This window comes from Pseudactinotalea sp. Z1748 (genome assembly GCF_049725185.1).
Classification (GTDB): Bacteria; Actinomycetota; Actinomycetes; order Actinomycetales; family Beutenbergiaceae; genus CALKWS01.
This window is the reverse complement of the sequence record NZ_JBMPQB010000002.1, coordinates 113,576-171,246: the sequence shown is the minus strand read 5'-3', so window position 1 is coordinate 171,246 and position 57,671 is coordinate 113,576. Positions and strand designations below refer to the sequence as shown.

45 protein-coding genes (2 of these 45 running past the window's edge) are annotated in these 57,671 nt (G+C 69.3%); 18 read left to right on the top strand and 27 right to left on the bottom strand.

All coding sequences use genetic code 11. The features are described 5' to 3' along the window. The 3 genes from ACO0LU_RS05030 to disA form a co-directional block, all read left to right on the top strand. Positions 1-1,266 carry the 3' portion of a M3 family metallopeptidase gene (locus tag ACO0LU_RS05030; protein WP_424790333.1) on the top strand. 750 nt of this gene lie to the left of the window's left edge, so 1,266 of the gene's 2,016 nt are visible here — the last part of the coding sequence; its start codon lies beyond the left edge, outside the window; it ends in the stop codon at positions 1,264-1,266. Between the two features lie 116 nt (positions 1,267-1,382). Further along, entirely contained in the window at positions 1,383-2,789 is a 1,407-nt protein-coding gene (gene radA / locus ACO0LU_RS05025; RefSeq protein WP_424790332.1) for a DNA repair protein RadA, read from the top strand. 177 nt (positions 2,790-2,966) lie between these two features. Beyond that, positions 2,967-4,019, top strand: coding sequence for a DNA integrity scanning diadenylate cyclase DisA (gene disA / locus ACO0LU_RS05020; protein ID WP_424790745.1), 1,053 nt, complete (start codon positions 2,967-2,969; stop codon positions 4,017-4,019). Positions 4,020-4,072: 53 nt separating this feature from the next. Here disA and ACO0LU_RS05015 read toward each other — a convergent pair whose 3' ends face one another. Further along, entirely contained in the window at positions 4,073-4,729 is a 657-nt protein-coding gene (locus tag ACO0LU_RS05015) for a hypothetical protein (RefSeq protein WP_424790331.1), read from the bottom strand. A 720-nt stretch (positions 4,730-5,449) separates the two neighbouring features. On the opposite strand from ACO0LU_RS05015, the gene ACO0LU_RS05010 reads away from it, so the two are divergent. After that, positions 5,450-6,466: an A/G-specific adenine glycosylase gene (locus ACO0LU_RS05010; RefSeq protein WP_424790330.1), complete on the top strand. Its 1,017-nt coding sequence runs from the start codon at positions 5,450-5,452 to the stop codon at positions 6,464-6,466. 11 nt (positions 6,467-6,477) lie between these two features. Further along, positions 6,478-7,038: a hypothetical protein gene (locus tag ACO0LU_RS05005; protein ID WP_424790329.1), complete on the top strand. Its 561-nt coding sequence runs from the start codon at positions 6,478-6,480 to the stop codon at positions 7,036-7,038. Positions 7,039-7,195: 157 nt separating this feature from the next. Here the strand turns inward: ACO0LU_RS05005 and ACO0LU_RS05000 are convergent, their stop codons facing one another. Then, the gene (locus tag ACO0LU_RS05000; RefSeq protein ID WP_424790744.1) at positions 7,196-7,690 is read right to left on the bottom strand and encodes an amino-acid N-acetyltransferase; all 495 of its coding nucleotides are present in this window, start codon (positions 7,688-7,690) and stop codon (positions 7,196-7,198) included. A gap of 114 nt (positions 7,691-7,804) precedes the next feature. On the opposite strand from ACO0LU_RS05000, the gene glpK reads away from it, so the two are divergent. Both glpK and ACO0LU_RS04990 read left to right on the top strand, forming a co-directional pair. Then, positions 7,805-9,325, top strand: a complete 1,521-nt coding sequence (glpK, locus tag ACO0LU_RS04995; protein ID WP_424790328.1) for a glycerol kinase GlpK — start codon at positions 7,805-7,807, stop codon at positions 9,323-9,325. Next, on the top strand, positions 9,318-9,860 hold the full coding sequence (locus tag ACO0LU_RS04990; RefSeq protein ID WP_424790327.1) for a methyltransferase family protein: 543 nt from the start codon (positions 9,318-9,320) through the stop codon (positions 9,858-9,860). The genes glpK and ACO0LU_RS04990 overlap by 8 nt, the downstream gene beginning before the upstream one ends. 38 nt (positions 9,861-9,898) lie before the next feature. On the opposite strand, the gene ACO0LU_RS04985 is transcribed toward ACO0LU_RS04990, so the two are convergent. Next, positions 9,899-10,879, bottom strand: a complete 981-nt coding sequence (locus ACO0LU_RS04985) for a LacI family DNA-binding transcriptional regulator (protein WP_424790326.1) — start codon at positions 10,877-10,879, stop codon at positions 9,899-9,901. Between the two features lie 286 nt (positions 10,880-11,165). Between ACO0LU_RS04985 and ACO0LU_RS04980 the strand changes: the two genes are divergently transcribed. The 5 genes from ACO0LU_RS04980 to ACO0LU_RS04960 all read left to right on the top strand — a co-directional run bounded on the left by ACO0LU_RS04980 (position 11,166) and on the right by ACO0LU_RS04960 (position 17,280). Beyond that, positions 11,166-12,290 carry a LacI family DNA-binding transcriptional regulator gene (locus tag ACO0LU_RS04980; RefSeq protein ID WP_424790325.1) on the top strand — a complete coding sequence of 375 codons (1,125 nt, stop codon included), beginning with the start codon at positions 11,166-11,168 and terminating at the stop codon, positions 12,288-12,290. Between the two features lie 114 nt (positions 12,291-12,404). Next, on the top strand, positions 12,405-13,568 hold the full coding sequence (locus ACO0LU_RS04975) for a Gfo/Idh/MocA family protein (protein WP_424790324.1): 1,164 nt from the start codon (positions 12,405-12,407) through the stop codon (positions 13,566-13,568). Positions 13,569-13,648: 80 nt separating this feature from the next. Next, positions 13,649-14,521: a sugar phosphate isomerase/epimerase family protein gene (locus ACO0LU_RS04970; RefSeq protein WP_424790323.1), complete on the top strand. Its 873-nt coding sequence runs from the start codon at positions 13,649-13,651 to the stop codon at positions 14,519-14,521. 135 nt (positions 14,522-14,656) lie between these two features. After that, positions 14,657-15,937 carry a PQQ-binding-like beta-propeller repeat protein gene (locus tag ACO0LU_RS04965; protein ID WP_424790322.1) on the top strand — a complete coding sequence of 427 codons (1,281 nt, stop codon included), beginning with the start codon at positions 14,657-14,659 and terminating at the stop codon, positions 15,935-15,937. After that, a complete protein-coding gene (locus tag ACO0LU_RS04960) occupies positions 15,937-17,280 on the top strand; it encodes a PQQ-binding-like beta-propeller repeat protein (protein WP_424790321.1) in 1,344 nt (447 codons plus the stop codon). Before ACO0LU_RS04965 ends, ACO0LU_RS04960 begins: the two co-directional genes overlap by 1 nt. Before the next feature lie 140 nt (positions 17,281-17,420). Here ACO0LU_RS04960 and ACO0LU_RS04955 read toward each other — a convergent pair whose 3' ends face one another. From ACO0LU_RS04955 to rhaI, 7 genes are all read right to left on the bottom strand, one after another. After that, complete coding sequence (locus ACO0LU_RS04955; protein WP_424790320.1) at positions 17,421-19,583, bottom strand: FAD-binding protein; 2,163 nt, start codon at positions 19,581-19,583, stop codon at positions 17,421-17,423. A 97-nt stretch (positions 19,584-19,680) separates the two neighbouring features. After that, complete coding sequence (locus ACO0LU_RS04950; protein WP_424790319.1) at positions 19,681-20,448, bottom strand: 3-ketoacyl-ACP reductase; 768 nt, start codon at positions 20,446-20,448, stop codon at positions 19,681-19,683. Positions 20,449-20,701: 253 nt separating this feature from the next. Continuing rightward, entirely contained in the window at positions 20,702-21,742 is a 1,041-nt protein-coding gene (locus tag ACO0LU_RS04945; RefSeq protein ID WP_424790318.1) for a type IV toxin-antitoxin system AbiEi family antitoxin domain-containing protein, read from the bottom strand. A 440-nt stretch (positions 21,743-22,182) separates the two neighbouring features. Continuing rightward, a complete protein-coding gene (locus ACO0LU_RS04940) occupies positions 22,183-22,542 on the bottom strand; it encodes an L-rhamnose mutarotase (protein WP_424790317.1) in 360 nt (119 codons plus the stop codon). 55 nt (positions 22,543-22,597) lie between these two features. Continuing rightward, a complete protein-coding gene (locus ACO0LU_RS04935) occupies positions 22,598-24,121 on the bottom strand; it encodes a rhamnulokinase (protein WP_424790316.1) in 1,524 nt (507 codons plus the stop codon). Between the two features lie 19 nt (positions 24,122-24,140). After that, a complete protein-coding gene (locus tag ACO0LU_RS04930) occupies positions 24,141-26,189 on the bottom strand; it encodes a bifunctional aldolase/short-chain dehydrogenase (protein WP_424790315.1) in 2,049 nt (682 codons plus the stop codon). Beyond that, positions 26,189-27,367, bottom strand: coding sequence for an L-rhamnose isomerase (rhaI, locus tag ACO0LU_RS04925; RefSeq protein ID WP_424790314.1), 1,179 nt, complete (start codon positions 27,365-27,367; stop codon positions 26,189-26,191). The genes ACO0LU_RS04930 and rhaI overlap by 1 nt, the downstream gene beginning before the upstream one ends. A gap of 229 nt (positions 27,368-27,596) precedes the next feature. Here rhaI and ACO0LU_RS04920 point away from each other — a divergent pair, with 229 nt between their 5' ends. After that, positions 27,597-28,631 (top strand): LacI family DNA-binding transcriptional regulator, encoded by a 1,035-nt coding sequence (locus ACO0LU_RS04920; RefSeq protein ID WP_424790313.1) that lies wholly within the window; start codon positions 27,597-27,599, stop codon positions 28,629-28,631. Between the two features lie 99 nt (positions 28,632-28,730). Here ACO0LU_RS04920 and ACO0LU_RS04915 read toward each other — a convergent pair whose 3' ends face one another. From ACO0LU_RS04915 to ACO0LU_RS04895, 5 genes are all read right to left on the bottom strand, one after another. Further along, positions 28,731-30,236 (bottom strand): alpha-N-arabinofuranosidase, encoded by a 1,506-nt coding sequence (locus ACO0LU_RS04915; protein ID WP_424790312.1) that lies wholly within the window; start codon positions 30,234-30,236, stop codon positions 28,731-28,733. A 48-nt stretch (positions 30,237-30,284) separates the two neighbouring features. Beyond that, the gene (araA, locus tag ACO0LU_RS04910) at positions 30,285-31,796 is read right to left on the bottom strand and encodes an L-arabinose isomerase (protein ID WP_424790311.1); all 1,512 of its coding nucleotides are present in this window, start codon (positions 31,794-31,796) and stop codon (positions 30,285-30,287) included. Then, the gene (locus ACO0LU_RS04905) at positions 31,793-32,509 is read right to left on the bottom strand and encodes an L-ribulose-5-phosphate 4-epimerase (protein ID WP_424790310.1); all 717 of its coding nucleotides are present in this window, start codon (positions 32,507-32,509) and stop codon (positions 31,793-31,795) included. Before ACO0LU_RS04905 ends, araA begins: the two co-directional genes overlap by 4 nt. Continuing rightward, positions 32,506-34,233: a ribulokinase gene (araB, locus tag ACO0LU_RS04900; RefSeq protein WP_424790309.1), complete on the bottom strand. Its 1,728-nt coding sequence runs from the start codon at positions 34,231-34,233 to the stop codon at positions 32,506-32,508. Before araB ends, ACO0LU_RS04905 begins: the two co-directional genes overlap by 4 nt. Positions 34,234-34,386: 153 nt before the next feature. Beyond that, positions 34,387-35,664, bottom strand: coding sequence for a glycoside hydrolase family 27 protein (locus ACO0LU_RS04895; RefSeq protein ID WP_424790308.1), 1,278 nt, complete (start codon positions 35,662-35,664; stop codon positions 34,387-34,389). Positions 35,665-35,850: 186 nt separating this feature from the next. On the opposite strand from ACO0LU_RS04895, the gene ACO0LU_RS04890 reads away from it, so the two are divergent. The 3 genes from ACO0LU_RS04890 (at position 35,851) to ACO0LU_RS04880 (ending at position 40,173) form a co-directional block, all read left to right on the top strand. After that, the gene (locus ACO0LU_RS04890; RefSeq protein ID WP_424790307.1) at positions 35,851-36,561 is read left to right on the top strand and encodes a YesL family protein; all 711 of its coding nucleotides are present in this window, start codon (positions 35,851-35,853) and stop codon (positions 36,559-36,561) included. An 87-nt stretch (positions 36,562-36,648) separates the two neighbouring features. Further along, complete coding sequence (locus ACO0LU_RS04885) at positions 36,649-38,556, top strand: glycoside hydrolase family 127 protein (RefSeq protein ID WP_424790306.1); 1,908 nt, start codon at positions 36,649-36,651, stop codon at positions 38,554-38,556. 93 nt (positions 38,557-38,649) lie between these two features. Continuing rightward, on the top strand, positions 38,650-40,173 hold the full coding sequence (locus ACO0LU_RS04880; RefSeq protein WP_424790305.1) for an alpha-N-arabinofuranosidase: 1,524 nt from the start codon (positions 38,650-38,652) through the stop codon (positions 40,171-40,173). A 144-nt stretch (positions 40,174-40,317) separates the two neighbouring features. On the opposite strand, the gene ACO0LU_RS04875 is transcribed toward ACO0LU_RS04880, so the two are convergent. From ACO0LU_RS04875 to ACO0LU_RS04825, 11 genes are all read right to left on the bottom strand, one after another. Then, the gene (locus ACO0LU_RS04875) at positions 40,318-42,873 is read right to left on the bottom strand and encodes a family 78 glycoside hydrolase catalytic domain (protein ID WP_424790304.1); all 2,556 of its coding nucleotides are present in this window, start codon (positions 42,871-42,873) and stop codon (positions 40,318-40,320) included. 87 nt (positions 42,874-42,960) lie between these two features. Further along, positions 42,961-43,791, bottom strand: coding sequence for a carbohydrate ABC transporter permease (locus ACO0LU_RS04870; RefSeq protein ID WP_424790303.1), 831 nt, complete (start codon positions 43,789-43,791; stop codon positions 42,961-42,963). Then, complete coding sequence (locus tag ACO0LU_RS04865) at positions 43,788-44,624, bottom strand: carbohydrate ABC transporter permease (RefSeq protein ID WP_424786417.1); 837 nt, start codon at positions 44,622-44,624, stop codon at positions 43,788-43,790. Before ACO0LU_RS04865 ends, ACO0LU_RS04870 begins: the two co-directional genes overlap by 4 nt. A 131-nt stretch (positions 44,625-44,755) precedes the next feature. Next, the gene (locus ACO0LU_RS04860) at positions 44,756-46,066 is read right to left on the bottom strand and encodes an ABC transporter substrate-binding protein (protein ID WP_424790302.1); all 1,311 of its coding nucleotides are present in this window, start codon (positions 46,064-46,066) and stop codon (positions 44,756-44,758) included. 157 nt (positions 46,067-46,223) lie between these two features. Further along, positions 46,224-48,905: a Tat pathway signal sequence domain protein gene (locus ACO0LU_RS04855; RefSeq protein ID WP_424790301.1), complete on the bottom strand. Its 2,682-nt coding sequence runs from the start codon at positions 48,903-48,905 to the stop codon at positions 46,224-46,226. Beyond that, the gene (locus ACO0LU_RS04850; RefSeq protein ID WP_424790300.1) at positions 48,902-49,564 is read right to left on the bottom strand and encodes a rhamnogalacturonan acetylesterase; all 663 of its coding nucleotides are present in this window, start codon (positions 49,562-49,564) and stop codon (positions 48,902-48,904) included. Before ACO0LU_RS04850 ends, ACO0LU_RS04855 begins: the two co-directional genes overlap by 4 nt. Then, positions 49,561-50,517, bottom strand: coding sequence for a carbohydrate ABC transporter permease (locus tag ACO0LU_RS04845; RefSeq protein ID WP_424790299.1), 957 nt, complete (start codon positions 50,515-50,517; stop codon positions 49,561-49,563). The genes ACO0LU_RS04850 and ACO0LU_RS04845 overlap by 4 nt, the downstream gene beginning before the upstream one ends. Then, positions 50,517-51,485, bottom strand: a complete 969-nt coding sequence (locus ACO0LU_RS04840; protein ID WP_424790298.1) for an ABC transporter permease — start codon at positions 51,483-51,485, stop codon at positions 50,517-50,519. The genes ACO0LU_RS04845 and ACO0LU_RS04840 overlap by 1 nt, the downstream gene beginning before the upstream one ends. A 72-nt stretch (positions 51,486-51,557) precedes the next feature. Further along, positions 51,558-53,126, bottom strand: a complete 1,569-nt coding sequence (locus ACO0LU_RS04835; protein WP_424790297.1) for an extracellular solute-binding protein — start codon at positions 53,124-53,126, stop codon at positions 51,558-51,560. 46 nt (positions 53,127-53,172) lie between these two features. Next, positions 53,173-53,928 (bottom strand): YesL family protein, encoded by a 756-nt coding sequence (locus ACO0LU_RS04830; protein WP_424790296.1) that lies wholly within the window; start codon positions 53,926-53,928, stop codon positions 53,173-53,175. 420 nt (positions 53,929-54,348) lie between these two features. Next, positions 54,349-55,389, bottom strand: a complete 1,041-nt coding sequence (locus tag ACO0LU_RS04825; RefSeq protein ID WP_424790295.1) for a LacI family DNA-binding transcriptional regulator — start codon at positions 55,387-55,389, stop codon at positions 54,349-54,351. A 178-nt stretch (positions 55,390-55,567) separates the two neighbouring features. Here ACO0LU_RS04825 and ACO0LU_RS04820 point away from each other — a divergent pair, with 178 nt between their 5' ends. After that, positions 55,568-56,752, top strand: coding sequence for a DUF993 family protein (locus ACO0LU_RS04820; protein ID WP_424790294.1), 1,185 nt, complete (start codon positions 55,568-55,570; stop codon positions 56,750-56,752). A 17-nt stretch (positions 56,753-56,769) separates the two neighbouring features. Beyond that, positions 56,770-57,426, top strand: coding sequence for a DUF1961 family protein (locus tag ACO0LU_RS04815; protein WP_424790293.1), 657 nt, complete (start codon positions 56,770-56,772; stop codon positions 57,424-57,426). A gap of 94 nt (positions 57,427-57,520) precedes the next feature. Here the strand turns inward: ACO0LU_RS04815 and ACO0LU_RS04810 are convergent, their stop codons facing one another. Then, positions 57,521-57,671, bottom strand: the end of a protein-coding gene (locus ACO0LU_RS04810; protein ID WP_424790292.1) for an alpha-hydroxy acid oxidase. Its footprint extends 1,106 nt past the window's final position; only the last 151 of its 1,257 coding nucleotides appear in the window; its start codon lies off the right edge, out of view; its stop codon occupies positions 57,521-57,523.

The following is a 57,671-nucleotide window of genomic DNA, read 5'->3' as shown; positions in this document are numbered from 1 at the left end:
GGCTACGCCAACTGGGCCGACTACGACGCCGAGGTGAAGATGATCGGCTCCGGCACGGCGATCAAGGAGTTCATCGACTCCATCGCGGCTGCGGCCACCGAGTCCGGCGAACGGGACCGAGAAGTGCTGCTGGACCGGTTGCGCCAGGACCGGCCGGAGGCCACCACGATCGATGCGGCTGACCTGACCTACTACACCGAACTGGTCCGCAAGGAACGCTTCGGGGTGGACTCGGGGCAGGTGCGCACGTACTTCGACTTCACGCGCGTACGCCAGGGGCTGCTGGAGGTCACCGGCCGCTTGTTCGGTCTCGTCTACCGGCCGGTCCAGGTGCCGGTCTGGCACGAGGACGTGGCGGTGTACGACGTCTACCTGCGGCAGGACGCTGCCGGCGGGAGTCCCGACGACGGCGGCACCGGACGTGCCGACGACGGTGCCTCGGCGGGCGGGCAGCAAGGCCGTCCGGGCGAAGAGACACCCTGGCAGTCGTTGGGCCGGATCTACCTGGACCTGCACCCCCGGGAGGGAAAGTTCAAGCACGCCGCCCAGTTCGATCTGGTGCCGGGCGTGTCCGGGGTGCAGCTGCCCGAGGGGGTGCTCGCCTGCAACTTCTCCCGCGGTTTGATGGAGCACGACGACGTGGTGACCCTCTTCCACGAGTTCGGCCACCTGCTGCACCACGTCCTCGCCGGGCGCGGTGAGTGGGTGCGATTCTCCGGGGTGGCCACCGAGTGGGACTTCGTGGAGGCCCCCAGTCAGATGCTCGAGGAATGGGCCTGGGATGCCGAGGTGCTCGCCACCTTCGCGGTGAACGCCGAGGGTGATCCCATCCCAGCGGACCTGGTGGCCAGGATGCGCCGGGCCGATGACTTCGGCAAGGGCTTCGACGCGCGCACGCAGATGTTCTACGCGGCGATGTCCTACGACTTCCACGTCAACCAGGTGGAGGACCTGACCGCCCGGACCGCGCAGCTGCAGGAGCAGTACTCGTTGTTCCCCTACATCCCCGGGACCCACATGGCCGCGGCGTTCGGGCACCTGGACGGGTACTCCTCCGGTTACTACACCTACATGTGGTCGCTGGTGATCGCCAAGGACCTGTTCTCGGCGTTCGAGCGGGAGGACATGTTCGCCCCTGAGATCGCCCATCGGTACCGGGAGACGGTGCTGGTGCCAGGCGGCAGCAGGGACGCGGCGGATCTGGTGGCCGACTTCCTCGGCCGGCCCTACTCCTTCGACGCCTTCGCCGCCTGGCTGGCGCACTAGCACCGCCGTCGGGCGGTGCGCCTGGGGCCGGGGTCGGGCACCCGGCGATACGGCGGTTGCGCCGACGCCATCGGCGGGCCCACAGGCTCGGGGCGCGAGCCCGGGTGTCGGAGCCGATGGGTAGAGTTCCGGGCATGCCTCCTGCGACAAGAGCCGCCTTCCGTTGCAGCGAGTGCGGTTGGACGACCAGCAAGTGGGTCGGGCGATGCGGGGAGTGCCAAGCCTGGGGCACCGTGATCGAGGCCGGGGCCGAACAGGGTGGCCCCCGTACCAAAGCGGCAGCCAGCGTGCGCACCCCAGCGCTGCCGATCGAGCAGGTGGACTCCCAACGTGCCCGGTTCCGCTCGACCGGCGTCAGTGAGTTCGACCGGGTGCTCGGCGGTGGGCTGGTTCCCGGAGCGGTGGTGCTGCTGGCCGGGGAGCCCGGTGTGGGCAAGTCCACCCTGGTCCTCGATACCGCCGCCCGAACCGCCCATGCGGGCGCCACGGTGCTCTACATCACCGGGGAGGAGTCGGCCAGCCAGGTGCGGTTACGCGCCGAACGCATCGGCGCCCTGGAACCGTCACTGCTGCTGGCCGCCGAGACCGACCTCGGTTCGGTGCTGGCCCACATCGGTAAGACCACCCCCGACCTGGTGATCGTGGACTCGGTCCAGACGATCTCCTCGGCCCAGGTGGAGTCCAGCGCCGGCTCGGTGACCCAGGTTCGCGAGGTGGCCTCCGCCCTGATCGCTGTGGCCAAACGTGCCGCGGTGCCGGTGGTCCTCGTCGGACACGTGACCAAGGACGGCTCGATCGCCGGACCCCGCGTGCTGGAGCATCTGGTGGACGTGGTCTGCCAGTTCGAGGGAGACAAGCACGCCCAACTGCGGATGGTGCGGGCGCTGAAGAATCGGTACGGGCCCACCGATGAGGTCGGGTGCTTCACCCTGACCGAGTCCGGCATCCACTCCTTGCCCGATCCCAGCGGGTTGTTCCTCTCCGGGGCCCGCCAGCCGGTGCCGGGTACGTGCGTGACCGTGACCCTGGACGGGCGGCGCCCGATGCCGATCGAGATCCAGGCCCTGGTCGCCCCCACACCCAACCCGCACGCCCGGCGGACCACCTCCGGCGTGGACTCCTCCCGGCTCGCGATGACCCTGGCGGTGCTGCAGGCACGGTGCGGGCTGGTCACCACCAACACCGATGTGTACGTGTCCACCGTGGGGGGCTCCCGCGCGGTGGAGCCGGCCGCGGACCTGGCCATCGCGCTGGCAGTCTCCAGCGCCGTGCAGGAGATGCCCACCACCGCCGGCATGATCGCCGTGGGCGAGGTGGGCCTGGCCGGTGAACTGCGCGCAGCGACCGGCACCGAGCGGCGCCTGGGCGAGGCGCACCGACTCGGCTTCCACACCGCGATCGTGCCCCGCCCCCGTCCGGGGTCCGAACCGGTGCGAGGGCCGGCCGGGATGCAGGTGTTGCAGGCACCTGACCTTGCCGAGGCGATCGAGTTGGCCCGCCCGCGTCCGCGCCCGGTGCGCTGAACGCCCTGTCCACGCCCTGAGCACCGGCACCACCGGCGCCATCGCGACCGTGGTCAGCCTCTAGACTGTGCTGCACCGCGCCAGCCGCGGTACGGCGGTGCGACAACGTGGCGTCGCCGTCGATATCAGCCGATCTGCGAGAGGTGCTACGTGGCCGGTACGGCACTGCCCGCGCTGATGCGCGAGACCCTGCGCGCGGTCGCCCCGGGCACGGAACTACGGGACGGGTTGGAGCGGGTGCTGCGTGGACGCACCGGAGCCCTGATCGTCTTCGGCTACGACGACGTGGTCGCCGGGATGTGTTCGGGTGGGTTCGAACTCGATGTGCCCTTCTCCTCCACCCGGTTACGCGAACTGGCCAAGATGGACGGCGCGATCGTGGTGGACCAGCACGCCGGACGGATCCTGCGCGCGGCCGTGCAGTTGCTGCCCGACTCCACCATCGAGACCACCGAGTCCGGAACCCGGCACCGCACCGCCGAACGCGCGGCCAAGCAGACCGGGTTCCCGGTGATCTCGGTCTCGCAGTCGATGCACATCGTGGCCGTGTACGTGGGCGATCAACGCTACGTCCTGGAGGACTCCGACGTCATCCTGTCCCGGGCGAACCAGGCCCTGGCCACGCTCGAGCGGTACAAGGCCCGGCTCGATGAGGTCTCCGGGACTCTCTCGGCCCTGGAGATCGAGGACCTGGTCACCGTCCGCGACGTGGCCGCGGTGGTGCAACGGCTGGAGATGGTCCGCCGGATCTCGGCGGAGATCTCCGACTACGTGGTGGAACTCGGCACCAACGGGCGCCTGCTGGCACTGCAGTTCGACGAACTGATCTCCGGCGTGGGTCCGGACCTGGAACTTGTGGTGCGCGATTACCTGGACGAGCGCAGTGCCCGCAGTCTCGACGATGTGCTGGATGACCTGACCGGCCTGGACTCCACCGAGTTGATCGACCTGGTTCAGATCTCGCGGGTGCTCGGCCTGGGCGGGCGCAAGGGCGAGTCGCTGGATTCGGCGATCGCCCCGCGCGGGCACCGGATGCTGACCCGCGTGCCGCGGTTGCCCCCCTCGGTGATCGAGGCCCTGGTTCGCCACTTCGGATCGCTGCAGCGGATGCTCTCGGCCACGATCGATGACCTCGAGGTGGTCGAGGGTGTGGGGTCGCAACGGGCCCGGAGCGTTCGTGAGGGGTTGTCCCGCCAGGCCGAGTCCTCCCTGCTGGAGCGATTCGTCTGACCCGGGCTCATCTGACCCGGGCTCATCCGGCGCGGGTCAGCCGGAGCGGCCGGTCAGGTCAGTTCCAGGACTGCCCCGGTCCGCGCGGGGCCATCGCTGCCGGACACCGACACACTGATCCGGTAGGTGCCTGCCTGCGCCGCGGCATCGGAGCCGCACCGCTGCCCGTTCCAGGTCACCGTGTGCCCCACGCGGGCATCGATGTCCAACAGCAGGTCCCGGGTGCCCTCCCCGCGGGGACACTCGGCGGTGGTCCAGATCTCGTCATCACCGGAGGTGACGTCGATCTGCATCGCGTGGTGACCCAGGTCCACCAGGCACGGCACCGGACCGGTGTTGGCCACCGACACCGCGATCGGTAACGCATCCCCGGCCGGGTGACGCGACCCACCCACGTCCAGTTCCACGCTGATGGCATCGCTGCGGCACTGGACCGGGTTGGCCAGGGCGTCCTCGTCCGGATCCTCGGTGTCGCTGTTGGCGGGGGCCGGTCCGCTACCGGCTTCGGTGCCGCCGGTCTCGCCGTCGTCGCCGTCGTCGCCGGCACCACCGGCGTCGCCGGCGTCACTGGCTTCGTCCTCGCGCTCGCCCGTGCCGCCGTCGGCCACGGGTTGCTCCTGGGCGGCTTCGCTCCGGCCGTCCATGAAGGACGCCCACGCCTCGCGGCCCACCGTGAACCACACCACGGCGGCCACGATCAACCCGAGCACGGCAAGTAATACATAGAACCGCCAACGATTCGGGTTGCGCCCGCGACCGCTCGCCCGTCCCGGTCCACGGCGTTGACTCGGACCGGTGCGTGAGGACGTCGGACGCCGCGAGCCGGGGCCGGCGCGCTGACGTTTCGTCGCGCTGCCGGTCCCGGATGCGGGTCGTCTGCTGCGGGCCATCGGCGATCATGCTAAGCCGGGCCGTCACCACCCGGGCGGAGCCGCAGCGGCGTGGGCTCAGACCAGGATCGCCCAGAGGATGACCAGCACCACGATCACCACGATCACGCCGACCACCGCGCCGAGGATGCTGCCACCGCGGCGGCGTCGGTACCCATGCTGATGTCCGTAACCGCGGTGGTCGTGCGAACGGCCGTAGGAGCGCCTGCGCCGGGCCGCGGACCGGCCGAAGGACGCACTGCTGGAACTGCGCCTGGCGGCACTGCGGCCACGCGAGCCGGCGCCGCCCGGGCCCCCGCCGCTACTCCTGCGGGCGCCGAAGGAACCCGATGAACTCGACCGCGGCGAGGTGCGCGATCGACCCGAACTGGACGACCTCGACCGACCCCTGCTGGGGCGGGAGGCCCCCGAACGCGACCTGGTCGATCGGGACCGGCTCGACGAGGCCCGCCCGCTGGTACGGCGTCCTCCCATGCCGCGACCTCTGGATCTAGCCATGCGAGCATAGTGACACAGCCGCAGCGATGGGACGATGGGCAGATGTGCCCCTCACCGTTGCATCAGGTGCTGCTCGACTGGTTCAGCAAGCACGGCCGCGACCTGCCCTGGCGTGGGCCGGACGTCAGCGCGTGGGGTGTGCTGGTCAGCGAGATCATGCTGCAACAGACCCCGGTGGCCCGGGTCCTGCCGCGCTGGGTGGAGTGGATGGACCGTTGGCCCACCCCGGCCGACCTGGCCGCCGCCCCGAGCGCGGCGGTCCTGCGCGCCTGGGACCGATTGGGTTATCCGCGCCGGGCGCTGCGACTGCAGCAGGCGGCCGGGGCCATCGCCGAGGAGCACGACGGCGTGGTCCCCGCCTCCGAGGCGGAACTGCGATCGTTGCCGGGCGTGGGTGAGTACACCGCGGCGGCCGTGGCCGCCTTCGCCCACCGGCGCCGCGCGGTGGTGCTGGACACGAACGTGCGCAGGGTTCTGGAGCGCCTGGTCGGTGCGGGCGCGCTGCCGGCACCCACCCTCACCAACGCCGAACGCCGACGTGCGGCCGACCTGCTCCCGGCCGAGGCGGACAGGTCCGCCCGCTGGAATGCCGCACTGATGGAGTTGGGTGCGCTGGTGTGCACCGCCCGGGCGCCGCGCTGCGGGGACTGCCCGGTGCGGGACCGGTGCCTCTGGTTGGCAGCCGGTCGACCGCAGGACCGCCACGCCCACCGACGTCGCCGGCAGGCATGGGCCGGCACCGACCGCCAGGTGCGGGGTCGGATCATGGCCGCCCTGCGGGCCACTGAGGGGGTGGTACCGGTCCACGACCTGGTGCCCCTGTGGCCGGAAACCACCCAGTTCGAGCGGGCCCTGGCCGGGTTGGTCCGGGACGGACTCGCCGAGCAGGGCCCCGGCGGTTATCGCCTTCCCGGCGCATTCGGGCCCGCAGTCAGCCGGGCGACAATGCCGAACGCCATCGAGTCATCGGATACGCGCACCTCGGTCATGGCGCCGGATGCCACCGCGGAACGTACCTGCGGGAACGGCCGTCCCGGATCCGCCGGACCGAACGGCTAGGCTCAGGAGCCGTGAACAGCCAGACCCCGGACCCACCCGGGCCGGAGGAACCGATGCCCGCCGACGTGGTCATCGCCCGAGCGGTCAAGGCCCACACGCGCGCCCTGCTGGCGGTGCTGGCGGCTCCACTGGCGCTGGCCGGTCTGGGGGCGGCCGCGCTGAGCATGGCCGGCCCGTACGGTCAGGACCCGCCGGCCGTCGCCGGGGTGAGCATGATCGCCCAGGGCCAGGTCCTGGGTGTGATCGCAGGGATCCTGGTGGGCAGAGGACTGTTCGCCCTGCTGTCCGGTGCGGGCACTCCCGGAAGTTCGGACTCGCGTCGAGCAGCGGGTTCGGGCCAACCGATCACGGTGCTCACCCGCACCATCCAGAACCTGGCCACGATGATCAAGGTGATCGGTGCCGCGGCCGTGCTGGGCGTCGTGGTGTGGGCCCTCATCGACGTCTCCGCCCTGGCCGGGGCGATCGTGGGCGCCATCCTGGTGGCCCAGGTGGCGGTGGTGGTGGCACTGGTGCGCGTGGGGATCCTGCACCGGGCTCTCAGCACGTTGCCCCAGCACCGCAGCACCTGAGGCACCGGCCGCTACGGGTGCAGCGTCGTCGTCGGACCTCGCTCCGTCGTCGGGCCCCGCTCCGCGGTCTCGGTGAGCGTCGGCGTCCGGCTCCACGATGTCGCCGGCGGCACGCTCCGGCGGCAGCCGCACGCTTCCGTCACCGACCGGTCCGGGGTCACAGGTGGCGCAACATCCTGGTGTTGCCCAGGGTGTTCGGTTTCACCCGGGCCAGGTCCAGGAACTCAGCGACACCGTCATCGCGAGAGCGCAGGATCTCGGTGAACACCTCCGGCTCCACCACCGCCCCGGCCACCGGTTCGAACCCGTGCTCGCGGAAGAAGTCCACTTCGAAGGTCAGGCAGAAGACCCGCGTCAGGCCCAGTTCACGGGCCCGCTCCAGCAACCGCTCCAGCAGGGTGTGCCCGATGCCGGTCTTGAGCAGTTGCTCATCGACCGCCAGAGTGCGCACCTCCCCGAGGTCCTCCCACATCACGTGCAGCGCTCCGCAGCCCACCAGCGCATCCTCGGTCTCCGCGACGAAGAACTCCTGCACGGACTCGTAGTAGTCCACCAGGTCCTTGGCCAACAGGATGCGTCGCTGGGCGTAGGGCTCCACGAGTCGCTTGATGGCCCGGACGTCGGCCGGTAGCGCGGGACGGATCTGGATCATGGAGTCGCTCACGCCCCTACTCTGCCCGTTCCCTAGCGTCCGGCGCGACCGGTGATGCTGTTCGCGGCGGTCCGGGCCTCGGTACTGTGGGCTTCTCGAGTGAAAGGTAGGTTCATGGCGGAGCACGTCCTCGCGATCGATCAGGGCACCACCAGCACCCGTGCGATCGTCTTCGACCACAGCGGCCGGATCGTGGCCGGCGGCCAACTCGAACACCACCAGATCCTGCCTCGCGCCGGCTGGGTGGAGCACGACCCGGACGAGATCCTGCACAACACCGGCGAGGTCATCGCGCAGGCCCTGGCAGAAGCTGACCTGCGCGCGAACGACCTCGCCGCGGTGGGCATCACCAACCAGCGCGAGACCGTGGTGGTCTGGGACAAGCACACCGGCGAACCCGTGCACAACGCCATCGTCTGGCAGGACACGCGTACCCAGCGGATCGTGAACGAACTCGGCGGAGCCCAGGGGCCGGGCCGGTACCGGGAGACCACCGGTCTGCCGTTGGCGACGTACTTCTCCGGGCCGAAGGTGAAGTGGATCCTGGACAACGTCGACGGCACCCGCGCCCGGGCGGAGGCCGGTGATCTCCTCTTCGGCAACACCGACGCCTGGCTGCTCTGGAACATGACCGGTGGCGCCTCCGGTGGGCTGCACGTCACCGACGTCACCAACGCCTCACGCACGCTGCTGATGGACCTGCACACCCTGGAGTGGGACGGTGACATCGCAGCGGAGATGGGCATCCCGACCTCGATGCTGCCCCGGATCCGGTCCTCCGCCGAGGTCTACGGCACCGGTGATGACGACTCCGGGGTGCCAGGGGTCCCGATCGCCGGGATCCTCGGTGACCAGCAGGCGGCCACGTTCGGGCAGGCGTGCTTCGAGACCGGCGACGCCAAGAACACCTACGGTACCGGCAACTTCATGCTGTTGAACACCGGGGAAGAGGCCATCAGTTCCGAGAACGGCCTGCTCACCACGGTGGCCTACCGCATCGGTGACAACGCCCCGGTGTATGCACTGGAGGGTTCCATCGCGGTGACCGGATCCCTGGTGCAGTGGCTGCGCGACAACCTGGGGTTGATCGAGACCGCCGCCCAGGTGGAGGAGTTGGCAGCCACCGTCCCCGACAACGGCGGGGCCTACTTCGTTCCGGCCTTCTCCGGGTTGTTCGCCCCGTACTGGCGCCCCGACGCCCGCGGTGCCCTGGTGGGCCTGACCAGGTACGTGGGCAAGGGCCACCTGGCCCGGGCCACGCTGGAGTCCACCGCCTACCAGACCCGCGAGGTGCTGGAGGCGATGAACGCCGACTCCGGGGTGGAACTGACCGAGTTGCGGGTGGACGGCGGCATGGTCGGCAACGAGATGCTGATGCAGTTCCAGGCCGACATCCTGGGTGTGGACGTGGTGCGGCCCCAGGTTTCGGAGACCACCGCCCTGGGCGCGGCCTCCGCCGCCGGGATCGCGGTGGGCTTCTGGTCCGGTGAGCAGGACGTGATCGACAACTGGGCCGAGGGACGGCGCTGGAGCCCCACTCTGGACGCCGATGAGCGCGAGCGTCTGTACCGGAACTGGAAGAAGGCGGTCACTCGCACCTTCGACTGGGTGGATGAGGACACCGGCGATGACTGAGCAGCGACAGGAGGTGCGGTGGCTGGACACCTCCGGTGCACACGTGCGGGTGCTGCCGCCGGCGCTGTTCGGGGTGCCGCTGGCTCTGGCCGCGCTGATGCACCGGCGCCGACCGCTGCCGGCCCGGCGCGGGGGCACCGGGCCGCCCCGAGCGAGCCGTCGGGGGCGGTTCGCCGGCGCGCTACTGGCCGCAGCCGGCCTGGGTCTGATGCTCTGGGCCTTCTGGACGATGCGGCGCCATCACACCACCGTGGTGCCCTGGGCACGCGTCGATGAACTGGTCACCTCCGGGCCGTACGCGCACGTGCGCAACCCGATATACGCCGCTGACCTCCTCATCTACCTGGGCGTGAGCCTGCGGCTCGGATCGCTGTGGCCGCTGCTCGCGCTCCCCGCCGTGCTGGGAGCACTGCAACGCTGGGTGATCGAGCCGGAGGAGACCTACCTGAGCCAGAGGTTCGGAAGGCGCTACACCCGTTACCGCGACGCCGTGCCGGCGCTGGTGCCCTCGTGCGTGCGCCACTACAGCAGGTAGGTCGCACGGCCGGCGCAGTCCGGCCCGGCGCAGTCAGGTCAGACCGGCACCGGCCCCGTGGAAGCACGGAGCACTGCCGCCGAGCCGAGCACCGAGGTCCGGACCGGGGCGCCGGGATCGGCGATCCGGTCGAACAGCAGTTCTGCCGCAGTGGTCCCGATCCGGTCCAGGTCTGCGGAGACCGTGGTCAATGCAGGGCGGGACATCCCGGTCTGCAAGGCGTCGTCGCAGCCGGCCACGCTGAGCTGCTCGGGAACGGCGATTCCGGCGTCCTCCAGACCGGTGAGCAGGCCCCAGGCGATCAGGTCGTCGTAGGCGATCACCGCCGTGGCCTGCTGGGCCAGCACGTACTCGGTGGCGGCCCGTCCCGCCGCGAAGTTGGGGGCCATCGGTTCGCTCTCCTGTAAGCGCACACCCAGACGCCCGGCCGCCTGGCGCACCGCAGCCACCCGGCGCTCGCCCGCCCAGGACTGACGCGGGCCGTGTAGGTACAGCACGTCCCGGTGACCCAACCCGGCCAGGTGGGTCAGGATCTGGTCGGTGCCCACCCCGGAGTCCACCGCGATCGCGTCCACGCCCGCCACCACCCGGCCGGCCAGCACCGTGGGCCGGGTCTGGACGAACTCCAGGATCTCGTCGTCGGGCAGCCGGGAAGCCACCAGCACCACCCCGTCCACCAGTTGACTCATCCGACGCACCAGCTCCCGCTCGGCGTTGGCATCCTCGCGCGAGTCCGCCAGCAGCACGCCCAGCCCGCGCTCCTGGGCGTACTGCTCGATACCGGCCAGGATCGGGGTGAAGAAGCCGTTGGTGACATCGGGTAGCACCACTCCGACGGTGCCGAGCCGGCCGGTGACCAGTCCTCGGGCCGCCTGCGAGGGCCGATAGTCCAGCGCTGCTGCCGCAGCCAGGACCCGCTCGCGGGTGGCGCCGCTCACCCGGTCCTGGTTGTTCAGCGAGCGTGACACCGTCGCGATGGAGACCCCGGCCCGGCGGGCCACGTCCCGGATCGTGACCACGTCCCCTCCAGTTCTGCGTCCACTAGCCACGCGCGCTCCCGGCACCCCCGATGGACACGAGTCGTCCGGCGGCCACCACCGAGACGGGTGGCAGTGGGCATGGGCCGGCATGTTGGCCCTACGGTAGCGCCCGGCCCCGGAGCATGTGTCGGGTTTCCGGGAGCCCGCTGCACCGAGGCAAGGGGCACCTGTGCCGATGCTCGGGGCGTCCGCCCGGGCGAAACTCGCAACCGCGAAATGACGGCAAGTCTCCCGCCCAGGCGTGCAAGCGCTTACCCTGTGCTCCATGGCCGGTTCCGTCACCCTTGCGGACGTCGCTCGCGCTGCCGACGTCTCCCTCGCCACTGCCTCCAGGGCGATCAATGGCAGCGCGACGCGCACGGTTCGTCCGGAACTGCGCGCGCGGGTGCTGGCCGCCGCCGCAGAACTGAACTATCTGCCCGACGCCAATGCCCAGGCGATGGCCCGGGGCCGCACCACCGCGCTCGGTCTGATCGTGCACGACATCGCCGACCCCTACTTCTCCGCGATCGCCTCCGGTGTCGGCGCCGCGGCGGAGCGGTCGGACCTGATGGTCACCCTCGGCAACACCCAGCACGACCCCGAACGCGAACTCGCCCTGGTCGGGGTACTGCACCGCCAACGCGCCCGGGCGATCGTGATTGCCGGGGGCCGGCACGATGATGATCTGATGCACGCGCGACTGGGGGCGGCGCTGGCCGCCTACCGGGCCGGCGGGGGCGCGGTAGCCATGGTCAGCCAACCGGTGCTCGAGGCGGACACAGTCGCGATCGACAATGTCAGCGGAGCCGCGGATCTGGCTGCGGCACTGGTGGGCCGGGGCTACCGCTCCTTCGCGGTGCTGGCCGGCCCGCCCGGACATCTGACCGCCCGGGAACGACTGCAGGGGTTCACCTCCGGTCTGGCCGGTAGGGACCGGGACGCGGCCGGGGCGGGCCCCGGGGTACCCCAGCATGTGGTCACCTCGGCCTTCACCCGCGATGGTGGGTACGCAGCGATGACCGAACTCATCGAGCGGGTCGACCTGCGCAGCCCCGAGGTGGATGCGGTGTTCGCCGTCAACGACGTGATGGCGGTGGGGGCGATGGCCGCGGCCCGCGATGCCGGCGTTCGAGTAGGCGCTGATGTAGGCGTAGCGGGTTTCGATGACATCGCCACGTTGCGCGACGTGACGCCCTCATTGAGTACCGTGCGGGTGCCGTTGCACAAGGCCGGAGTGCTGGCCACCCAGCTCGCCCTCGGCCTCCCCCTGAGCGATGCCGGGCACCACGCGGATGCCGACCGTGAGGGCGATACCGAGGTGACCACGCAGACCGGACAGGACGGCATCCGCGTGGTGCGCGTGCGTGGCACCGTGGTGCTGCGGGACTCCACCCCGCTGCGCACCTGAGACCTGAGCACCCGGGCAACCCGATCGGTGCCTTGACGAGGTTGACCCCGCCCGCGTACGCTCTGCGGAAAGCGCATTCCGAATGTGGTACTGCGCACCGACCGGGAGGCACCAATGAGCACCACCACCCTGCGTATCGCCATGAACGGCATCACCGGACGGATGGGATACCGCCAGCACCTACTGCGCTCGATCCTGCCGATCCGGGACGCCGGCGGGGTGGTGCTGGACGATGGCACCAAGGTCCAGGTGGAGCCGATCCTGGTGGGCCGGCGCGAGCACGCCCTGGCCGAGATCGCCCGTGAGCACGACGTGCAGCACTACACCACCGACGTCGACGCGGTGATCGCCGACCCCGGCATCGACATCTACTTCGACTCCCAGGTCACCTCCCGCCGCTACGCCGCGCTGACCGCGGCGATGAAGGCCGGCAAGCACATCTTCACCGAGAAGCCCACCGCCGAGACCCTCGAGGAGGCGATCGAACTCGCCCGGGTGCGCAATGCCGCCGGGGTGACCGCCGGCGTCGTGCACGACAAGTTGTACCTGCCCGGCCTGGTGAAGTTGCGCCGGCTGGTGCAGGAGGGCTTCTTCGGCCGGATCCTGTCCATGCGCGGCGAGTTCGGGTACTGGGTCTTCGAGGGTGACCACCAGGCCGCCCAGCGACCCTCCTGGAACTACCGCACCGAGGACGGCGGCGGCATCACCACCGACATGTTCTGCCACTGGAACTACGTGCTCGAGGGCATCCTGGGCACCGTGGACGCCGTCACCGCCAAGACCGTCACGCACATCCCCACCCGCTGGGACGAGCAGGGGCAGGCCTACGACGCCACCGCCGACGACGCCGCCTACGGGATCTTCGAGGTCACCTCCCCCGACGGTGACCCGATCCTTGCCCAGATCAACTCCTCCTGGGCGGTGCGGGTCTACCGGGACGAGTTGGTCGAGTTCCAGGTGGACGGCACCCACGGCTCGGCCGTAGCGGGCCTGCGCAAGTGTGTGGCCCAGCAGCGCGCCCACACCCCCAAGCCGGTGTGGAACCCGGACCTGCCGGTCACCGAGTCCTTCCGTGACCAATGGCTGGATGTGCCCGACAACGCCGACCTCGACAACGGCTTCAAGGTGCAGTGGGAGGAGTTCCTGCGCGACGTGCTGGCCGGGCGTGAGCACCGCTACGACCTGCTCTCGGCCGCTCGCGGCGTCCAACTGGCCGAGGCCGGCTTGGCCTCCAGCACGCAGGGCAAGCGAGTGGAACTCTCCCCGATCGAACTCTGATGCGCCCCGCCGGGGTGTCCACGCCCGGCCCAGCACCGCCTACCAGGCAAGCCCGCAGCGAGCGTGGCGATGGAGGAACAATGGCTGATCTGTCCCGGTTGTCCCTGAACACCGCCACCACGAAGACGCTGACGTTGCCCGAGGCCGTGCAGGTGGCCGCCGAGGCCGGCCTGGGCGCGGTCGGGCTGTGGCGGGACCGGGTCGCCGAGACCGGACTCACCGAATCGGCCCGGATCGTGAAGGAGGCCGGCCTCCGGGTGTCATCACTGTGCCGGGGCGGGTTCCTCAGCACCGCCGAGCCCGAGGGAATCGCCGCGGCCGTGCAGGACAACCGCGCCGCGATCGAGGAGGCCGCGACCCTGGGCACCCGGGAGTTGGTCATGGTGGTCGGCGGCCTGGACGCCGCCACCGAACCGGGCCGGCCGGCACGCCCGGACGGGGACAAGGACATCGTCGCCGCCCGCACGCGGGTGGCTGAGCGGATCGCCGAACTGGCGCCCTTCGCCGCCGAGCACGACGTGCGCCTGGTGCTGGAACCCCTGCACCCGATCTTCGCTGCGGACCGGGCGGTGCTGTCCACCCTGAAGCAGTGCCTGGACATGGCCGAGCCGTTCCCTGCCGAGACCGTCGGGGTGGTGGTGGACACCTACCACGTGTGGTGGGATCCGGACCTGCGCGAGCAGATCAACCGCGCCGGCGCCGCCGGCAGGATCGCCTCCTACCAGGTGTGCGACTGGATCCTGCCACTGGCTGCGGACACGCTACTGTCCCGCGGCTTCATGGGCGATGGGTACGTCGACTTCCCCACCATCACCTCGTGGGTCTCCGAGGCCGGCTACACCGGGGACGTGGAAGTGGAGATCTTCAACGCCGACATCTGGGCCGCCCCGGGCGCGCGGACCGTGGCCACCATGGCCCAGCGCTACACGCAACTGGTGGCACCGCACCTGTAAGGGCCGACGACGGACGCGGACGACGACGTAGCCCGCCCTCCGCAGCCGACCGGCCCGTGCCACCATCCGGATCCGGCCCGGGCCTCCCATGGGCGGCCCGGCATGCGCCGTCGGACGATTTGACACAATCGCCTCATGACCCGCCCGGATGAGGAATTCGATGTCGAAGCTCCTCCTCCGGCCGCCACGTCACCGCCGCAGCCTGCCCGCCCGGCCCGGTCCGCCGTCGGCTTCTTCCTGCTCGGGCTCGTGCTCGTCGCCATCGGCGTCGTGCTGGCCCCAACCGCCGAACCGGATGAGCGCGGCCTCGTCGCCTCTCTCGAATCCGAGCCGCAACTGCAGTGGCACCTGCCGATCCAGGCCGGTGGGTCCTCGGACGGGCACGTCTGGCTCGGTGAGAACCGGGTGGTCGCGGCCAGTCCCACCCTCGTCCGCTCGGTGGACCTGCGCGGCGGCGACGTCGTCTGGGAGGTGCGGGCCCCACAGATGCAGTGCGGAAGGGAGGAGGACGACATCGCGTGCGTGAGCCGGCAGGGGGCCCGCTCGGAGTTGATCGAGATGACGATGGCCTCCGGCGAGACCGGCCGCACCGTGCAACCCGGGCTCGAGGCCGCGCTCCCCCACGACCGCGGACACATCACCCTGTACTCCGATACCGAGGCGATCAGCGTGATGCGTTCGGGCGATTCCGGGGAACATCGTTGGACCCACCGCGTGCCCGGCGCACCCGAAGCCGACCTCGGCGCGGTCTCCATGGCCGTGCTCGATGATCTGGTGCTGATCCAGGCCCCGCGTGTGGCCGATGGCGCCGGACTCGACCTGGCGCTGGATCTCGCGGACGGGACCCCGCACGAGGAGACTGAGGCCGTGAGTGTGAGTCACGACGGCGAATGGTTGGTACGCCGGGAAAACGAGGTCACGCTTTACGACCGGTCCGGCCGCCCCACCACGGTCAGTGCGGAGTCGGGGTTGCTCCGTGTGGATGATGACCCCGGTTCGGACCTGGTCTTCTCCGACAGCACCGGCGACCTACGGGCGCTATCGGCCGCCACCGGCGAGCAGACCTGGTCCTTCAGCACCGAAGAGTCCGGGGCGATCGCCCACGCCCGCCTGGCCGGGACGATGGTGGGCTGGTCCGGCGGCTCCTGGTACGGCCTGGACGCCGAGGAGGGCACTCTGCGGTGGACCCGCCCCGGGCAGATGCCCCGGTGCCCGTGCCTGGGTGCCGACACCACGTTGGCCCACGTGACCGGCGAGGACGTCTCGGTCCTGACCGGGTTCGACACGCGCACCGGTGCGGTCACCTGGGAGATACCGCTCGCCGAATCCCGTCATTTCAGTTATGACGTCAATGAGTCGCACCTGGCGGTCTTCACCGCCTTCGACCTGTCGGTGTGGTCCCTGGAGAGTACCTGATGCGCGCCCGAGCGGAGGAGTTCGACCTCGAGGTCGTCGCCTCGGCGCCGCTCGGTCCGCGAGAGTCGGGGCTCGGCACCCCGGGCGCTTCGAGAACCCTCCCCGGCCCCCTGCCATGGGTGGCGGTCGCCGTCGTCCTGGTGCTGGCCGGTGTCGCGCTCGCCGAACGTCCGCCGCCACCCTGGCGGACCGGGATCGTCGAGCACATCGCCGCCCCTGCGGAGCAGTGGTTCACGCCGCTGCAGGTCGACATCAGCGACCCGCACGACGTGTGGCTGGGCCCGGAGGCGGCGATCCTGGCCAACCGCTCCCGAGTGCACGCCTTCGCGGTGGCCGATGGGACCGAACTCTGGCGGGCCGAGGGCCGGTACCTGCGCTGCCACCAGGGCGAACCCGACGGCGATGTGTTGTGCGTCAGTGGCGAGGCCGCGCAGGCCGAGTTGATCCGGATCGATGCGATGGCCGGGGAGACGATGCGGGAGCACCGGCCGGGCATTCTCGCCGCGGTGGATGTCGATGGCGGTGTGCTCAGCCTGCGCCAGGAGGGTGAGCGCACGTTCCTGGGCCGGGAGGATTCCAGTGGCACCCAACGCTGGTCGGCCGACCTCGGCTTCGCCGGCGCCTGGTACGTTCCCGCGCTGCTGACCCTGCTGGGCACCACCGGGGACTACGTCATGGTCGGGATGGGGCTAGGGGGGCCCTCGGTTCCGTCGTTCGCCGTTCGCGACGCGGCCGACGGGCAGGTGGCCGAGGAGATCGGTGACCTCTGGGTGGGCCGCCCGCCCTCCGACGCCGCGAACCCATGGCTGCTGGTGGCCGAGGACGGGAGCGAGTTCCGCTACCTCAATGCCGAGGGGGAACTCAGCGAGGCACGCAGCCAGTGGGGTCACTACCTGGTCGTGGACGAGGACCTGATGTCCGATGTCTCCCTGCACCTGGCGCACGGGGAACTGCAGGCCCTCTCCCACCGCCGCCCCGACCACGTCTACTGGAGCCGATCCACCTCCGGGATGACGGCGGTCCTGGCGCGGGTGGGCGGCCTGGTCCTGGTGCAGGAGGGCCCAAGAACCTCCGCGCTCGATGAACGCACCGGGGCGCAGATCTGGAGCGAACGGCTGCCGCTGGTGGCGTGGCGCTCACTCAGCGACGGCAGCACGCTGCTCTCCCTCGACTCCGCCTCCGGGCGGCAGGTCCTGAGCGGGGTTGATGTGCGAAGCGGGGAGTTGCTCTTCGAGGTCACCGGCGTTGAGGGCCCGGAGGCACTGGTGCGTACTGAGCGAACCTACGCGGGTCGGCTCCTGGTGGTGACCACCGCCGGTCTGTCCATGTGGTCCCTGGCCTGACCCCACTCGGCCGCAACCGAGAGCCCCACCCGGCCCCGGCCGCAACCCATCGCTGGGACCGGGTGCGCTGAGACCGGTCCCGGAAGGCTCCGGTCTCACGCGCGAACGGCCGGTCCCGTGCCGCATCGACCTCCGGGTGGTCAGTAGATGTTGCCGTGCTCGCGGAACTCGCGCCAGACGTTCTCGAAGAAGTCGTCGTCGGCCGGGATCGGCCGCACCGGGCGCCAACGGAACAACGGCCGTCCGGCGGGGTCGGTCTCCTCCCGCTGGACGATCTGCGCCCAGTCTCCCCCGCCGTCGTCCTCGGGCCGATCCAGGCCGTCGTGGCCCACGGGAGCCGGTGCGCCCTCGGGGGCGAGCCAGGCGACCTCCTGGACCTGATCGGCCAGCGCACCCTCATCCAGGCTGAAGCGGAAGAGCTCGGGCAGGCCCAGTTCCGCATCCGCGTTCGGGCCGTAGCCGACCTTGGGCAGGTGGCCGCCCGGGTCGGTGTACAGGACCGAGCCGCGTGAGCGTCCACCCTTGCCCACGTAATCGGCCATCGCCGACAGGTACACATAGGCGGTGGTGAGGATGTCGCGGACCAGGAAGGTGCGGTTCACCGACCGGCGTGAGGTGGAATCGGCACTGATCGTCTCACCGTACTCACTCAGCCACTGGTGCACCTGCTGCAGTGCCTCGTCGATCGACTCGGCCGAGCGTACCGGCCCGGCCTTGGCGCTCATCAACTCCTGCACCGCGGTGAGCATCGTCCCGGTGTTGTCGGTCAGACCCGAGCGGGCGCGCTCGGCGGCAGCGGCGACGAGATCCATGGCGTCGGTCAGGACGGCCTCGGCGGCAGCGGAAAAGGTCGGCTCGGCCACCGGGTCCTGGGTGCGCCGGGCGGCGATGAACTGGGCCGCCCGGGTGGCCCCGACCTGCCCGGAGTTCAGTGCGGAACCCCCGGGACGGTACACCCCGTGGGCACCGCCGGCTTCCCCCACCGGGAAGAAGCCCGACACATTGGACTGCCACCAGCGGTCCACGCTGATCCCGCCGTTGTTGTGCTGGGCGCACACGTCCACCTCGAGCATCTCCTTCTCGAGGTCCACGTACGGGTTCTTGTCCAGGTAGAACTGGTAGGCAGGCTCGTTCATCTTGCGCAGCCGCTCGATCGGCGTGCCGAACAGCACCCCGGCCTTCTCCAGGTACTCGAACGGCTCGGGGTCCAGCTCGCTGTGTTCGAACGTCTCGCGCACCGGGTTGGAGCGGAAGTCCAGGAACACCCGGCGCCCGCGCAGCACGGTCTCGCGGTAGACCAGCAGGTCGATCAGGGAGGAACCCTCGGTGGCCTTACGCACGTCGAAGGGCCACTGGTAGCCCTTGAGGAACACCAACGAGATCAGCCGGCCGTAGTCGGGGATGGTCTCGGTGAGGAACTCGCGCTCGTCGTTGCCCTCGGCATCGGTGGAGACGAACCGGGGCACCACCTGCATGTAGGTTCCCGAGACGTTCCAGCGCGGCTTGATCGAGGCCAGGCCGAACTGCCATTCGGTCACACCCTTGCCGCGCACCCCACCGCGGTAGGCGGCACCGGAGGCGCCCCACTGGCCGTTGGGGAAGACCCTGGTTGCGTAGATCCCGGCCGGGCCGCCGGTGGCGTAGACGATGTTGGTGCACCGGATCAGCAGGTAGGGACTGCGCTGGCCGTCGTGCGGGACGTCGGTGCGCAGCAACAACAGGCCGGCGATCCGGGGGCCCATGTCCGTGGTCTTATCGACGATCAGGTCGACCACACGGCAGTTGTCGTAGATGTCGGTGCCGTTGCGGGCGACCTTCTTCTCGAGTTGCTCCACCATGGACCGGGAGGTGTAGGGCCCCACCGACGTCCCTCGGCGGCGCGGGTCGTGGTCGGTCTTGTAGCCCACGAACTCCCCGGACCGGCTCTGTGGGAACGGCACACCCAGATCGCACAGGCGCAGGAACGCCCGGGCGGACAGTGCGGCCTCGGCCAGGGCGTTGTCGCCGTCCATCGCCCCGCCGGCGAACAGCGTCCGGGCCATCTCGTGCACCGAGTCGGCCTCTTCTCCGGAGAGTGAGAGTTTGTAATAGGTCTGCTTGTCCGAGCCCGCGTTGCGACTGGCCCCGGCGCCGACCTTGTCGGTCACCATGATGACGTCGTCCTGGCCGAACTCCCAGAGCCGGTCGGCGGCAGCGAAACCGGCCGAGCCGGTGCCCACCACCACCGTGTTGGTGCTGACCACCGGAACCTGCTGGCCGGCGATCGTCAGGGTGGGCGCGGAGTCGGCATCGGCGATGGGCATGAGGTTCCTTGTCAGGGTCGGCGCCGGGGTCGCGGTGACGTATCGGCGCGGGCTTGTGGGGTGGGCGCGGGGTTCGGCGGACGGTTCCGCTACCGGTTCAGAGCCGGGGGATGTGCATGCCGCCGTCGACGTTGATGATGTCGCCGGTGGAGTAGGGCATGCGGGCGGCAGCGAGTTGGACGACGGCGCCGGCAACGTCGGCTGGGGTACCCCACCTGGGAATGGGGGCCAGCCCGCCGGCGAACTGCGCGTCGTACTTCTCCTTCACACCGGCGGTCATGTCGGTGGCGATCACGCCGGGACGCACCTCGTAGACCATGATCCCCTCCGGAGCCAGGCGGGCGGCCCAGAGTTGGGTGGCCATCGCCATGCCTGCCTTGGAGATGCAGTACTCGCCGCGGTTGGTCGAGACCGTCACCGCGGAGGTGGAGGAGACGTTGATGATGGTGCCGTGCACCTGGTCGCCCGGTTCACCCTCGCGGCGCTCGATCATCTCGGCCGCGACCATCTGGGTCAGGAAGTAGGGACCACGCAGGTTGATGTCCATCACCCGGTCGTAACTCTCCGGTGTGGCCACCACGATGTCGTCGCGCACCTGGGGAGCCACCCCGGCGTTGTTGACCAGCAGGTCGATGCGGCCCCAGCGCTCCAGCGCGTCATCGACGTAGCGGCGGTGGTCCGCCAGGTCCGCTACCGAGCCACGGGTGTAGGACACCTGTCCCAACTCGCGCAGTTCGGCCATCAGGTCCGCCGGCTCCTCGCGGGTGGCCAGGATGGCCACGGCGTAACCCTCGGCCAGCAGGGCCCGGGTGATCCCCTGCCCGATGCCCCGGTTACCACCGGTGACCAGTGCCACTTTACTCACGCGTTCCTCCTTGGGGTTGGGACTGGGGCCCTGAGGCCAGATCAGGGTGCCACAGGATCACCCTGGTGGATCTGCGCTGGGTCCGCGCGCAGCACGGCGCAACCGGTAGGCCCATCATGCCTGACGAGACCAGATCCGGCAAGCGCTTTCCGGCCCCTGGAACCATGCTGACTACGCGGATTATGGACTGAGCCCTCCCAGACGATTCCGCTCACTCAATCCACGTGCCGCGACCTCAACGCCACCCTGGCGATCACTCGGGCAGGTACAGGCCCGGTACGGCGGGAGCGCTACGCATCAGTCGCGCGGGCATCGCGCGGACCAGGCGCTCAGCGGTCGCGTCCGGGCGACGCAGATCCTCGGAGACGAACCTCAACACCACCCCTCCGGCCTCCCGGATGGCGTCCTCTCGAAGTTTCTCCTCGACTACAGCCCCGGCACCACCGTCGGGCGTTTCAGCGTGATACTTGATCCTCCCGTCGAACTCGGCATGAACGACCCAGCGCTTCATACCGCTGCCGGACGTTCGGCTGAAGCGCCAAGCCAGATCGCTGAAGTAGGTGCCGCGATCAGTCTGGACCCGGAACTGAGCGATCGGCCGACCGATACCCCGGGAGACCGCGATCCAGCGCAGGACCGATTCACCCGGGGACTCCGCGAAGCCGTTGGCAGCCGACAGCACCGCCCTGGCCCGGACCCGGCCACGGCGCGCGCGGCCTGATTCGAGGCGCTCGCACAACTCCACACGGATCCTCTCCATCCGCTCCTGCGATTCCGCACGCCGCCAGCGATCCGGCTTCGCAAGGAGCCGCAGCGCACTGTCAGCGACCACCAGCGCGTCGCGTGCGTGCAGGGTCCTGGCACAGTCGAGCACGGTGCGCTGCAGGGTGGTGACCGCCAACCCATTGATCGTGGTGACATCGGAAGGCTCCAGATCGACCGTGTGCCGGAGCACGTCGGATGCTCGCCTCGCGCCGTGACGCGTGGGCTGGATCAGATGGACCCGTTCGGGCGTCCGCCAGAGCGGGCATCCATGCAGCAGCGCCGCGCTCTCGTGACTGAGGATGCGTGGCTCGGCGGAAGCCCGGACCACCGCGATGCAGCGCGCCAGCGCGTGCTGCTGCCGCTTCGCCCACGGTTGCGTCAGTTCCTGATCCACCACCATGTAGGCACCGTGGCGCACCCGGGCGATGGTGCCGGCACTGAGCAGGTCGGCGAGGTCCGCCTTCCCAAGTTCGGACCGGAGGACGACGCGCGGAAGGGACGGCGGTCCGGGCCCTCGTAGGCGTTCCATGACTGGCAGCCTCGCCGGTCGTGCGCAGGCGGGCGATGAACCGCCGGCCCGCTGTGGACATTCGATCCCCATCCCCACCCCGCTGACCCGAGATCGCCACCCCTCAAGCCGCCGCCGCAACCCCACCGGCCCACCACCAGCCCACCGATCCGGCGGCGACTGCGCGGCATAAGGATCGAATCCGCCCATAGGGTCCGGCCACTGCGCGGCATAAGGATCGAATCCGCCCATAGGGTCCGGCCACTGCGCGGCATATGGATCGAGTTCGCCGGAGAGGTTCCGCGACTTCGCGGCATTCGCCGCGACGTCAGCGCCGCCGCCCGGGTGGGTGTGGGGTGGGCGGGTGGTGGGTGTGGCGCGTGTGGGTGCGCGGGTGGGCGGGTGGTGGGTGTGGCGCGTGTGGGTGCGCGGGTGGGCGGGTGGTGGGTGTGGTGGGCGGTTCAGTCGCCGGTGGGCGTGGTGCTCAGGCCGGCGGCAGCGAGTTGGTCCTCGAGGTGGAAGACCTCCTCGAGGAGAACGAAGCCCTCATCGGGGTTGCCGGAGTCAACGAAGAACTCGCTCATCGCGGCCTGCCAGCGCCCGTTCACCTCGGTGGCGGCCATCGCCTCCTGGGCGGCAGGATAATCCTCGGACTCGAAGTGACCCACCAGCAGACCGTCCTGCGACAGGTAGAGCGAGTAGTTGCGCCACCCGGAGTCTCGCAGCGCCTCGAGCATGTCCGGCCAGACGGCGGCATGAGCGCGGCGGTACTCATCCAATCGGTCCGGGCGCACGCGGGAGGTGAAGCAGTATCGGGTCATCGCGGATCTCCTTGCTCGTGGGTTGGCGTGGGTCGGGCAGCGGGTTGGGCGTGTCTCAGGGGCGCCTGGTCGAGGGCGACAGCCGTTGCTCCGCCCGGCCCCAACGCTCAGCCGCCCCCGGTGCCGGGGTGTAGGTCGCGGTGGACACGCTCGCGGCAATCACGCTGCGCAGGTCCTCCAGAGTCCCCTCGAGCACCCCCACGGCGCGGGCCTGTGCCACCACGTTCCCCAGGGCGGTGGACTCGGCCGGGCCGGCCACCACCGGCAGCCCGGTCGCGTCGGCAGCCAACTGGCACAGCAACGCGTTCCGTGAACCACCACCCACCAGGTGCACCCGGCGCACCGGACGGGAGGTCAACTCGACCGCCGCGCGCACACTGCGGCGATAGGCCAGGGCCAGCGAGTCCAGCACCGTACGGGTGATCTGCGCCGGGCTGACCGGATCCGGTTCGCCCCGCTCGACGGCGTGAGTGCGGATCCGTTCGGGCATGTCGCCCGGGGGCAGGAACGCCGGATCGTCGGCGTCGATCAGGGTGCGGAGCGGCTCGGCGCGGGCGGCGGCGTCGAGCAGGGAGGCCAACTCCGCATCCTCACCCGCCTCGGCCCAGATCCGCTGACTCTCCTGCAGCAGCCACAGTCCCATCACGTTACGTAGGAAGCGCACCCGGCCGTCCAACCCGAGTTCGTTGGTGAAATTGGCCTCCCGGGCACTCTCGGTGAGCACCGGCCGGCCCACCTCCACCCCGACCAGAGACCACGTGCCGCAGGAGATGTAGGCGAAGTCGGAACTGGTGGCCGGGATGCCGGCCACCGCCGAGGCGGTGTCGTGGGATCCCACCGCGATCACCGGCACCGGGCCCAGCCCGGTCGCCTGCTGGGCCTGCTCGGTCAACGGCCCGAGCACGTGGCCGGGTTCGACCAGGGGCGGGAACAGATCGGTCGGCAGGCCCAGTCGACCGAGCAGATCAGCCGACCAAGCCGGCCCGTCCTGGTCCAACAACCCGGTGGTGGAGGCGTTCGTCGTCTCGCTGGCCTGCACTCCGGTGAGCCGGTAGCCGAGCAGGTCCGGCAACAGCAGGGCCCGGGCCGGGGTGGACGACGACGCAGGTGCGGCGAGCAGTCCCGTGCGCCTCTCCGCGGCGAGCTGGAAGATCGTGTTGAACGGCTGATGGGCGATCCCGGAGATCGCGTACAACTCGCCCGGGCCGGCCAGCGCGTGCACCTCCGACACGGCCTGCCCGCCCCGAGCATCGCGATAGGCGACTGGCGGTGCCAGCAGGGCACCGTCGTCGTCGATCAATCCGTAGTCCACCGCCCAGGAGTCGATCCCGATACCGAGCAGTGGGCCATCGTCGCCCGCGGCCCGCAGGCCCGACAGGATCTGCTCGTACAGTCCCTCCAGGTCCCAGCGCAGCACGCCGGAGGCGTCATAGCGTGCCTCGTTGGGGAAGCGCGCCACCTGGCGCATCTCGACCTGTGGGCGATCGGAGGGGCCGGTGATCTCGGCCCGGATCACCCGCCCCGAGGATGCCCCCAGGTCGACCGCCGCGAATGCCGGTACTGCCGGCGTACTGCTCATCGCTACCCCCGGGCGTGGTTCAGCGCAGGAACGCCGCAGCCACCCCGGAATCGACCGGGATGTGCAGGCCGGTGGTCTGGGACAGGTCGGCGCCGGTGAGGGCAGCGACCGCCGCGGCCACATGCTCCGGCAGCACCTCGCGCTTCAGCAGGGTGCGCTGGGCGTAGTAGGCGCCGAGTTCGGACTCGGGGACCCCGTACACCGCCGCGCGCTGGGCACCCCAGCCGCCGGCGAAGATGCCGCTGCCGCGAACCACGCCGTCGGGATTGATGCCGTTGACGCGGATCCCGTGCTCGCCCAGTTCGGCCGCGAGCAGGCGTACCTGGTGGGCTTGATCGGCCTTGGTGGCGGAGTAGGCGATGTTGTTCGGACCGGCGAACACCGCGTTCTTGGAGGCGATGTAGATGATGTCCCCACCGATCCCCTGGGCGACCATCGCCCGGGCCGCCTCACGGGAGACGAGGAAGGACCCCCGGGCCATCACGTCGTGCTGGGTGTCCCAGTCCGCCGCAGTGGTCTCCAGCAGCGGCTTGGAGATGGACAGCCCGGCGTTGTTGACCACCAGGTCCACGCCCCCGAAGGCCAGGGCTGCCTGGCCGATCAGATCGGCCACGGCGTCCTCGTCGGTGACGTCGGCGGCTACCGCCACGGCCACGTCCGGGCCACCGAGTTCGGTCGCCAGATCCTGTGCTGCTTCGGCGTCGCGGTCGGCGATGACGACGCAGGCACCCTCGGCCACGAGTCGCTGGGCGATCGCCTTGCCGATGCCCGAGGCGCCTCCGGTGACCAGACCGACGCGGGTGGCGAGCGATTTGGGCTTGGGCATGCGCTGAAGCTTGGCTTCCTCCAGCGCCCAGTACTCGATGCGGAACTTCTCGGATTCATCGATCGGGGCGTAGGTGGAGACCGCCTCGGCGCCGCGCATCACGTTGATGGCGTTGACGTAGAACTCCCCGGCCACGCGGGCAGTCTGCTTGTCCTTTCCGAAGGAGAACATCCCCACCCCGGGCACCAGCACGATCGCCGGGTCCGCCCCTCGCATCGCCGGGGAGTCGGCATCGGCGTGCCGCTGGTAGTACCCGGCGTAATCCTCGCGGTAGGCACCGTGCAGTTCGTGCAACCGCTCGACGGCCTGCTCCAGCGGCGCGTCCGCGGGAAGGTCGAGCACCAGCGGCTTGACCTTGGTGCGAAGGAAGTGATCGGGGCAGGAGGTGCCCAGTTCGGCCAGCGCGGTGAGTTTGTCCCGGGCCAGGAACTCCAGCACCACGTCGGAGTCGGTGAAGTGGCCGACCTGCGGCCGGTCGGCCGAGGCGATGCCCCGGATCACCGGTGCCAGCGCGGCCGCGCGCGCACGGCGCTGCTCCGGTGCCAACGGGGCATATCCCGGGCGCAGGGCCCCGAAGGGGTGCTCGTCGCGTCCGGCCAGGTCCGCCGTGGCTTGCTCGATGTACTCCTCGGCCATCCGGATGATCTTCAGGGAACGCTCCTCGACCTGGTCGGAGGTTTCGCCCCAGGCGGTGATACCGTGCCCGCCCAGGATGCAGCCGATCGCCTGCGGGTTCTCCTCCTTGATCGCGGCGATGTCCAGGCCGAGCTGGAACCCGGGGCGGCGCCAGGGCACCCAGACCACCTCGTCGCCGTAGATACGCCGGGTGAGGTCCTCCCCGTCCACCGCGGTGGCCACGGCGATGCCGGCGTCCGGATGCAGGTGGTCCACGTGGTCGGCCTCCACCAGGGCGTGCATCGCGGTGTCGATCGAAGGCGCAGCCCCACCCTTGCCGTGCAGGCAGTAGTCGAACGCGGTGACCATCTCATCCTCACGGTCCACGCCCGGATACACCTGCGGCAGGGCGCGCAGGCGGTCCATCCGCAGCACTGCCAGGTTGCTCTGGGTCAGCGTGCCCAGGTCACCGCCGGAGCCCTTGACCCACAGCAGCTCCACGTCGTCACCGGTGACCGGGTCGCGTGCCGAGCCCTTGGCGGAGGTGTTGCCACCGGCGTAGTTGGTGACCCGCGGGTCCGAACCGAGCCGGTTGGACCGCGCGACCAGATCGTCCACGGCACCCATCAGGCCCCCCATCCTGCCTGCGTCCCGCCCACCCGCGCGGCCGCGACCTCGGCGGCATAGCCAGAGGCGGCGAAGGCTGCCATCGGATCGGGGTCCAGGCCCTGACCGGCGCGTAGTTCGGCGAGCATCGGGCGCACGTCGGTGTTGTAGGCATCCATCAGCACCCCGTGGGCTCCGAGCACGTCCTGGGCATGTTGGGCCGCGGTGAGTGCCTCCGAATCCACCAGTAGCGCCTTGGCGGTAGCCTCCTGGACGTTCATCACCGAGCGGATCTGGCCAGGAATCTTCTCCTCGATGTTGTGGCACTGATCAAGCATGAAGTTCACCCCCGCTTCCGGCTTGAGCGCATCGGCCTGGACGATCTCGTGCATGATCCGGAACAGTTGGAACGGGTCCGCGGAGCCGACCATCAGATCGTCGTCGGCGTAGAAGCGTGAGTTGAAGTCGAAGGCACCCAGGCGGCCCTGGCGCAGCAGTTGCATCGCGATGAACTCGATGTTGGTCCCCGGTGCGTGGTGCCCGGTGTCCAGGACCACGGTGGCGCGCTCGCCCAGGGCCAGGCAGTGCAACAGGGCGGTGCCCCAGTCCGGGATATCGGTGGAGTAGAACGCCGGCTCGAAGAACTTGTACTCCAGCACCAACGTATGGTCGGAGTCCATCGCGGCGTAGATTTCGGCCAGGGACTCGGCCAGACGGTCCTGGCGGGCCCGCAGGGAGTCCTGGCCGGCGTAGTTGGTACCGTCCGGGAGCCAGAGTTTGAGTTCCTTCGAGCCCGTGGCCCGCATCACGTCCAGGCACTGCATGTGGTGGTCGATGGCCTTGCGCCGGATGCGCTCATCGGAGTGGGTCAGCGAGGAGAGCCGGAAGTCGGCGTCCTGGAAGAGGTTGGCGTTGATCATGCCGATGGTCAGGCCGTGGTCATCGGCATGGCGGGCCAGATCGGAGAAGTCATCGACCAGGTCCCACGGGATGTGCAGCGACACCCGAGGCGTGATGCCGGTGTACTTGTGCACCTGGGCGGCGTCGGCAATCTTCTCGTAGGGATCCCGCGGAACACCCTCGGTGGTGAATACGCGGAATCGGGTCCCTGAGTTGCCGAACGCCCAGGAGGGCAGTTCCACGGTTTGCTCGGACAGTGCCGCCGTCGCAGCGCTCTGCCTACTCGACTGGTCGTTCATCACCGAATCCTCATTAATTCCGGAGCCCCAGGCCGTCAGCCCATGCGCCCGTCAGCCTATGAAACGTTTCAGTCAAATCTAGGCCCTACGCTCCCCTCCGTGCAAGCGTTCGACGCCAAATTGTTGCCGGTCCGTTGCCTGATGCGCGCGCGACCAGGGCGGCCGAGATCTCCTCGGCCGTGCCGTAGCGGCGTAGACTCTCGCGAATCCAGCGACGAACAGGACCTCGATGACGACCACCCACGGCCCCCGGACCGCCCGCCGACCGAGCGTGACCGACGTCGCCAAGTTGGCCAACGTGTCCGTCGGCACGGTGTCCAACGTGCTGAACCGCCCTGAACGCGTGGCCGACGCGACCCGGACTCGGGTAGAAAAGGCGATCGCGGCTCTGTCGTTCGTCCCGAACGCCTCCGCCCGCCAGTTGCGCGCGGGCACGATCACCACGGTGGGGGCGGTGCTGCTGGACATCCGCAACCCCTTCTTCACCGACATGGCACGCGGTATCGAGGACCGGATCGCCCTGGACGACCGCACCCTGATGCTGGCCAGTTCCGATGAGGACCCCAAGCGGGAGATGCGGTACCTTCGCCTGTTCGAGGAGCACGGGGTCAGCGGCCTGCTCGTGGTGCCCTCCACGACCGAGATCGACCACCTGCTCGCGATCGTCGACCGCGGCCTGGACGTGGTGCTGCTCGACTCCCCCTCACCTACCCCTCGGATCTCCTCCGTCGCCGTGGACAACATCGAGGGTGGCAAGCTGGCCGCTCAGCATCTGCTGGCGATGGGGCACGAGGAAATCACGTTCATCAACGGCCCGCACAGCATCCGACAGTGCCGCGACCGGCTCGCCGGTGTGGAACTTGCCGTCCAGGAGGCAGGGAAGGACCCGGCCGAGGTGATCACCGAGTTAACGATCTCGAGCCTGGACGCCGCCGGTGGCGAGTTGGCCATCTCCAGCGTGCTGGATGAGCAGGGCGACGCGGTGCCCTCGGCGGTCTTCTGCGTCAATGACCTGGTCGCGATCGGGGTGCAGCGCACCATGCGCCGCCGCGGCCTCGAGATGGTGGGGCACATGGCGATCGTGGGCTACGACGACATCGATATCGCCAGTGAGCTCGCCCTGCCGCTCACGTCGGTTCGTCAGCCGCACCACGAACTCGGCTACCGCGCCGCCGACATCCTGATGACCGCGGGAACACCCGAGCACGTGGTCTTCCAACCGGAGTTGGTGGTCCGCGCCTCCTCCGACCCCGCATCCGGCTGAGTTCTGCAGCCCGAGCATGAAGACGGCCCGGGTCGGCTCAATCGTGGGCCGACCCGGGCCGCGTTGGCTGAACCCGACCCGGTTAGGGCGGGCGGGTGATCAGACCAGGGTGACCATCGTCCAGGACACCGGCGGGAGGTTGACGTTGACCGCACCGTCGGAGACGCCGGCGCTGTCATTGCGGCGTGGCAACACCGACGTCGCGTCATCGGCGGTGGCCGACCAGGTGTGGTCGGGGTTGGACAGCGTCACACAGTTGTCCACCCGCAGGTCACCCAGCGCGCGCAGATCCATCTGCACGTGCGTCTCCTCACTCAGTGAGCGGTTCACCAGGAACAGCGACACCGACCCGGTCTCCGGATCCCGGGTGGCCACCGCATCGACCTGGTCCACCGGACCGTACTTGTCGGTCTCCAGCACCGGCGCATCGACCGCCACCTGCAGTACCTCGCCACGGGCGTGCCGTGCGGTGAGGGCGAAGGGGTGGAAGGTCGTCTGGCGCCAGGCCCGTCCGCCCGGCTCGGTCATGATCGGGGCGATCACGTTGACCAGTTGGGCCAGCGAGGCCGAGTGCACCCGGTCGGTGTGCCGCAGCAGCGAGATGAGCAGGTTGCCCACCACCACGGCGTCGGCCACGTTGTACTTGTCCTCCAGCAGCACCGGCGCCACCGGCCACTCATCGCCGGACGGCGGGCGGGACTCGGCACGCTTCTGATACCAGACGTTCCACTCATCGAAGGAGATGTTGATCGCCTTGTTGTGCTTGCCCGCGGCCCGCACCGCATCGGCGGTGGCGGCCACCGAGTCGATGAAGTAGTCCATGTTCGCCGCACTGGCCAGGAAACTGGACAGGTCGCCGTCGTCCTCGTAGTAGTACACGTGCGCGCTGATCAGGTCCACGTGGCGGTAGGTGTGCTCCAGCACGGTCGATTCCCAGGCGCCGAACGTGGGCATGGTGGAGTTCGAGGATCCGCAGGCCACAAGTTCCAGATCCGGGTCGATCATGCGCATTGCCCGCGCGGTCTCGGCAGCGAGGCGCCCGTACTCCTCGGCGGTCTTGTGACCGATCTGCCAGGGCCCATCCATCTCGTTGCCCAGGCACCACATTTTGATCTTGTAGGGATCCTGGGCACCGTTGGCGCGGCGGGCATCGGACAGGGCGGTCCCGCCGGGCACGTTGGTGTACTCCAACAGGTCCAGTGCCTCCTGGATGCCCCGGGTGCCCAGGTTCACCGCCATCATCGGCTCCACACCGGCCTTGGCGGTCCAGGCCATGAACTCATCGACGCCGAAGGTGTTCGGATCGGTGGAGTGCCAGGCCAGATCCAGGCGGGAGGGGCGCTGGCCCTTCGGGCCGACGCCGTCCTCCCAGCGGTAACCGGAGACGAAGTTGCCCCCCGGGTAACGGACCGTGCTGGTGCCCAACTCCGAGACCAGATCCAGCACGTCGGTGCGGAACCCGTGCTCGTCGGAGGTCGGATGCTCCGGCTCATAGATCCCGGTGTACACACACCGGCCTAGGTGTTCTACGAACGATCCGAAGGTGCGTTCGCGCACCGGCCCGACGACGAACGCCGGGTCCACGCTCAAACGTGCGGTTGACATGGGGTACTTCCTCCTGGTCAGCAGTGTGGTGGGGCGGGTGTCCCGCGGTCAGTTCATCGGCTGGGCCAACCGGTAGTAGGCGGCGTTCCAGCGCAGTTCCTGGCGCAGGGAGGCCACCTGGGTCTGGTCGTCGATGACCACCAACTCGAGGCCGGCGATCTCTGCGAAGTCCTCGAACACCTCCCGGCCCACCGCGGTGGTCAGGACCGTGTGGTGCGCACCGCCGGTGGTCAGCCAGGCGCGCGCCGAGGTGCGCAGATCCGGTTTGGGCACCCACACCGCATGCGCCACGGGCAGGTTCGGCATCGGCTCCCGCTCGCCGACGATGTCCACCTCGTTGGCCACCAGGCGGAACCGTTCGCGCATGTCGCTCAGCGCCACCACCAGGCCCTCGCCGGGGTCGGTGTCGAAGACCAGGCGCACCGGGTCCTCCCGGTCCCCGATGCCCAGCGGGTGGATCTGCAGGCTGGGGCGCGAGGTGGTCAGGGTCGGGCAGATCTCCAGCATGTGCGCGCCCAGGATCACCTCGTTTCCCGGGGTCAGGTCGTAGGTGTAGTCCTCCATCAGCGAGGCGCCGCCGGGCAGACCGTGGCCCATCACCTTGGCCGCACGCACCAGGATGGCGGTCTTCCAGTCGCCCTCGGCCCCGAACCCGTAACCGGCGGCCATCAAGCGCTGCACGGCGAGGCCGGGCAGTTGGCGCAGCGGGCCGAGGTCCTCGAAGTTGGTGGTGAAGGCCTTGGCCCCGATCTGCTCCAGGAACGTGCGCATGCCCGCCTCCTGGCGGGCGCCGTAGCGCAACGACTCGTGCCGGTCTCCCCCGGGCCGCAGATCATCGACGACGTCGTAACTGGCCAGGTAGTCCTCGATCAGTTCGTCGATGCTCGCCTCGGGCACCGCGTCGACGGCGGCGGCCAGGTCGTGCACACCCCAGGTGTTCACGCTCACGCCCAGGCGCAGTTCGGCCTCGGTCTTGTCCCCTTCGGTGACCGCGACGCCCCGCATATTGTCGCCGAAGCGCACCAACCGCATCCCATAGATCTCACTCCACGCGGTGGCCGCACGTGCCCAGGCTCCCACCTGCTCACGCACCAGGTCCTCCGATGCGTGGCCCACCACCACCTTGCGTGGAGTGCCCAGGCGCGCGGTGAGGTAACCGAACTCCCGGTCCCCGTGCGCGGCCTGGTTCAGGTTCATGAAGTCCATGTCGATCGTGGACCACGGCAGTGCCGCGTCGGCCTGCGTGTGCAGGTGCAGCAGCGGGGTGCGCAGCGCGTCCAGGCCGGTGATCCACATCTTGGCCGGGGAGAAGGTGTGCATCCAGGCGATCACCCCCACGCAGTCGGGGTCGGCGTTGGCCTCCAGCGCCAACGAACGGATCTGCGCGGTGTCCTTGAGCACCGGCTTCCATACGATGCGCACCGGAACCTGGCCCGCCTCGTCGAGCAGCCCGGCGACCTGCTGGGACTGGGCGGCAACCTGGTCCAGGGTCTCGGGTCCGTACAGGTCCTGGCTGCCGGTGAGGAACCAGATCTCGCGCTGGGCGAAGGGGTCGATCACGTGTCCTCCCGGACTCCGTAGACGTTCTGATAGCGGTCGAACAAGGCGTCGACGTGGTGCGTTGCGATGGGGGCCGGATCGCCCAGTTGGCGGGCGATGTGCACGGTGCGGGCGACGTCCTCACACATCACGGCGGCCTTGACCGCGTCGCGGGCATCGGCCCCGATGGTGAACGGGCCGTGGCCGGCCATCAGCACCGCGCGGGAGCGGTGCCCGGTCAAGGTGGCCACGATGCCCTCTCCGATGGAGTCGTCACCGATGAGGGCGAACGGGCCCACCGGGATCTCACCACCGAACTCATCGGCGATCATGGTCAGTACGCACGGGATCGGTTCGCCCCGGGCGGCCCAGGCGGTGGCGTAGGTGGAGTGGGTGTGCACCACCCCGCCCACGTGGTCCATGTGCCGGTAGACGTAGGCGTGCGCGTCGGTGTCGGAGGAGGGGGCGAACTTCTCCGGGGTGCCGTCGACGATCTTCTTCCCGTCCAGGGTGCAGACCACCATCGACTCGGCGTCGAGGTCGTCGTAGGAGACCCCGGAGGGTTTGATCACGAACAGGTCGGCACCCGGCACCCGCTCGGACACGTTCCCCGCGGTCCAGATGACGAGGTTGTAGCGCACCAGCTCGGCGTGCAACTGGGCCACGTTCTCACGCACCCGAGCCACCTCGGACTGCACCTGGGCGGGCAACTCGGCGAGCACGATCCGGCTCATGTCAACTCCTCGGGGACAGTCAGTTCCGGGGAGTCCGCGCTCCCGCCGTCGTCGGCTGTGAGCGCTTGGCGCCGGATCGCCTTGAGCCTTCGCATCACGTCGTTCCCGCCACGACCGAAGTAGTCGTGCAGCTTCTGGTACTCGGCGTACAGGGCGCTGTAGGCCCGGTGAGCGCGGGAGTCGGGGGTGTAGGCACCGACTGTGCGGCCTCCCATCGCCGCTCCCGCGGCCCGCACGTCCGGGTAGGCACCGGCGGCCACCGCGGCGTGGATCGCCGAGCCCAGGGCGGGACCCTGCTCGGAGACGATGGTGCTCAGCGGTAGACCGGTAACGTCGGCGTACATCTGCATCAGGAAGGTGTTCTTCAGCAGCCCGCCGGCCACCACCAACTCCTGCACCGCCAACCCGGAGTCGGTGAAGGCCTCCACGATCGTTCGGGTGCCGAATGCGGTGGCTTCGAGCAGGGCGCGGTAGGTGTCCTCGGGCCGGGTGGCCAGGGTCTGACCCACGATCATCCCGGACAACTCGTGATCGACCAGCACCGAACGGTTCCCGGAGTGCCAATCCAGGGCGATCAGGCCGTGGCCGCCGATCGGTTGCTGGGAGGCCAGGTGGGTCAGGTAGGTGTGCAGGTTCTCCCCGCGTGCGGCGGCCTCCTCGGCGTAGGCCTGCGGCACGCCGGTGGCCACGAAGTGGCCGAAGATGTCACCGACGCCGCTCTGCCCGGCCTCATAGCCGTACAGCCCGTCGACCACGCCGCCGTCGACCACCCCGCACATGCCGGGCACTTCTCGCAGTTCGTCCGCGTTCATCACGTGGCACGTGGACGTTCCCATGATCAGGGTGAGTTGGCCCGGGTCCACGGCGTTCGCGGCCGGTAGGGTCACGTGTGCGTCGACATTGCCCACCGCCACCGCGATGCCCTCGGGCAGTCCGGTCCAGGAGGCGGCCTCGGCGGTGAGCGGGCCGGCGCTGGCGCCCAGCGTGGCGATCTCGCTGGGAAGTTTCTCCTGCGCGAAGGTGGCGAAGTCGGGGTTGAGTGCAGCCAGGTAGTCGCTCGCGGGGTAGCGGCCGTCCTGGTAGATGCCCTTGTAGCCGGCGGTGCACGGGTTGGGTGCGTAGGTTCCGGACAGTTGCCACACGATCCAGTCGGCCGCCTCCACCCAATGGTCCATCGCGGCGTAGACCTCGGGGGCCTCCTCGAGCAGTTGCAGCCCCTTGGCGAACTGCCACTCGGAGGAGATCATTCCCCCGAAGCGGGGCAGCCAGGGCTCGCGCCGCTCCGCGGCCAGCGAGGTGATCCGGTCGGCCTGCGCCTGGGCGGCGTGGTGCTTCCACAGTTTGACGTAGGCGTGCGGGTTGTTCGCGAACTCCGGGAGTTCACTCAACGGGGTGCCGTCATCACGTACCGGCAACGGAGTGGAGGCGGTGAAGTCGGTGCCGATCCCGATCACGTCGGCCGGGTCCGCGCCGGCCCGGCGCAGGGCCTCCGGGACGGCGTTCTTGAGCACGTCGACGTAGTCCGCGGCGTTCTGCAGCGCCCAGTCCGGTGGCAGGGGCTGCCCGTCGCCGGCGCTGAGCACGGTGTCCATCACGGCGTGAGGGTAGGCATGCTCGGCGCTGGCGAGTTCGGCACCATCGGCCACGCGAACCACCACGGCCCGGCCGGACAGGGTGCCGAAGTCCACTCCCACCGCCAGGGCACGCTCGTTGTCCACGGTCACGGGGCCTCCTTCATCTCGGCCTCATCGCTCGGAGGTCCGCACGATGGCGGGCTGTTTGATCCGGGTCGCTGGGCGGGACCGCCGCCCAGCATCCCGGGTGACCTCGATGTTAACGATCACAACTAGGGATGGCAAGACCCTGGCGGCGCCAGGTCAGCGGGCGAGGCGCAGCAGCGCCGAACCGTGCGCGTCCAGGGCCAGGGTGAGGGCGCCGTCGTCGTCCCACGCCTGGTCCGTCCCGCTCCACAACTCGACCACGTCCTCGGTGCCGTCCGCGCCGAGGTGGTATCCGGGTAGGCCCACGCGCACGGGCTCATCGCCCAGGTGGAAGACGCCGGCGTAGACGTGCCCGTCCACGGCGGACTCCGAGCGCCAGACGACCAGGTCACGCTCTCGTAGGACCTCCCGGGGACTCCGGCCCCGGCGCAGCACCTCCAGGACGCGGTCGTTGGTCAGCAACTCGATGGTCTCCGGACTGGACGTGGGTAGGTCCGCCCCCACCATCAGCGGGGATCGGGCGATCACCCACAGGCTCATCAGGGTCTGCTGCTCGGCCGGGGTGAGCCGGGAGTGTCGGTCCTGCCCGCGTTCGGCGCGGATCCCGATCCTGCCCAGGGGGATCATGTCGGCGTCCGCCCAGCCGCCGGGCCCGGAGTGGGGCGCCCAACGGGCCAGCCGGGCGAACTGGTCGCGTACGTCCTCCCACCGGTCCCACAGGTCGTCGCTGACGCGCCACATCGTGGCGTGCTTCCTCAGGTGCCCGCCGTGGACCAGCGACAGGTCCCGGCCCGGTGACAGGGACAACTCGAGGTCGCGACCGCTGCGTCGGATCGCGAGCGCCAGGGCTTCGATGTCCGCAGCACGATAGGGCCAGAGCATGTCATCGGCCTTGATGAAGTCCACACCCCAGCTCGCCAGCTGGGCGATGAACGAGTCGTAGTAGGCCTGGGTGCCCGGATGGCCGTGGTCGAGGCCGTAGTTGTCCGGGTTCCACTCGCACACTGCCCCGGTGTCGGCGATCTGAGCCGCCGTGTAGGAGGTTCCCTCCACGGGCAGGTCCGCGTGCACTGCCGGCCGCGGAATGCCCCGCATGATGTGCACACCGAACCGCAGGTCCAGGTTGTGCACGGCGCCGGCCAGCGGGACGAACCCGGCTCCGTTCGCCGCGGAGGGGAACCGGTTCGGCGCGGGCATCGGCCGGCCGTACCCATCCAGGGCCACGGGCGCATCGGCGTTGTAACCGTGGGCACGGGCGGTCGGGTCGTACCAGGCGATGTCGACGACGACGGTGTCCCATCCGTGGGCTCGCATGCGCTCGGCCATGAACTCGGCGTTGGCCAGCACCTCCGACTCTGTGACGGTGGTGCCGTAACAGTCCCAGCTGTTCCAGCCCATCGGTGGCGTTTGGCTGCGTACGGTCGATGCCGTCATGGCTGCTCTCTCTCCAAGGGAGGGCGGGCGGATGTGAGCGTTCACGCTACTGGGTGCGGTGATTCTGTCCAGCGCCCTGGGCGGCACTGCGGCTCGCGTCCGCCGTGAGGCAAGACTTCCGACGATGCCCGTCATCGGGTCGGTGCCGGACGGCGGGCGACCTACTCTGTGTTCGGTGACGGGCTGATGGGCACCGCGATGACTTGGCTGGTGGGCTGGCACTCCCGGATCGGGCGTGCGGGGCTGCGCCTGCTCGCCCTGCACCTGCTCTGGATCAACTGGACACTGCGCGGGGGGATCGTGCTGGGTGTCTTCCCCGCGACCGCAGCGGTATACGCCGTCATCCGCAGGGACATCCTCACCCCCGAGCACGGGGTACGGGTGCGGCTTCGCACCCACTTCGGCACCACCTGGCGTACCGAGTTCGCGGCGGCGAACCGGCTGGGGTACCTGCTGGTGATCCCGTGGGCGATCCTGGTGATCAACCGCCAACTGGTGGCAGTGGTCGACTTCGGTGCCTCCGGACCGGTGCTGGCCGGTCTGCTCACCGTGCTCGGTGTGGTGCTCTTCGCCGTCAGCGTCAATGTGTGGATCCTTGCGGCCCATTTCGATGAGGGCGCCCTGGCGATGCTGCGCCGGGCCCTCACGCTGATCCCGGCGCGGCCGGCAATTGCGGCGCTGACGATTCTCACCGCCGCAGTCGTGCTGGCGGGCTACTACCTCGTGCCAGGATTGATCATCGTGTTCGGTCTCACCCTGCCAGCAGCCCTCACCTCCCAGGACCTGTGGAGCACCGGGCTCCTGCGGCCGCCGGCAACGCCGGGACCGACACGCCCGGCGCCGACCGTCGGACCCGCCGCGCGCACCTCGACGGCAGGTGTGGCCGCTGCCTCCTGACCACTCCCCCGGCGACCTTTGCCGACCAGTCGGCCCACGCCGTCAGCCGTTCCCGGGCTACCTGCCATGCACTCGAAAGGGCACACCATGACCACAGCCGCACCCGCAGAATCCGCAAGCCCGCTCACCCCGGCCGCCCCGCGTGCCGCGGTCGCCGTGCATCAGGGATTGGCGATGTCCGCGGTCCGGCTGCACGGCGGGGTCCTGGGTGGCTGGCAGGAGCGCAATGCCGCAGCCACGATCCCGCACTGCATCGACCAGCTCGAGGAGGCGGGAGTCCTGGACAACTTCCGGCGCGTGCTGGGGAACTCGGAAGCGGACTACCGTGGTTTCGTCTTTGCCGACTCCGACCTGTACAAGGTGATCGAGGCCGTCGGCTGGGAGATCGCCCGCTCCGGCACCACCGAGTTCGACGCCTGGCTCGATGAGGTGATCGCGCTGGTGGCCCGGGTGCAGGAGCCCGACGGGTACGTGATGACGTGGATCCAGGGGGTGCACCCGGGCAAGAGGTTCACCGAGCTGGAGTGGACCCACGAGATGTACGTGGCCGGGCACCTGATCCAGGCGGCGATCGCTCTGGACCGTGCGGCAGGGCGCACCGACCTGCTGGAGATCGCCCGGGCGTTCGCCGACCTGCTGGAGCGCACCTTCGGACCCGAGGGCACCGACGGGATCTGTGGGCACCCTCAGATCGAGACCGCCCTGATCGAGCTCTACCGCCACACCGGGGAGCGCCGCTATCTGGACCTGGCCACCCGGATGATCGACCTGCGCGGCGCCGGTCTGCTCAAGGTCGGAGGTTTGGGGGCGCGCTACTTCCAGGATCACGAGCCGGTGCGCAACGCCACCGACGCCGCCGGCCACGCCGTGCGCCAGCTCTACCTCAATGCCGGGGTCACCGACCTGTATCTGGAGACGGGCGAGCAGGCACTGGCCGAGGTGATGGACGCCCAGTGGCGCAGTACGCATGAGCGCAAGATGTACATCTCCGGTGCCTTCGGTTCCCGGCACCGGGACGAGGCGTTCGGATCCGACTACGAACTGCCGCCCGATCGCGCCTACGCCGAGACCTGCGCCACCATCGCCGACACGCACTGGGCCTGGCGGATGCTGCTCGCCTTCGGCCCGGGTCCCTATGCCGAGACCATCGAGCGGGAGATCCACAACGCGCTGCGCGCCTCGGTCGATGCCTCCGGCACCCGCTTTTTCTACTCCAACCCCCTGCAGATGCGCCCCGATCGCACCACCGAGGTCAACGCTCCGAAGGAACGCACCTCCTGGTATGAGTGCGCTTGCTGCCCGCCGAACATCGCCCGGGTCATCGCCCAACTATCCGCCTACCTGACCACCTCCACCGAGGACACACTCTGGCTGCACGTGTACGCCGCGGCTGACATCGACCTGCCCGGCCATCTGGGCTCCGGGGTGGTGCGAGTACGCACCGACTACCCCCGCAGCGGCCGGGTGCAAGTGAGCCTCGACGGCGGCGCCCGTCCGGGTGCCCACCTCGCCCTGCGCATTCCGTCGTGGTCGGGACGCACCACGTTCGACGGCGAGGAGGTCACCGCCGGCGATGACGGTTACCTGCACCTGCCGCTCGGGGTGGGCGGTGTGCTGGAGTTGGACATGAGCCCGCGCTGGACCGCCGCCCACCCGCGGGTGGACGCAGTGCGGGGCTGCCTGGCCGCCGAGCGCGGGCCGGTGGTCTACTGCCTGGAGCAGGCGGATCTGCCGGCGGGGATCGACGTGGACGACGTGATCGTCGACGCCTCCCACGCTCCGCAGGTCTGCGGTGAGGGCGACCTCGCCCCGATGCGCGTGACGGCCACCCATCGCCCGGCCCGGCCGGGCCTGTATCACCCGGCTTCCGAGTCCGGGGCCGATGGGGAAGCGTCGGTGCAGGCCAGCCTCATTCCGTTCGGCCACTGGGGCAACCGCGGCACCGGTGCAATGCGGGTCTGGCTGCCCGTTGATGCCCCGCCCGAGTCCTCCTGACCAGTACCGTCGTTGGGGACGCAAACAAACCAACCGCATCAACCCGCTGGTTCGACCACGCCCCGGTGCGGGCACCTACCTGGAGTTCAACTGATGACCAACAACCTGCGCGCCGTGATCAACCTCGACCTGCCCGGTCCGGTGATCAGCAGACACCTGTACGGCCACTTCGCCGAGCACCTTGGCCGGTGCGTCTACGGCGGCTTCTGGGTGGGTGAGGACTCCGAGATCCCGAACGAGCGCGGTATCCGCACCGATGTGGTGCGGGCGCTGCGGGAGCTACGGATCCCGAACCTGCGTTGGCCCGGGGGATGTTTCGCCGATGAGTACCACTGGCGCGACGGGATCGGTCCGCGCGAGGAGCGGCCCCGCATGGTCAACACCCACTGGGGCAACGTGGAGGAGAACAACCACTTCGGCACCCACGAGTTCATGGACCTGTGCGAGATGCTCGACGCCGAGCCGTACGTCAACGGCAACGTCGGCTCCGGCACGGTCCAGGAGATGAGCGAGTGGGTGGAGTACCTGACGCGTACCGGGGACTCCCCGGCCGTGGCGGCGCGCAAGGCCAACGGTCGGGAGGAACCCTGGAAGGTCCCGTTCTGGGGGATCGGCAACGAGGCCTGGGGGTGCGGGGGCAACATGCGTGCCCAGGCCTACGCCGACCTGGCCCGCCAGTACGCCACCTACCTGCGCAACCATGACGGGAACGAGTTGTACCGGATCGCCGCCGGTGCCTCCGACGACGACTACAACTGGACCAGGGCGCTGATGGAGGCGATCAGTTGCTTCGGATGCCAGAAGGAGCCCCGGGGCATCTTCCAGGCGGTTTCCTTCCACTATTACACGATGTCCGGGGAGTGGGCGGACAAGGGCAGCGCCACCGACTTCACCGACGACGAGTACTACCGCACCATGGCGGCCGCGGCTCGGGTGGAGGAACTCATCGCCGGGCACGCCGCGGTCATGGACGTGTACGACCCGAAGAAGAAGGTCGGGCTGGTGCTGGATGAGTGGGGCACCTGGTGGAACGTGGAGCCGGGCACCAACCCGGGCTTCCTGTACCAGCAGAACACGCTGCGCGATGCGCTGGTGGCCTCGGTGCACTTCGACGCCTTCCACCGCCACGCCGACCGGCTCACGATGGCCAACATCGCCCAGACCGTCAACGTGCTGCAGGCGATGATCCTCACCGATCCCGACTCCGGCGCGCTGGTGCGTACACCCACCTTCCACGTGTTCGCGATGAATGCCGGCCACCACGACGCCGCCGCCCTGGCGGCACCGTTGCTGGGTGAGGTGCCGGTGCGTGAGGTGGGCGGGAAGGACCTGCCCCTCATTTCCAGTTCCGCCTCTGTCAAGGACGGGGTTGCCCTGGTCTCGCTCACGAACCTGGACGCCGGTTCCCACCATGAGGTGACCCTGGATCTGCGCGGACGGGCCCTCACGTCCGCGAGCGCCCAGGTGCTCAGCGGCGCGGCACCCCACGCCCACAACACCCCCGGGGACGCCGAGCAGGTGGCCCCGCGCGAGCACCCGGTGACCAGCGAGGCACAGCACGTGCGGATCACCCTGCCCCCGCACTCCTACGTCACGGTGCGCCTCGAGTTGGCCTGAGCACCGCCGTCGTCCCCGGCCACGTCACGGCCCCGTCGCCTCCACCCGGCACCGAAGGCGACGGGTGCGGGCGAAGGCGACGGGCCGGCCACTCGACGACGACCACGAGCGTCGTCCTCGGGCATGCGGCGGCAGGGTCAGCGCTCAGGCGCTACGGCGCGGGTCGGGCACGCTCCATTCGTGCGTGCCCGATCCCACCTCACGTTCGGCCTCTCCCGGGAGCGCCACGACGGCGGAGGTGTTCGGCGGCACCGTGGCGCGCACCGTGAGCATCCCGTCCTGGACGGCCCAGCCCGCCTCGGCCATCCCGTAGGGCGTCTCCACGCGAGCCGCGGCGTCGTCGATGCCGGCGACGGGAGTCGGGGCGATCCGGATCCGGCGGTAACCCGGTGCCGCCGGTGCCAGGCCGGCCAGGCACCGGTAGAGCCAGTCCGCCACCGCTCCGAAGGCGTAGTGGTTGAAGGAGGTCATCTGGCCCGGGTTGATCGTGCCGTCCGGGAGCATGGAGTCCCAGCGTTCCCAGATGGTGGTCGCCCCCATCGTGACGGCATAGAGCCAGGAGGGCACCGCGGTCTGCAGCAGCAGCCGCCCAGCCGTGTCTGCGTGCCCCGTCCTCGTCAGGGCGTCGCAGATGATCGGGGTACCCACGAAACCGGTGCGGATCGTATCGCCCGCTTCTGCCACCAGTTCGGCCAGCCGATCTCCCATCGCCTGGCGCGCCTCGCCGTCGACCAACTCGTAGCAGATCGCCATCGAGTAGGCGGTCTGGGTGTCCGAGGTCAACCGATGCACAGGGACTGCGTACTCGGCGAGGAATGCCTGCCGGGCCCGCTCGGCCAGGTCGGCGTAGCGGGACGCCCCGTCGGCGTCACCGAGCAGCGCGGCGGTCTCGGCCACGATCCGGGCCGAGCGAATCAGGTGCGCGCTGGCCACCAGGTCCTTCTCCGTCTTGGCGTCGCCGGGACTCTCCGGCGGGGCGTCCGGGTCCAGCCAGTCGCCGAACTGGAAGTCACCCTGCCACAGCAGGTTCTCCCCGGCCCGCTCGGCCATGACATCCACCCAGGCGCGCATGGAGGGGTACTGCTCGGCCAGAGCGCGCCGGTCGTCGAAGCGCTCGGCCAGCACCGTCGGCACCACCGTGGCCGCATCACCCCAGGCGGCCGCGGGACGTCCGCCATCCGGAAGCACCTGGGGCACCACGAACGGGCACACCCCGCCCAGGCCCTGTTGCTCGGCGGCCACGTCCTTCAGCCAGGCAGCCAGGAACGCACCGGAGTCGAATAACGTGGTGGCGGTGGGGCTGAACACCTGGATGTCCCCGGTCCAACCCAGCCGCTCATCGCGCTGGGGGCAGTCGGTGGGAATGGACAGGAAGTTGCCCCGCATCCCCCACACCACGTTCTCGTGCAATCGGTTCACCCGCTCATCGGAGCACTCGAACCACCCCGTGCGACGCATATCGCTGTGGACGACGACGGCGGTCAGGGCGCTCGGGTCGAACTCGCCGGGCCACCCGCTCACCTCGGCGTAGCGGAACCCGTGGAAGGTGAACTGCGGCTCGAAAACGTCGTGGCCACCGGAGAGCACGAACTCATCAGTCGCCTTGGCATGCCGCAGCGGACGCACACCCAACTCGCCGTGCTCCAGCACCTCGGCGTGGCGCACGGAGACGACGTGCCCGGGCTCCCCCTGCACCTGCACCCGTACCCAGCCCACGAGGTTCTGCCCGAAGTCCACCACCGTCTTGCCGGACGGGGTGGTCAGCACCTCCCGGACGCCGAGTTCGTCGGTGCGACGCACCGGTTCACTACTCATCGGCTCCGGCACCACCTCGCTCCGGCGCACCGCCACGGCCGGCCAGCCACCGTCGTCGAAGCCGGGCCGGTCCCAGGCCGGCAGGTGGCGGCGGGCATCGATGCGCTCGCCGTCGTAGATTCCGCTGTGCACCACCGGGCCTTCGGCTGCGCCGCGCCACTGCGAATCGGTGCTGAGCACCTCCGTGCGGCCGTCCAGGTACTGCAGGTGCAACTGGGCGGCGACGGCCGGCTGGTCACCGTAGAAGGCTCGGCCCTCGCCGTGGAACCCGAACTTCTCGGTGAACCAGCCGCCGGCGAACCTGATGCCGATGGCGTTACGTCCGGTGCTGAGCAAGTCGGTGACGTCGGTCGCCTCGTGTTCGATCCGGTACTGGTAACTCGTCCAACCCGGCTTGAGCACGTCCGTGTCGACGTCGCTGCCGTTGACCGAGACCTGGTAGACGCCCTGGGCGGTGGCGTACAGGGTGGCGGACGCGAGGTCACCGTTCACCTCGAACTCCCGCCGCACCAGCCCGGGGCACGCCTCACCGACCGGCTCGGCCAGGCCGACGAACTCGGCCCGCCACTCCCCCTCACCCAGGAACACCGCACGCACGGTGACCGGCTCACTCCATGGTGAGAACTCGCCGTCGCCGCCCCGGACCCGCACCTCCACCGCGTGCCGACCGTGGGGCTGCAGGGGCGCGAACGGCCATTCCACGAAGACCGAGTCCGCGCCCTCGAGCTCCACCACGTGCTCGGCGTCCAGGCGCACTTCGGCACCGGACTGGACCCAGTTCGGCGCGTCGGTGCGCACCGTCCAGGACAGGCGCGGGGTCGAGGTGTCGGCGTAGTGGCCGTCCCGGCGGCGTTCGATGCGGACAGATAGAACCTCAATGGACATCGTCGTGTTGCTCGCTTCCTTGCTTGCTTGCTGAAGATCCGGAGTGGGGGCGGACGCGCCCGGCGCGCCGCGCTGGGGATAGTGAGTTCAGCCCTTGACCGCCCCCGATGTCATGCCGGCGACGATCTGGCGGTTGAAGAAGATGTACATGACCAGCGGGGGGATCGTGATCAGCAGGGTGTTGGCAAAGAGCAGGTTCCACTGTGTGGCCGCCTGCTGCTGCATCAGGTTGAAGAGCGTCAACTGGACCGTGGCATTGCGCTCGCCCGGCAGGAAGTAGAGGGGGTTGACGAAGTCGTTGAAGACATTGACCGCCTGCACGACGATCACGGTGATCACGGTGGGCTTCATCAACGGCAGGATCACCGTGAAGAACAGCCGTACCGGGCCGGACCCGTCGATCACCGCGGCCTCATCCAACTCTCTCGGGATGGTGCCGACGAACGCCCGGAACAACAGGATGCAGAAGGAGATCCCGAAGGTGGCCTGCACCAGCACCAGCCCCGGCATGGTGCGAAACAAACCCAGCGCCTGCAGCAACCACACCGTGGGCACCACGGCCGGTGGCACGATCAGACCGGCCAGGACGAAGAAGTTCACCACCGGGTTGATCTTGCTCACCCGCCGCTGCAGCACGTATCCCACCATCGCCGAGACGATCACCATCAGGGTCACTGCGGCGACGGTGATGATCGTGCTGTTGACGAAGGCCCGCAGCACAACGCCGTTGCGCATCGTGAGCACCTCGATCAGGTTCTCCACGAACGCCATCTGCTCCGGCCAGGAGAACTCCAACCGGGAGGCCTCGGCGGGGGTTTTCATCGCCTGCAGGATCACGAACACGAACGGCACCAGGAAGATGATCATCGAGGCGACGATCGCAACGATTCCGCCGGTCCACGTGCGTGCCGACCTCATCGCTCCACCGCCTTGCGGTTGATGATGATCGTGATCGGCACCATGATCGCGGTCACGGTGAGGAACAGGACCACATTCCCGGCCGTGGAGAGACCGTAGAAGCCGGCTTGGTACTGCTTGTAGATGACCGAGGCGATCACATCGGAGGCGAAGCCCGGACCACCCCCGGTGGTGGCCCAGATGAGATCGAACGTGCGCAGCCCACCGATGAGGGACAGGATGATCACGGTCCCGGTCGCGGGCATCACCAGCGACAAGGTGATCCGCCGGAACTGCTGCCAGGCGCCCGCCCCATCGATCTGGGCTGCCTCGTAGTACTCCCGCGGGATGGCTACCAGCCCGGCGATATAGATCAGGGTCGCGATGCCCAGACCTTTCCAGATGTCCACTCCGGCGATGGTCAGCAGCGCGATGTTCGGGTCGGTGAACCAACCCGGGCCGTCGATCCCCACGGCCGCCAGGATGGAGTTGACCATGCCGTCGAAGGGATCCAGTAGGGCGGTGAACATCACGCCCACCCCGATGGTGGACACCAGCACCGGGAAGAAGACCACCGAGCGCAGGTACCCCCGGGCCAAGATGTTCGAGACCAGGAGCACCCCGAGGGCCAGTCCGATCACCACCTTCGCACCCGAGGTGGTGACCCCGAAGATGAAGGTGTTGATGAACCCTTGGCGCAACTGGGGCTCGGTGAAGAACCGCACGTAGTTCTCCATCCCGATGAACTCCGAGCTGAACAGCGTCCAGCGAGTGAGGCTGAAGTAGAAGGAGGCGAAGGTCGGGATGGCGAAGAAGACGACGTACAGCAGCCCTGCGGGCAGGTAGAACCACATCGGATAGGCGTGGCGCCACACACCCGATGACCGGCCCCGGCCGGACTCCCCGGCCGGCCTCGGCACGCGCCCCCTGGTCCAGGAGTGTCGCGTCTCGGCCGCCGGGGTGCCCGGGCGGGTTCCCGCAGTACTCACCAGCCGTCGAGGCCGAGCTGGCGGGCTTGGTTCACCACGTCGTCGTCGTAGTAGGCCGCTGCGTCCTCAGCCGAACGGATGCCGGAGCCGACCTCGACCATGATGTGCTCCAGGTTCGGCCCCTTCACCGGGGACAGGAATTCCAGCGCCGGTGCTGTACGGCCCTCATCGACGTACTGCTCCAGGTCGGTCAGGATCGGCGCGGCATCCGAGGGCAGGTCACAGGTGCCCGGGAAGGGCCCGGCGATCGAGAGGTACTCGGCCTTGAGTTCACACCCGGTGTCGGAGGTGATGAAGGCCACGAAATCCTTGGCCGCTTCCAGTTCAGCGCCCTCGGTGGTCTGCGGGATGTAGATGCCGGCGGCCTGCCAGATGGTGGCCTGGGTGTGCTCGGCCTCCTGCGCCGGGATCGCGAAGAAGCCGATGTCCTCCAGTGCCTCGGGGTTGTCCTGACGCACGTGCGTGATCAGGTTGGACAGCATCGGGTAGTGCACCCCGTCGCGCTCGGCGAGCATCCGGGCGCCGTCGGCATCGGTGGCCGAGGGGAAGTTCTCGTTGAAGTAGCCGGCCTCGTAGACCTCCTCGTGGTTCCGGAAGGCCTGCACGGCGGGCTCATCGGCGTACTTGCGGTTGTTCGCCGTGTACTCCTCCGCCCAGTCCGGGTCCATCGAGTACACGTTCGCGAAGTCGGCGAGGACGAAGAGCTGGGAGGTGTAGGTCGAGCCGTAGGTTTGGATCACCGGGGCCATCCCCGCCTCGGCGATCACCTCGTTGTTCTCCATGAACTCATCCCAGGTCTGGGGAACCTCGAGGCCGAGTTCGTCGTAGACGGCGCGGTTGTAGATGATGCCGCCCCCGAAGGTGGCGCCCCAGGCGTTGCCGTAGGTGCCGTTCTCGGTGCTGACGGTGTTGACGAACTCCTCGTCCAACTCCGCCACCCACGGCTGGTCGCTCAGGTCCACGAGCATCTGATCGGGATTGAGCGCCTGGAAGAGCGACCCGCTGTTGTAGATGAACACGTCCGCCATCTCGTCGGTTGAGAGGCGCGTCTTGACGATGTTGTCGCCGTCGCCACCGCCGGGACGGGAGTCGACCGAGATGGTGACATCTGGGTTGTCGGCGGTGAAGGCCTCGACCAGCGCATCGGCCAGCGCGATGGTGTGGGGCTGGTTGTCGACCAGGAAGTCGATCTCCACCGGCCCGTCTCCTGCTGCGCTGCCCGAACATCCGGCCAGAACCAGGCCGGCCGAAAGGCCGGCGCTGAGTGCGATGAGAGTTCTCTTGTTGTTCTGCAACGTTGCAGCCATTGGACTTCCTTTCGCGGATCCCGTCGTCGGGGTGTTCACACGCTAGGTTGAATCCATTCAGGCTGGCAAGGGGTGACCCAGGTCACGATTTGTCCGAAATCGTTTTCGTTGCTGAATCGTTACAACTAACCAGGTCGGGCTTCCCCGCCGACGCTTTTCAGGCCGTCAGCCCATGCCCTGCGTCGAGCCGGTGCCCGATCAGGGCCAGATTCTGGATCGCCGCGAGGCTGGACTGCGCCGCGTCATTGGTGGAGATGAACACCTCGCTGACCTCGGTGAGCACCTCCGGCGGGCTGATCGTGCGCACCGGCCCCAGGTCCATCGGGGTGTGCTCACCACCGGAGCGGTATGCCGCCCAGGCCCGGTCGGCCATCGACTCCTCACCGAGCCGGTGCGCCGCGTAGGCCAGCAGCCGGGAGTGCCACTGCGGGAAGTTGTTGCCGGTCAGTTCCTGCCCCACCTCGGCCACCTGCTCGGCAGCGTCAGCCAGGTAGAGCCGGCAGTACTGCAGCCAGGCCTGCTCGAACCCGGGCACCTGCACCAGGTCGATCAATTCCGAGCAGATCTCCACCAACCCGAAGATCGCCGAGAGGTGGGAGACCGCCACCTCACGCGCCGGGCCGGTGAAGCGCCCGGTGTCCAGGTCGTAGAAGGCTTCGGCGTGCAGGAACCCGTTCGGGAAGGCTCCGATGTCGGCCATCGTGCCCAGGAGCCGGTCCCTGGCGGCAACATCTCCGGCGATCTCCCAGTTCGCCAACCACGTCGCGGCCAAGGCGCCCCAGTCGGTGCCCAGTCCCACCCGTAGCCGGTTCCGGTCCAGCGGTGCGGCGTCGTCGTCGCCGTGCAGTTTCCGGGTCGGTTCCAGCACCGCCAGCGCCGCGTCGCTGTCGGCCTTGTCCAACAGCAGGTCGCGCGAGTGCTCATCGGCGGTGAGGAAGTAGTGCGGGCGGCGGAACGCCGGGGATCCGATGCGCACCTGCTTGGCGCTGCACCCCCAGTGCTGCACGTTGTGCCGGGTACCCAGGCCGCGGTGCTTGCCGCAGTGGTACACGTCCACGTCCCCGGTGTGCCGGGCCATCGCCTCGGCCATCCGGAACACATCGGCCCGGCCGGTGCGCAGGAACATCGACCACAGCCACAGGTCGGTGGCCAGTTCGGAGTTGTCCCAGGCGTAGCCGCCGACGTCGTACTTCCAGGTGTGCCGGTCGAAATCGTAGGAGTGCATGACGTCGCCGTAGTTCCAGAACCCGTACCAGGACCGCTCCTCGACCTGGGTCAGGTAGAAGTCCACGATCGCGGTGAGCCGGTCCTCCAACTCCGCGCGGGCGGGGCTGGAGCGGTCCGCAACGTCCCAGTCCCCGAATACCCCGGCACGGGCCAGCGCCTGCGGGGTGGGCACCAACCGGGGGCGCTGCCCGGCGTGGGCCGCGTCGGCGGTCAGCGTCGTCAGGTCCGGGGTGGCGGGGTAGGCGACGATGTCCAACTCATGGGTGCGGGCGATCCCGTGGGCACTGCCCAGGCCGGGCTCGTAGTCCTCGTAGGTGATCTCCAGCGCCTCGAGTTGTTGCGGGTAGGTCTCCTGACCGAGGCCGTCGTGGTAGAACCGCAGGTCCATCGGGTCCGCGTCCGGGGACCACAGCCACACGGTCATCTCACCGGAGTCGGTGTCGGCGCCGCGCAGGTCGATCCCGGTGGGATGGGACTGCCAGAAATCGGTCAACCCCACACCGAGGCCACCATCGTTATCACCCAGGTAGGCGAACCCCGCGGCACGGTCCCCGTGGGCCACGTCGATCCAGGGCCGGTCGGCTGCGGTGCGCTTGGCGATCGAGTACCCCTGAGGGCCGAGTTGACGCAGGGTGTAGTCCGGCCAGCGGGGCACCCACGTGAGCAGGTTCCCCACGTCGCGTTGCCACTCTTGCATGTCCGGGGTGGGCCGGCCCTGCACCTGCGCCTGGCGGACTTGTTCACCGGGATCGCGGCGCAGCCCGGTCAGGCCCTGGACCGCCTCGCGAAGCACCCCCTGCTGTGCGCCGACGAAGCGGACGTGCCGGTCGTGGCACGCGGCCCGCAACGGCACCGAGAAGCGCACCCCGAGGGCGGCGAGGAAGTCCTGCTCCGGGTCGCCGTCATAGGTGAAGGTATGCACCATCCGGAAGGTGCGCGCCCCGGCGGTGAAGTACAGCCGCACCGTGAACGGCAGCCAGGCACGGCGCTGCTCCCCGGGCCCGGCCTCGTCCCGGTGGCGTCCGCGCAGCGTCAGGACCGCACGGACCGGCCCGCCCTGTTCCACCTCGACCTCGGTGTGGTGCCCGACGGCGTGGGTCCGGTCGCGGTGGGCGGGTTCGGGGTGGTCCTGGCGTGCTGAGACCAGGTGCGCTCCGGTGGCGACCAGGCGCTCGTCCACGTGCACCGCGCCGACCAGTGCGGTCCCCGAACGGGGCACCACCACCCGCAACGGGCCGGTGTGCACCACGATTTCCTCGCCGCCCGGCTCGACGCGCACCGTGGCGGGTTCAGCAGCCGGATCCGGACTCGCCGGGGCAGGGCGGGCGGCGCTCCCCTGCTCCCCCGCGGCGACCACCCGGTACGCCGCGGCCGGTGCCGCGGTACTGCCGAGTCCGATGCCCGCCCACTTGACCGACCCGTCCGGCCACGTGGCCAGGGGCCACGTCTGCGCCGGAACCGGTGCACCGTCGTCGTCGATCACCGCGAGTCCCTCCGGGGCCGGCACCGCACCCCGTGGCAGTGGCACCCCCAGGGTGGCGCCCGCGGGCAGCCCTGCCGGTGCCGCATCGTCGAGCCAACGCAGCGGTACGTCCACGTGTTGGGTGGTCATGGACTCACTCCCCATTTCCCGATCGGTTCATGCTGGTCATCAAGGCCCTGCAGGGCCCGTAGCTGCTGGGCCACGTACCCGGCCACCGCACGTGCACCGGCGAGGCCGAAGTGGGTGGTGTCCCGTTTGCCGCCCTCGGGCACCGCGTGCGGGAACAGCTCGGCACAGCCCTGCTCTCCCAGCCAGGTGTACAGCCACCGGGTGAAGGCGTTCAGGTCGATCACGGGGACGTCGAGCTGGTCGCCCAGGTTTCGCACCGCAGCGGGGTAACCGCCGTGCGAGACGCGCAGGTCGCCGTCGTCGTTGAACAGGCACCGCTCGGCGCTGGTGACCAGCACCGGTCGACCGTCGGCGGCGCGGACCTGCTCGACGAACCGGGCCAGGTTGTTCCGGTAGCCGCCCGCCGCGGCCAGCTCGGTCTCCTTCTGGTCGTTGTGCCCGAACTGGATCACCACGAGGTCACCGGGCTCGACCGCCGCGACGGTGCCTGCCCAGCGTCCTTCTGCCACGAATGAGGCGGTGGTGGCCCCGCCGACGGCGCGGTTGCGCACCGCCTGTGTCGTGAATTCGTGCAGCACGCCGCCCCAGCCGATCACGCCCGTGCCGTCCACGGGCCCGGGCGCCACGGTGGAGTCCCCGGCCAGGTGAATCGAGTTCACCCCTTCACACTGCCGATCAGGATGCCCTTGGCGAAGTGCTTCTGCAGGAACGGGTAGGCCAGCAACACCGGGATGGTGGCCACGATGATGACGGCGAACTTGATGCCCTCGGCCGGGGGCGGCACCTCGGTGGCCAGGTCGTCAGCGGTCAGCGAGGCCGCCGCGGTCACCTGGCGCAGCACCATCTGCAGGGTCCACATCGACTGGTCGGAGAGGTAGAGCAGCGGGGACATGTAGTCGTTCCAGATCCCCACGGCGTAGAACAGCCCGAAGGTGGCCAGCACCGGCTTGGACAGTGGTGCGATCACGCTGCGCAGGATTCGCAGTTCGTTGGCGCCGTCGATCTTGGCTGACTCCTCCAACTCGTCGGGCAACTGCTGGAAGAAGTTCTTGATGATGATCAGGCTGAAGGGGTTGATCGCCATCGGCAGGATCAGGGCCCAGTAGGTGTTCAACATGCCCAGGTCCCGCACCACGAGGAAGGTGGGGATCATACCGGCGCTGAAGACCATCGTGAAGACCACCAGGGACAAGATGGTGCGCCGCCCCGGAAGGTCCACCTTGGACAGCGGGTAGGCCATCAGCGCGGTCAGGACCAACTGGATCAGCGTGCCCACCCCGGTGACCACCACGGTGGTGATGAAGGAACGCACGAACGCCCGCGAACCCAGGATCGACTCGTACGAGGTGGTGATGAACTCGCTCGGCCACAGGAAGAAGGGTCGGGTGGTGATCTCGTACTCGGTGGCGAAGGACCCGGCCAGCACGTACAGGAACGGCAGGATCGCGATCGACCCCACGACGATCAGGAAGGCGCCGTTGAAGACGTCGAAGACCTTCCCGGCCCGGGTGTTGAACCGGTATCGCTGCTTGTTGGCGCGTGGGCGCTGCGGTACCGCGGGCGAGGTGTCGTGCTCTGCGGGCAGCGTCACGGGGGTGGAGTGCAGTGCCATCAGAAGATCCCCTGCTGGTTGAACCGTTTGGCCAGCCAGTTGGTCCCGAACACCAGGATCAACCCGACAATCGCCTTGGCCAGGCCCACGGCGGTGGCGTAGGAGTAGGCGCCCTGTTGGATGCCCACGAAGTACACGTAGGTGTCGAACACATCGGCCACCGAGCGGTTGAGAGCGTTGGACATCAGGTAGATCTGCTCGAACCCGGTGTTGAGGATCTGCCCGCTCTGCAGGATGAGCAGCACGATGATGGTGGGCTGGATCGAGGGGATGGTGATGTTCCACATTCTTTGCCAGCGCCCGGCACCGTCGATGATCGCGGCCTCGTACTGCTCCTGGTCCACCCCGGCCAGGGCGGCGAGGAAGATGATGGTGCCCCACCCGGTGTTCTTCCAGATCTCCTGCAGCAGGATCAGCGGCCGGAACCAGAACGGGTCGGCCAGGTAGTTCGTGGTGCCACCAAGGGCCGAGTCCAGCAATGCCGACAACGGGCCGGTGCCCATGGTGAACAGCAGCCCGGTCAGGGAGACCACCACCGTCCAGGACAGGAAGTGGGGGATGTAGACCAGGGTCTGTACGGTGCGCTTGAGGATCTGCAGCCGCATCTCGTTCAGCAGCAACGCCAGCACGATCGTCAGCGGGAAGGCGATGAACAGACTCATCGCCGCGATGATGAGGGTGTTCGCCAGGATGCGGGGGAAATCGGGATTGGTGAAGAACACCTCGAAGTGCTCCCAGCCCACCCACGGGCTGCCCTCGATACCCAGGAACGGCACATAGTTGCGGAACGCGATCTGGGCTCCGTACATCGGCCAGAACCGGAAGACCAGGAAATAGATGATGCCGGGCAGCATCAACAGGAACAGCCACCGGTAACGCACCATCGTGGTGCCCAGGCCGCGTCGGCGCCGGTCCGGCGCTGGGCCGGGGGCGATCGCCACGGGTGGCGTCTGGGTTGCAACCCTCACCGCGGGTCCTTTCGTGGGTGGGCTGCCCGGTGGGGGCGGGACTGTGACAGCGCCCGCCCCCACCAGGGGAGCTCAGCCTGCTTGGGAGTAGAGTTCGTTCACCTCGGCGTCCACCTGGTCACCGCCGCTGGAGCGCCAGCGCTCCACCGCCTCGTCCATCCCGGCCTCGTCGATCTGCCCGGCCAGGTACTGGATCCGGGCGTCGGCGATCAGTGTGTCGAGCTGGGTGGCGTTGGTGACGTAGGTCTCCGAGATCAGCCCGAGGGCGGGGTTGAACACCGCGTCTTGCAGGTCTTCGTCCTGGAGTTCCTGACGCAGCTCGAAGATCTCCACGTCATACTCGGTCTGGGGCAGCGAGGTGTAGAAGTGCTCCCCGGCCACGTTGGTGCCCAGTTGCGCCCAGGCGCCCGTGACGAAGTCGGTGAACTCCTGCATGTCGGGGTCGGTCACCGCGTACCCGTCCTCGACCTCGAAGTTGTGGCCTTCGATCCCGTTGTTCAGCAGGACCTGCGCCTCCGGGCTGTTCAGGTCGTTCAGGACCTGCAGCACGGCGAGGAGTTCTTCCTCGGTCTCGATCGAGGAGCGCGGCACAGCCAGGAACCCGGCGTAGCCGGCGGTGGGCAGGGAGAACTTGCCGTTCGGGCCCTCCACCTGCCCGACCAGACGAACGTAGGAGTCGAAGTCGTCCGGGTCGTTCTGGCGGTACAGGTTGATCAGTTCGGCCGCACGGGACTGCACGTCGATGATGATGCCGCCATCACCGTTCATGAAGCGCTGGTTCCAGTCCTCCGGCGGCATGGTGGCGAAGTCGGGGTTGACGTAGCCGGAGTCGATCAGGTCGCGCTGGAAGCGCAGCGAGTCGCGCCACTCGTCGGTGGTCCAGGTGGCGGTCAGTTCCCCGCCGTCATCACGCCACACGTTGCCCGCCCCGTGCCAGACGTCGATGGCGTCCCAGGGGCTGCCGGTGCCCACTGCCGCAGGCCACTCCGGAACGATCAGGCCATAGGTGTCGTCCTGACCGTTGCCGTCGGGGTCATCCTCGGTGAAGGCCCGGGCGATCTCGGCGAGGTCGTCGAGGGTCTCGGGGTCCTCCAGACCGAGGTTCTCCATCCAGTCCGCCCGCAGGATGATCGAGTGGCGGATCACGTCCCGGGCGCGGTAGATGCCGAAGATCCGTCCGTTCACCCCGGAAGCCTCTTGCACCTCGGGGTTCTCGGTGACCAAGTTGGGGAACTCCCCGGAGGCCAGGTAGTCGGTCAGTTCCCAGAAGCCGCCGGCCTCAGCGGTCTGGATGAAGCCCTGGCTCTTGTCCTGGATGACCATCACATCAGGGATGTCATCGCTGGCCAGTACCACGTTGGTCTGGTCGCCGTAGTTGGAGTTGGGCACCCAGCGCATGTTCAGGTCCACGCCGGTCAGGTCGGTCAGGGCCTCCTCGATCTCGCCGCCGGGCTCCGGTGCGGTCGGGGAGAAGAACGGGGCCATGATGGTCACCGAGTCGAGCGAGGCGGCCTCGCCACTGCCGCCGGCCTCTCCGTTCTCACCGCCTCCATTGCCGTTCCCGTTGCCACCGCCGCAGGCGGCCAGCACCAGGGCACCGGCCACCGCAGTGGCCACTGCGGTTGTGTGTCGATAACGCATGGGTTTCCTTTCTCGTCGACGCCGTCGTTGACGTCTGGGGGGTGTGTCAGATCGTGGTTGTCGCTGCCGGAGTGCGCGCAGGGTTCTGCGCGGCAGGGGCCGCCGGGTGGTGCTGATGGGTGTCCCGAGCCGAGATGCCCGTGGTGCCGGGATCGGGTGTACCGGCGGGCTGGGCCGCCAGGCCGCGGTCGTTGGCTGCGTAGAAGGACAGGCACAGCGCGGTGCACAGATACAGCGCCACCCCGACGGACAGCACCGGGAGCAGGCCCGGGACCAGGTAGGTGCCCACGCCGATCAGGGCGAGCGTGGCCGCCAGCAGCAGCGGCGCTCCGGGAAAGCGCACCAGGAACTGCCCGGCCAGGCGCAGACAGTCCCGGCGCCGCACCTCGTAGTGGGCATCCATCGTCACCACCAGCACCTGGTAGACGACGGTCAGGGCGGCGGCAACCGCGATGGCGATCGTCAACGGGCCGCCGCTGCGACCCAGGATGACGTGGTTCACCGCGAGCAGGACCAGCACCAGGTTCGCAGGCGCCTGCAACAGGTTGGCGTGGCCGAACTGGGTACGCCAGTGCCGCACGAAGGTGCGCACCCAGGGATGCAACTCCCCGCGAAGCCGCGCGCGTGCGCAGGTGACCGCCGCGGTCAGCGCCGGGGCCAGTCCGAACAGCACGCCACCGGCCAGGGTCATCACGAGCACCAGCAGGTTCAGGAGCGCGGTGAACAGGACCGTGTCGGCGAACTCCCACGCGCGCCCCACGCCGAAGGCGCGGTCTGCATTCGCCCGGGTCGGACTCGCCATTGGGAACCCCTTCGTGAGACATCTGTCGAGCGCGGGCCGGGGCCGACTGGCGTTTCGAACCTGGGACTCGGTCGGGCACTCTCCCGGCCGAGCGACGACCCTGCCGCTGGACAGCGTTTACCGTTGTGAGCGAGAACATAGCAATAAAACGATTCAACGGTCAAAGGTTCCAGGATCACGGTCTGGACTCGATCCGTCGCACCAGCCCCGCGCGTCACACATCACGCACCTGTTCGGCTCCATCAGGCCGCACGCGGGTAGCCGCTCGGCACCCCGCGCGCCACAACCATCCAATTGCGCGCGTACAGCGCCAACCGGGCGCCCCCATTCGCCACAACCATCCAATTGCGCGCGTACAGCGCCAACCGGGCGCCCCCATTCGCCACAACCATCCAATTGGGCTGCTCGGGCGCGGGTGGCTTACCTGCTCGCCGGGCCGGTGCTGGCCCGTGGCACCAGCGTCGGAGGTACCTGCTCGGTGTTCACCGGAACCCCCACGATCAGGTCGATCAGCGCCTCCAGGGCACGCCTGCCCAGCACGGTGAAGTCCTGCTGCACCGTGGTCAGAGGCGGGAAGTAGTGATCGGACCCGGTCACGTCGTCGAAACCGACTACCGAGACCTGTCCGGGCACGTGCACGCCCGCCTCGGCGAAGGCCCGCAACAGGCCCAGCGCCATGTGGTCGTTCGAGGCAAACACCGCGGTGGGCAGGTTTTCGAGCAACTCCTGGCCGATCGCATACCCCGACGCGGCGGTCCAGTCCCCCAGCCGGTCGGCACGAGCGCGGATCCCGGCCTCGGCCAACGTGGCGTGCCAGCCGCGGGCGCGCGCCCGGGCGTCGAACCAATCCACCGGCCCGGCCACATGCACCACGTCACGGTGGCCCAACTCGATCAGGTGCTCGGCCACCATCCGTGCCCCCGCGCCCTGGTCCACGCTGAGCGCGTGCTGGCCGGGCTCCCACTTCGGGGTGGCCGCGATCATCAGCACCGGCAGGTCGGCCGAGGCGTTGCGGGCCGCCGCCGCGATCTCCTCGGTCGGGGCGATCACCACCGCGCCCTCCACGGCCTGGTCCAGGAACCGGTCGAAGATGGAGGTGACCATGTCCGGCGTCGGATGCATGGCGGTGGCCACGGCCACGAAGTACCCGGCCTCCCGCGCTGCGCGCTCCACCACGGCCAGGGTTCGGGAAGGGCCGTAGTGCTCCGATCCGGTGGTCACGATCCCGAGCGTTCCCGAACGCTGGGTCACCAGCGCCCGCGCCGCGCTGTTGCGCCGGTAGCCCAGCTCCTCGATCGCTTGCACCACCTTGATGCGGGTGCTCTCGCGCACGTTCGGATGCTCGTTCAGCACCCGCGAAACGGTCTGGTGCGACACCCCGGCCAGACGTGCGACATCCAGCATCCCCGGACGGGTCCGCCCGCCTGCCACCATCGCCTGCTCCCGCCATGTCGCGCGCATCAGAACACAGATTCTACGGCTCGACACCCGGCGGGCAGCGCACTCCCGCGCGGCGCCGGGACGGTTCGGCAGGCACACGCCCGCCCGGCGGCCTACCGTGGCCGGAACCGGTGCACGTGCGTGGCGCACCAACATCGGGCCGACCGCACCGGTGCGCCGGCGCGAAAGGAGCCCAGCCATGACGACGACGGACATCACCCTGTCCCTGCCCGGCCCCGATGGCACCTGGGAGCCGCTCACCCTGCGCCAACCCACGCACTGGCCCACACCTACCGGCCCGCTGACCGCCCGGTCCGCCTACGCCGCCGTCCCGGTCGCACCCCGCCACGATGCCGACAACGTCCCCGGCGCACCGGCCCTGATCGACTGGGATGCGACCTTGGGCATGCGCCAGCGGATCTGGGACGCCGGGCTCGGCGTGGCCGAGGCGATGGACACCGCGCAGCGGGGCATGGGGCTGGACTGGGACGGCGCCGCCGAACTCATCGAACGCTCCGCCGCTCACGCCCGGGCCGCCGGCGGGACGATCGCTGCCGGGGCCAACACCGACCACCTACCCGCCGATGCCACACCCACACTCACCGAGGTGATCGATGCCTACCGCCACCAGGTCGAAGTGATCCAGCGCGCCGGTGCCCGGGTGATCGTGATGGCCTCACGTCACCTGGCCGCCGTTGCCACCCACCCCGAGGAGTACGCCCAGGTGTACGAGTCGGTGCTGGCCGATGTGGACCAGCCGGCGATCCTGCACTGGCTCGGGCCGATGTTCGATCCGGATCTGACCGGCTACTGGGGCAGCGAGGACCTGGACGAGGCACACCGGACCGTCGCCGACCTCATCGCCAGAGGCGCAGACCGGATCGAGGGCATCAAGGTCTCGCTGCTGGAGGCACGGCGCGAGATGGACCTGCGCGCCGAACTGGCGCGCCGGGCCCCCGGGGTGCGCCTGTACACCGGGGACGACCTGAACTACCCGGACCTGATCCTCGGCGACGGTCGGCACCACTCCGATGCCCTGCTCGGGGTGTTCGCGGTGGTCTATCCGGCCGCCTCGGCGGCCCTGCAGGCCTTGCAAGCGGCCGACGACGACGGGGCTCGCCGGATCCTGGAGGGCACCGTCGCCCTGGGCCGGCACATCTTCGCCGCTCCGACCCAGTCCTATAAGGCGGGGGTGGCGTTCTGGTCCTGGTTGAGCGGGCACCAGCCGGGCTTCCAGATGCTGTACGGCATGCACTCGGCTCGCTCCGCAGCCCACCTGATCGAGGTGTTCCGTCTCGCGGACCGGGCCGGCCTGTTGCTGGACCCACCGGTCGCGGCTGCAAGGATGTCGGCGTTCCTGCAGGTGGCCGGCTACCGGCCGTGAGCAACGAAAGTGCCCGCATGCCCAGTACCTACCGCAACCGGCTGGCCTCGACCGCAGACCTCGACCGTTTCGTCCTGGAGGGCGACGGCGCGATGTCCTTCCCCAGGGGCCGGTTGCGCCTGGAGTCCCTGCGCGATCCCGGCGAGGGTCAGGACGCCAACATCGTGTTGTGGTGCCCGCAGCCCTTCGGTGCCGAGGTGGAGATCTCCTTCGACTTCTATCCGCTGACCGATGAGGGCCTGTGCATCCTGTTCTTCCACGCCACCGGTCACGGTGGCCGCAGCGTGCTGGACCCCGCCCTGGCGCCACGCACCGGGCCGTACGAGCAGTACCACCACGGGGATCTGGACGCCTATCACGTGTCCTACTTCCGCCGGAAGTGGGACGGCGAGCGGCGCTTCCACACCGCCAACCTGCGCAAGTCCCACGGCTTCCACCTGGTGGCTCAGGGCGCTGATCCGCTCCCCTCGCTCGCCGATGCCGATCCGCCGTACCGGATCTCGGTCCGCACCCGACGTGACCGGATCCGCTTCGCGATCGACGATCTGCCGATCTTCGACTGGCACGACGACGGCAGCACCGGGGGTGACCCGTTGCGCGGGGGCCAGCTGGGTTTCCGACAGATGGCCCCGATGATCGCCGAGTACGCCGACCTGACGGTCCGGCCACTCTGAGCACCCCCGCCCGGGGGCCTACTCGCCCCAGGCCCGGCTCCGCCGTCAGGCCCGGCTCGCCCCGCCGTCTGGGGCGAACGTCCGACAGCCGGCTTCAGGCCTGGTGATGCACCCCCGCGCGCGGGCGGGGGATGAGTCGCTGGAGCTGGGTAACGTGCCCCGGTTCCAACTCGGCCAACGAGGCCGCCCCCAGCAGGCGCATGGTGCGCTCGATCTCGGCGCGCAGAATCTGGATCATCCGGTCC

Excerpts from the sequence above, each read along its gene's own strand:
- ACO0LU_RS04915 (WP_424790312.1), bottom strand. The coding sequence starts at position 30,236 with ATGTCAACCGCACGTTTGAGCGTGGACCCGGCGTTCGTCGTCGGGCCG.
- ACO0LU_RS04875 (WP_424790304.1), bottom strand. The coding sequence starts at position 42,873 with ATGTCCATTGAGGTTCTATCTGTCCGCATCGAACGCCGCCGGGACGGC.
- ACO0LU_RS04965 (WP_424790322.1), top strand. The coding sequence starts at position 14,657 with ATGACCCGCCCGGATGAGGAATTCGATGTCGAAGCTCCTCCTCCGGCC.
- ACO0LU_RS04820 (WP_424790294.1), top strand. The coding sequence starts at position 55,568 with ATGACGACGACGGACATCACCCTGTCCCTGCCCGGCCCCGATGGCACC.
- ACO0LU_RS04830 (WP_424790296.1), bottom strand. The coding sequence starts at position 53,928 with ATGGCGAGTCCGACCCGGGCGAATGCAGACCGCGCCTTCGGCGTGGGG.
- rhaI (WP_424790314.1), bottom strand. The coding sequence starts at position 27,367 with ATGAACGACCAGTCGAGTAGGCAGAGCGCTGCGACGGCGGCACTGTCC.
- ACO0LU_RS04885 (WP_424790306.1), top strand. The coding sequence starts at position 36,649 with ATGACCACAGCCGCACCCGCAGAATCCGCAAGCCCGCTCACCCCGGCC.
- disA (WP_424790745.1), top strand. The coding sequence starts at position 2,967 with ATGCGCGAGACCCTGCGCGCGGTCGCCCCGGGCACGGAACTACGGGAC.
- ACO0LU_RS04855 (WP_424790301.1), bottom strand. The coding sequence starts at position 48,905 with ATGACCACCCAACACGTGGACGTACCGCTGCGTTGGCTCGACGATGCG.
- ACO0LU_RS04990 (WP_424790327.1), top strand. The coding sequence starts at position 9,318 with ATGACTGAGCAGCGACAGGAGGTGCGGTGGCTGGACACCTCCGGTGCA.
- ACO0LU_RS04865 (WP_424786417.1), bottom strand. The coding sequence starts at position 44,624 with ATGTGGTTCTACCTGCCCGCAGGGCTGCTGTACGTCGTCTTCTTCGCC.
- ACO0LU_RS04835 (WP_424790297.1), bottom strand. The coding sequence starts at position 53,126 with ATGCGTTATCGACACACAACCGCAGTGGCCACTGCGGTGGCCGGTGCC.
- ACO0LU_RS04920 (WP_424790313.1), top strand. The coding sequence starts at position 27,597 with ATGACGACCACCCACGGCCCCCGGACCGCCCGCCGACCGAGCGTGACC.
- ACO0LU_RS04955 (WP_424790320.1), bottom strand. The coding sequence starts at position 19,583 with ATGCCCATCGCCGATGCCGACTCCGCGCCCACCCTGACGATCGCCGGC.
- ACO0LU_RS04815 (WP_424790293.1), top strand. The coding sequence starts at position 56,770 with ATGCCCAGTACCTACCGCAACCGGCTGGCCTCGACCGCAGACCTCGAC.
- ACO0LU_RS04960 (WP_424790321.1), top strand. The coding sequence starts at position 15,937 with ATGCGCGCCCGAGCGGAGGAGTTCGACCTCGAGGTCGTCGCCTCGGCG.
- ACO0LU_RS04845 (WP_424790299.1), bottom strand. The coding sequence starts at position 50,517 with ATGGCACTGCACTCCACCCCCGTGACGCTGCCCGCAGAGCACGACACC.
- ACO0LU_RS04980 (WP_424790325.1), top strand. The coding sequence starts at position 11,166 with ATGGCCGGTTCCGTCACCCTTGCGGACGTCGCTCGCGCTGCCGACGTC.
- ACO0LU_RS04890 (WP_424790307.1), top strand. The coding sequence starts at position 35,851 with ATGGGCACCGCGATGACTTGGCTGGTGGGCTGGCACTCCCGGATCGGG.
- ACO0LU_RS05000 (WP_424790744.1), bottom strand. The coding sequence starts at position 7,690 with ATGATCCAGATCCGTCCCGCGCTACCGGCCGACGTCCGGGCCATCAAG.
- ACO0LU_RS04945 (WP_424790318.1), bottom strand. The coding sequence starts at position 21,742 with ATGGAACGCCTACGAGGGCCCGGACCGCCGTCCCTTCCGCGCGTCGTC.
- ACO0LU_RS04970 (WP_424790323.1), top strand. The coding sequence starts at position 13,649 with ATGGCTGATCTGTCCCGGTTGTCCCTGAACACCGCCACCACGAAGACG.
- ACO0LU_RS04905 (WP_424790310.1), bottom strand. The coding sequence starts at position 32,509 with ATGAGCCGGATCGTGCTCGCCGAGTTGCCCGCCCAGGTGCAGTCCGAG.
- ACO0LU_RS04880 (WP_424790305.1), top strand. The coding sequence starts at position 38,650 with ATGACCAACAACCTGCGCGCCGTGATCAACCTCGACCTGCCCGGTCCG.
- radA (WP_424790332.1), top strand. The coding sequence starts at position 1,383 with ATGGGTAGAGTTCCGGGCATGCCTCCTGCGACAAGAGCCGCCTTCCGT.
- ACO0LU_RS04825 (WP_424790295.1), bottom strand. The coding sequence starts at position 55,389 with ATGCGCGCGACATGGCGGGAGCAGGCGATGGTGGCAGGCGGGCGGACC.
- ACO0LU_RS04860 (WP_424790302.1), bottom strand. The coding sequence starts at position 46,066 with ATGGCTGCAACGTTGCAGAACAACAAGAGAACTCTCATCGCACTCAGC.
- ACO0LU_RS04975 (WP_424790324.1), top strand. The coding sequence starts at position 12,405 with ATGAGCACCACCACCCTGCGTATCGCCATGAACGGCATCACCGGACGG.
- ACO0LU_RS04895 (WP_424790308.1), bottom strand. The coding sequence starts at position 35,664 with ATGACGGCATCGACCGTACGCAGCCAAACGCCACCGATGGGCTGGAAC.
- ACO0LU_RS04935 (WP_424790316.1), bottom strand. The coding sequence starts at position 24,121 with ATGAGCAGTACGCCGGCAGTACCGGCATTCGCGGCGGTCGACCTGGGG.
- glpK (WP_424790328.1), top strand. The coding sequence starts at position 7,805 with ATGGCGGAGCACGTCCTCGCGATCGATCAGGGCACCACCAGCACCCGT.
- ACO0LU_RS04940 (WP_424790317.1), bottom strand. The coding sequence starts at position 22,542 with ATGACCCGATACTGCTTCACCTCCCGCGTGCGCCCGGACCGATTGGAT.
- ACO0LU_RS04870 (WP_424790303.1), bottom strand. The coding sequence starts at position 43,791 with ATGAGGTCGGCACGCACGTGGACCGGCGGAATCGTTGCGATCGTCGCC.
- ACO0LU_RS04930 (WP_424790315.1), bottom strand. The coding sequence starts at position 26,189 with ATGGGTGCCGTGGACGATCTGGTCGCGCGGTCCAACCGGCTCGGTTCG.
- ACO0LU_RS05010 (WP_424790330.1), top strand. The coding sequence starts at position 5,450 with ATGTGCCCCTCACCGTTGCATCAGGTGCTGCTCGACTGGTTCAGCAAG.